The organism is Paraburkholderia sp. FW306-2-2C-D06C (assembly GCF_058781505.1).
Window position 1 is genome coordinate 1 of the sequence record NZ_JBYSWU010000051.1, and the last position, 55,428, is coordinate 55,428.

53 protein-coding genes and 3 pseudogenes (1 of these 56 only partly in view) are annotated in these 55,428 nt (G+C 62.3%); 31 read left to right on the forward strand and 25 right to left on the reverse strand.

Going from position 1 to position 55,428, the window contains the following annotated elements:
- Positions 1–144 precede the first annotated feature (144 nt).
- Entirely contained in the window at positions 145–621 is a 477-nt protein-coding gene (locus AC3WLT_RS29105; RefSeq protein ID WP_492595109.1) for a hypothetical protein, read from the forward strand.
- Between the two features lie 296 nt (positions 622–917).
- Here AC3WLT_RS29105 and AC3WLT_RS29110 read toward each other — a convergent pair whose 3' ends face one another.
- Complete coding sequence (locus tag AC3WLT_RS29110) at positions 918–1,334, reverse strand: ester cyclase (RefSeq protein WP_492595110.1); 417 nt, start codon at positions 1,332–1,334, stop codon at positions 918–920.
- A gap of 198 nt (positions 1,335–1,532) precedes the next feature.
- Here AC3WLT_RS29110 and AC3WLT_RS29115 point away from each other — a divergent pair, with 198 nt between their 5' ends.
- The 5 genes from AC3WLT_RS29115 (at position 1,533) to AC3WLT_RS29135 (ending at position 6,156) form a co-directional block, all read left to right on the forward strand.
- Positions 1,533–2,417: a LysR family transcriptional regulator gene (locus AC3WLT_RS29115; protein WP_492595111.1), complete on the forward strand. Its 885-nt coding sequence runs from the start codon at positions 1,533–1,535 to the stop codon at positions 2,415–2,417.
- An 810-nt stretch (positions 2,418–3,227) separates the two neighbouring features.
- Positions 3,228–3,374 carry a hypothetical protein gene (locus AC3WLT_RS29120; RefSeq protein ID WP_492595167.1) on the forward strand — a complete coding sequence of 49 codons (147 nt, stop codon included), beginning with the start codon at positions 3,228–3,230 and terminating at the stop codon, positions 3,372–3,374.
- Between the two features lie 50 nt (positions 3,375–3,424).
- Entirely contained in the window at positions 3,425–4,501 is a 1,077-nt protein-coding gene (locus AC3WLT_RS29125) for a DMT family transporter (protein ID WP_492595112.1), read from the forward strand.
- 166 nt (positions 4,502–4,667) lie between these two features.
- Positions 4,668–4,871 carry a DUF3562 domain-containing protein gene (locus AC3WLT_RS29130; protein ID WP_492595113.1) on the forward strand — a complete coding sequence of 68 codons (204 nt, stop codon included), beginning with the start codon at positions 4,668–4,670 and terminating at the stop codon, positions 4,869–4,871.
- A gap of 181 nt (positions 4,872–5,052) precedes the next feature.
- A complete protein-coding gene (locus tag AC3WLT_RS29135; RefSeq protein WP_492595114.1) occupies positions 5,053–6,156 on the forward strand; it encodes an NAD(P)/FAD-dependent oxidoreductase in 1,104 nt (367 codons plus the stop codon).
- 32 nt (positions 6,157–6,188) lie between these two features.
- Here the strand turns inward: AC3WLT_RS29135 and pdxR are convergent, their stop codons facing one another.
- Positions 6,189–7,679 carry a MocR-like pyridoxine biosynthesis transcription factor PdxR gene (gene pdxR / locus AC3WLT_RS29140; protein ID WP_492595115.1) on the reverse strand — a complete coding sequence of 497 codons (1,491 nt, stop codon included), beginning with the start codon at positions 7,677–7,679 and terminating at the stop codon, positions 6,189–6,191.
- Between the two features lie 114 nt (positions 7,680–7,793).
- Here pdxR and AC3WLT_RS29145 point away from each other — a divergent pair, with 114 nt between their 5' ends.
- Both AC3WLT_RS29145 and AC3WLT_RS29150 read left to right on the forward strand, forming a co-directional pair.
- The gene (locus AC3WLT_RS29145) at positions 7,794–8,051 is read left to right on the forward strand and encodes a hypothetical protein (RefSeq protein WP_492595116.1); all 258 of its coding nucleotides are present in this window, start codon (positions 7,794–7,796) and stop codon (positions 8,049–8,051) included.
- Positions 8,052–8,101: 50 nt separating this feature from the next.
- Positions 8,102–8,563, forward strand: coding sequence for a GNAT family N-acetyltransferase (locus AC3WLT_RS29150; RefSeq protein ID WP_492595117.1), 462 nt, complete (start codon positions 8,102–8,104; stop codon positions 8,561–8,563).
- Between the two features lie 120 nt (positions 8,564–8,683).
- Here the strand turns inward: AC3WLT_RS29150 and AC3WLT_RS29155 are convergent, their stop codons facing one another.
- Both AC3WLT_RS29155 and AC3WLT_RS29160 read right to left on the reverse strand, forming a co-directional pair.
- Complete coding sequence (locus AC3WLT_RS29155) at positions 8,684–9,949, reverse strand: NAD(P)/FAD-dependent oxidoreductase (protein WP_492595118.1); 1,266 nt, start codon at positions 9,947–9,949, stop codon at positions 8,684–8,686.
- Positions 9,942–10,385 (reverse strand): annotated as a pseudogene (locus tag AC3WLT_RS29160) (VOC family protein); the annotation flags it as partial. The pseudogene AC3WLT_RS29160 and the gene AC3WLT_RS29155, both read right to left, overlap by 8 nt.
- 440 nt (positions 10,386–10,825) lie before the next feature.
- On the opposite strand from AC3WLT_RS29160, the gene AC3WLT_RS29165 reads away from it, so the two are divergent.
- The 5 genes from AC3WLT_RS29165 (at position 10,826) to AC3WLT_RS29185 (ending at position 14,993) form a co-directional block, all read left to right on the forward strand.
- A complete protein-coding gene (locus tag AC3WLT_RS29165; RefSeq protein ID WP_492595119.1) occupies positions 10,826–12,514 on the forward strand; it encodes an acid phosphatase in 1,689 nt (562 codons plus the stop codon).
- Between the two features lie 104 nt (positions 12,515–12,618).
- Positions 12,619–12,978 carry a DUF3564 domain-containing protein gene (locus AC3WLT_RS29170; RefSeq protein WP_492595120.1) on the forward strand — a complete coding sequence of 120 codons (360 nt, stop codon included), beginning with the start codon at positions 12,619–12,621 and terminating at the stop codon, positions 12,976–12,978.
- 333 nt (positions 12,979–13,311) lie between these two features.
- Positions 13,312–14,061, forward strand: coding sequence for a DNA/RNA non-specific endonuclease (locus tag AC3WLT_RS29175; RefSeq protein WP_492595121.1), 750 nt, complete (start codon positions 13,312–13,314; stop codon positions 14,059–14,061).
- Positions 14,054–14,314, forward strand: coding sequence for a hypothetical protein (locus AC3WLT_RS29180; RefSeq protein ID WP_492595122.1), 261 nt, complete (start codon positions 14,054–14,056; stop codon positions 14,312–14,314). Before AC3WLT_RS29175 ends, AC3WLT_RS29180 begins: the two co-directional genes overlap by 8 nt.
- Positions 14,315–14,588: 274 nt before the next feature.
- Positions 14,589–14,993, forward strand: coding sequence for a hypothetical protein (locus tag AC3WLT_RS29185; protein WP_492595123.1), 405 nt, complete (start codon positions 14,589–14,591; stop codon positions 14,991–14,993).
- Positions 14,994–15,224: 231 nt separating this feature from the next.
- On the opposite strand, the pseudogene AC3WLT_RS29190 reads toward AC3WLT_RS29185, so the two are convergent.
- Positions 15,225–15,335: pseudogene (locus AC3WLT_RS29190) on the reverse strand (Crp/Fnr family transcriptional regulator); the annotation flags it as partial.
- 76 nt (positions 15,336–15,411) lie between these two features.
- On the opposite strand from AC3WLT_RS29190, the gene AC3WLT_RS29195 reads away from it, so the two are divergent.
- Positions 15,412–15,951, forward strand: a complete 540-nt coding sequence (locus tag AC3WLT_RS29195) for an Mpo1 family 2-hydroxy fatty acid dioxygenase (RefSeq protein ID WP_492595124.1) — start codon at positions 15,412–15,414, stop codon at positions 15,949–15,951.
- A gap of 38 nt (positions 15,952–15,989) precedes the next feature.
- On the opposite strand, the gene rarD is transcribed toward AC3WLT_RS29195, so the two are convergent.
- Complete coding sequence (gene rarD, locus AC3WLT_RS29200; RefSeq protein ID WP_492595125.1) at positions 15,990–16,886, reverse strand: EamA family transporter RarD; 897 nt, start codon at positions 16,884–16,886, stop codon at positions 15,990–15,992.
- 509 nt (positions 16,887–17,395) lie between these two features.
- On the opposite strand from rarD, the gene egtD reads away from it, so the two are divergent.
- Positions 17,396–18,376, forward strand: a complete 981-nt coding sequence (egtD, locus tag AC3WLT_RS29205) for an L-histidine N(alpha)-methyltransferase (protein WP_492595126.1) — start codon at positions 17,396–17,398, stop codon at positions 18,374–18,376.
- Between the two features lie 90 nt (positions 18,377–18,466).
- On the opposite strand, the gene AC3WLT_RS29210 is transcribed toward egtD, so the two are convergent.
- Positions 18,467–18,760, reverse strand: a complete 294-nt coding sequence (locus AC3WLT_RS29210) for an acylphosphatase (RefSeq protein WP_492595127.1) — start codon at positions 18,758–18,760, stop codon at positions 18,467–18,469.
- Positions 18,761–18,915: 155 nt separating this feature from the next.
- Here AC3WLT_RS29210 and hpnA point away from each other — a divergent pair, with 155 nt between their 5' ends.
- Positions 18,916–19,926: a hopanoid-associated sugar epimerase gene (gene hpnA, locus AC3WLT_RS29215; protein WP_492595128.1), complete on the forward strand. Its 1,011-nt coding sequence runs from the start codon at positions 18,916–18,918 to the stop codon at positions 19,924–19,926.
- A gap of 180 nt (positions 19,927–20,106) precedes the next feature.
- Positions 20,107–20,646: a hypothetical protein gene (locus AC3WLT_RS29220; RefSeq protein WP_492595129.1), complete on the forward strand. Its 540-nt coding sequence runs from the start codon at positions 20,107–20,109 to the stop codon at positions 20,644–20,646.
- A gap of 94 nt (positions 20,647–20,740) precedes the next feature.
- Here AC3WLT_RS29220 and AC3WLT_RS29225 read toward each other — a convergent pair whose 3' ends face one another.
- Positions 20,741–21,913: a glycosyltransferase gene (locus AC3WLT_RS29225; protein ID WP_492595130.1), complete on the reverse strand. Its 1,173-nt coding sequence runs from the start codon at positions 21,911–21,913 to the stop codon at positions 20,741–20,743.
- Entirely contained in the window at positions 21,913–22,779 is an 867-nt protein-coding gene (hpnC, locus tag AC3WLT_RS29230) for a squalene synthase HpnC (protein WP_492595131.1), read from the reverse strand. The genes AC3WLT_RS29225 and hpnC overlap by 1 nt, the downstream gene beginning before the upstream one ends.
- Positions 22,780–23,139: 360 nt before the next feature.
- On the opposite strand from hpnC, the gene ispH reads away from it, so the two are divergent.
- Together ispH and hpnH are read left to right on the forward strand one after the other, a co-directional pair.
- On the forward strand, positions 23,140–24,084 hold the full coding sequence (gene ispH, locus AC3WLT_RS29235; protein WP_492595132.1) for a 4-hydroxy-3-methylbut-2-enyl diphosphate reductase: 945 nt from the start codon (positions 23,140–23,142) through the stop codon (positions 24,082–24,084).
- A gap of 10 nt (positions 24,085–24,094) precedes the next feature.
- Positions 24,095–25,246, forward strand: a complete 1,152-nt coding sequence (hpnH, locus tag AC3WLT_RS29240; RefSeq protein ID WP_492595133.1) for an adenosyl-hopene transferase HpnH — start codon at positions 24,095–24,097, stop codon at positions 25,244–25,246.
- 137 nt (positions 25,247–25,383) lie between these two features.
- Here the strand turns inward: hpnH and AC3WLT_RS29245 are convergent, their stop codons facing one another.
- Positions 25,384–25,989: an MlaC/ttg2D family ABC transporter substrate-binding protein gene (locus tag AC3WLT_RS29245; RefSeq protein ID WP_492595134.1), complete on the reverse strand. Its 606-nt coding sequence runs from the start codon at positions 25,987–25,989 to the stop codon at positions 25,384–25,386.
- Positions 25,990–26,201: 212 nt separating this feature from the next.
- Between AC3WLT_RS29245 and hpnN the strand changes: the two genes are divergently transcribed.
- On the forward strand, positions 26,202–28,817 hold the full coding sequence (hpnN, locus tag AC3WLT_RS29250; RefSeq protein ID WP_492595135.1) for a hopanoid transporter HpnN: 2,616 nt from the start codon (positions 26,202–26,204) through the stop codon (positions 28,815–28,817).
- Positions 28,818–28,819: 2 nt separating this feature from the next.
- Complete coding sequence (locus AC3WLT_RS29255; protein ID WP_492595136.1) at positions 28,820–29,791, forward strand: MlaA family lipoprotein; 972 nt, start codon at positions 28,820–28,822, stop codon at positions 29,789–29,791.
- Positions 29,792–29,900: 109 nt separating this feature from the next.
- Here the strand turns inward: AC3WLT_RS29255 and AC3WLT_RS29260 are convergent, their stop codons facing one another.
- The 7 genes from AC3WLT_RS29260 to AC3WLT_RS29290 form a co-directional block, all read right to left on the reverse strand.
- Positions 29,901–30,629 carry a phosphorylase gene (locus tag AC3WLT_RS29260; protein ID WP_492595137.1) on the reverse strand — a complete coding sequence of 243 codons (729 nt, stop codon included), beginning with the start codon at positions 30,627–30,629 and terminating at the stop codon, positions 29,901–29,903.
- 3 nt (positions 30,630–30,632) lie between these two features.
- Entirely contained in the window at positions 30,633–32,657 is a 2,025-nt protein-coding gene (gene shc / locus AC3WLT_RS29265) for a squalene--hopene cyclase (RefSeq protein WP_492595138.1), read from the reverse strand.
- The gene (hpnE, locus tag AC3WLT_RS29270) at positions 32,654–33,943 is read right to left on the reverse strand and encodes a hydroxysqualene dehydroxylase HpnE (protein ID WP_492595139.1); all 1,290 of its coding nucleotides are present in this window, start codon (positions 33,941–33,943) and stop codon (positions 32,654–32,656) included. Before hpnE ends, shc begins: the two co-directional genes overlap by 4 nt.
- Before the next feature lie 4 nt (positions 33,944–33,947).
- Positions 33,948–34,796: a presqualene diphosphate synthase HpnD gene (gene hpnD / locus AC3WLT_RS29275; RefSeq protein ID WP_492595140.1), complete on the reverse strand. Its 849-nt coding sequence runs from the start codon at positions 34,794–34,796 to the stop codon at positions 33,948–33,950.
- Positions 34,797–35,053: 257 nt separating this feature from the next.
- The gene (locus tag AC3WLT_RS29280; protein ID WP_492595141.1) at positions 35,054–35,992 is read right to left on the reverse strand and encodes a sensor domain-containing diguanylate cyclase; all 939 of its coding nucleotides are present in this window, start codon (positions 35,990–35,992) and stop codon (positions 35,054–35,056) included.
- Positions 35,989–36,612 carry a chemotaxis protein CheC gene (locus AC3WLT_RS29285; protein WP_492595142.1) on the reverse strand — a complete coding sequence of 208 codons (624 nt, stop codon included), beginning with the start codon at positions 36,610–36,612 and terminating at the stop codon, positions 35,989–35,991. The genes AC3WLT_RS29280 and AC3WLT_RS29285 overlap by 4 nt, the downstream gene beginning before the upstream one ends.
- The gene (locus AC3WLT_RS29290; protein WP_492595143.1) at positions 36,605–36,973 is read right to left on the reverse strand and encodes a response regulator; all 369 of its coding nucleotides are present in this window, start codon (positions 36,971–36,973) and stop codon (positions 36,605–36,607) included. Before AC3WLT_RS29290 ends, AC3WLT_RS29285 begins: the two co-directional genes overlap by 8 nt.
- A gap of 155 nt (positions 36,974–37,128) precedes the next feature.
- On the opposite strand from AC3WLT_RS29290, the gene AC3WLT_RS29295 reads away from it, so the two are divergent.
- From AC3WLT_RS29295 to AC3WLT_RS29305, 3 genes are all read left to right on the forward strand, one after another.
- Positions 37,129–37,524 (forward strand): hypothetical protein, encoded by a 396-nt coding sequence (locus AC3WLT_RS29295; protein ID WP_492595144.1) that lies wholly within the window; start codon positions 37,129–37,131, stop codon positions 37,522–37,524.
- 139 nt (positions 37,525–37,663) lie between these two features.
- The gene (locus AC3WLT_RS29300; RefSeq protein WP_492595145.1) at positions 37,664–39,946 is read left to right on the forward strand and encodes a hybrid sensor histidine kinase/response regulator; all 2,283 of its coding nucleotides are present in this window, start codon (positions 37,664–37,666) and stop codon (positions 39,944–39,946) included.
- Between the two features lie 198 nt (positions 39,947–40,144).
- Entirely contained in the window at positions 40,145–41,092 is a 948-nt protein-coding gene (locus AC3WLT_RS29305) for a hypothetical protein (RefSeq protein WP_492595146.1), read from the forward strand.
- 101 nt (positions 41,093–41,193) lie between these two features.
- On the opposite strand, the gene AC3WLT_RS29310 is transcribed toward AC3WLT_RS29305, so the two are convergent.
- A complete protein-coding gene (locus tag AC3WLT_RS29310) occupies positions 41,194–41,748 on the reverse strand; it encodes an NADPH-dependent FMN reductase (RefSeq protein WP_492595147.1) in 555 nt (184 codons plus the stop codon).
- Between the two features lie 294 nt (positions 41,749–42,042).
- On the opposite strand from AC3WLT_RS29310, the pseudogene AC3WLT_RS29315 reads away from it, so the two are divergent.
- Positions 42,043–42,260, forward strand: a pseudogene (locus AC3WLT_RS29315) (hypothetical protein).
- Between the two features lie 168 nt (positions 42,261–42,428).
- On the opposite strand, the gene AC3WLT_RS29320 reads toward AC3WLT_RS29315, so the two are convergent.
- Positions 42,429–42,560: a hypothetical protein gene (locus AC3WLT_RS29320; RefSeq protein WP_492579872.1), complete on the reverse strand. Its 132-nt coding sequence runs from the start codon at positions 42,558–42,560 to the stop codon at positions 42,429–42,431.
- A 456-nt stretch (positions 42,561–43,016) separates the two neighbouring features.
- Here AC3WLT_RS29320 and AC3WLT_RS29325 point away from each other — a divergent pair, with 456 nt between their 5' ends.
- Positions 43,017–43,625, forward strand: a complete 609-nt coding sequence (locus tag AC3WLT_RS29325; RefSeq protein ID WP_492595148.1) for an RNA polymerase factor sigma-70 — start codon at positions 43,017–43,019, stop codon at positions 43,623–43,625.
- Positions 43,612–43,815 (forward strand): zf-HC2 domain-containing protein, encoded by a 204-nt coding sequence (locus AC3WLT_RS29330; protein WP_492595149.1) that lies wholly within the window; start codon positions 43,612–43,614, stop codon positions 43,813–43,815. Before AC3WLT_RS29325 ends, AC3WLT_RS29330 begins: the two co-directional genes overlap by 14 nt.
- 67 nt (positions 43,816–43,882) lie before the next feature.
- Here AC3WLT_RS29330 and AC3WLT_RS29335 read toward each other — a convergent pair whose 3' ends face one another.
- Positions 43,883–44,173, reverse strand: a complete 291-nt coding sequence (locus tag AC3WLT_RS29335; RefSeq protein ID WP_492595150.1) for a DUF1272 domain-containing protein — start codon at positions 44,171–44,173, stop codon at positions 43,883–43,885.
- Between the two features lie 456 nt (positions 44,174–44,629).
- Between AC3WLT_RS29335 and AC3WLT_RS29340 the strand changes: the two genes are divergently transcribed.
- The gene (locus AC3WLT_RS29340) at positions 44,630–45,613 is read left to right on the forward strand and encodes a sulfonate ABC transporter substrate-binding protein (protein ID WP_492595151.1); all 984 of its coding nucleotides are present in this window, start codon (positions 44,630–44,632) and stop codon (positions 45,611–45,613) included.
- Between the two features lie 18 nt (positions 45,614–45,631).
- Here AC3WLT_RS29340 and arsC read toward each other — a convergent pair whose 3' ends face one another.
- Positions 45,632–45,991: an arsenate reductase (glutaredoxin) gene (gene arsC, locus AC3WLT_RS29345; protein ID WP_492595152.1), complete on the reverse strand. Its 360-nt coding sequence runs from the start codon at positions 45,989–45,991 to the stop codon at positions 45,632–45,634.
- Positions 45,992–47,203: 1,212 nt separating this feature from the next.
- Between arsC and parA the strand changes: the two genes are divergently transcribed.
- Both parA and AC3WLT_RS29355 read left to right on the forward strand, forming a co-directional pair.
- Positions 47,204–47,866 carry a ParA family partition ATPase gene (gene parA, locus AC3WLT_RS29350; RefSeq protein WP_115101383.1) on the forward strand — a complete coding sequence of 221 codons (663 nt, stop codon included), beginning with the start codon at positions 47,204–47,206 and terminating at the stop codon, positions 47,864–47,866.
- Between the two features lie 24 nt (positions 47,867–47,890).
- Entirely contained in the window at positions 47,891–48,946 is a 1,056-nt protein-coding gene (locus AC3WLT_RS29355) for a ParB/RepB/Spo0J family partition protein (RefSeq protein WP_492595153.1), read from the forward strand.
- A gap of 52 nt (positions 48,947–48,998) precedes the next feature.
- On the opposite strand, the gene AC3WLT_RS29360 is transcribed toward AC3WLT_RS29355, so the two are convergent.
- The gene (locus AC3WLT_RS29360) at positions 48,999–50,348 is read right to left on the reverse strand and encodes a replication initiation protein (protein WP_492595154.1); all 1,350 of its coding nucleotides are present in this window, start codon (positions 50,346–50,348) and stop codon (positions 48,999–49,001) included.
- 2,137 nt (positions 50,349–52,485) lie between these two features.
- Here AC3WLT_RS29360 and AC3WLT_RS29365 point away from each other — a divergent pair.
- Entirely contained in the window at positions 52,486–53,691 is a 1,206-nt protein-coding gene (locus tag AC3WLT_RS29365; RefSeq protein WP_492595155.1) for a DNA-binding protein, read from the forward strand.
- A gap of 73 nt (positions 53,692–53,764) precedes the next feature.
- On the opposite strand, the gene AC3WLT_RS29370 is transcribed toward AC3WLT_RS29365, so the two are convergent.
- The 3 genes from AC3WLT_RS29370 to AC3WLT_RS29380 form a co-directional block, all read right to left on the reverse strand.
- Positions 53,765–54,847 carry a tyrosine-type recombinase/integrase gene (locus AC3WLT_RS29370; RefSeq protein WP_492595156.1) on the reverse strand — a complete coding sequence of 361 codons (1,083 nt, stop codon included), beginning with the start codon at positions 54,845–54,847 and terminating at the stop codon, positions 53,765–53,767.
- A 56-nt stretch (positions 54,848–54,903) separates the two neighbouring features.
- Complete coding sequence (locus AC3WLT_RS29375) at positions 54,904–55,302, reverse strand: DUF2471 family protein (protein ID WP_492595157.1); 399 nt, start codon at positions 55,300–55,302, stop codon at positions 54,904–54,906.
- 105 nt (positions 55,303–55,407) lie between these two features.
- Positions 55,408–55,428, reverse strand: the final stretch of a protein-coding gene (locus AC3WLT_RS29380) for a helix-turn-helix domain-containing protein (RefSeq protein WP_492595158.1). 618 nt of this gene lie beyond the right edge of the window; only the last 21 of its 639 coding nucleotides appear in the window; its start codon lies off the right edge, out of view; it ends in the stop codon at positions 55,408–55,410.

Genomic DNA, 55,428 nt, shown 5'->3' on the forward strand with positions numbered 1-55,428 from the left:
CATCATTGCTGGGCAGCCTGAGCGTGGACAACGGCCGTTTGGGGCCGTTACATGCCCCTGCGTCAGGGTTCGGCCAGTTTGAGACGTTCGACACCCAGTTGAAGATCGTCGACAATCAGTACCTAATCGGTTAGCCCTGTCAGTGTGTACGACAATTTCAATTCGGCTATCAGTGTGAAAAATTCTTGGATCACGACATTGCTTCTCACACTGGTTATCGCGCCGTCGGCGGCGATGGCTGACGGTCCATTCGATGGTCATTGGGAATTTCAGGATCGAAACAATGACGGGCTTTCTTACGGCGCCGAACTTGATCTTGAGCAGCACGGTAATCAGGTATCGGGAACGTGGAGCGACGGCAGTACGCAAGAAGTATCGTCGGGGTCACTAAGGGGTGATGCCCGCGGTCTGAGGTTAGTGGTCCGTTTCTGTAGCGATGGTTCATTTGGGAATGAACCTTTCAATTGCCCGAAATTCGACCCGCAAGCAGACCTTTTTGTGGTTGAGGGCGATAAGCTCAGCTGGTACAAGAAATTCAGAGAGCGCGGTCCGAACTTCGAGCGTTATGCGATCCTGCAACGTGGGCCGAGACATAGGGCGGTGAAGAAATCCAAAGAGTAGAAGCCGGCCTCGAACCGCTCGACACGGTTCTTTGCAAGGGGCACTCTTCGGCCACACTGTGGCCAAGATCGTCGACAATTTGTGTGAGCACGATCACATGGGAAACCATACCCATATAGGCGAAGGTCGACCCGCGTAATGGATGTTCGCTACCGGTGGCCATTCAGAGAGATCGGGTTGCGGTATTCGCGGTTCCGTAGTGGCTCGTCTCTTCGGCTATCCAACTCGCGAAAAAAGGTGCATAGGCATGGTCGTCCCGACTGGCCGTGCATACGCCGGGCGCGACTATCTTCCGCTCAGCGTGGAACCGCACCGATTTGCTGCAAGAGGGCGAGTAGATCAGGTTGCCCGCGCTCTTCGACAATTTTCCCGCTGGAAAACCGATAGAAGTTCATGGCTTGAACCTGAATCTTCTTTCCGCTCGCAGGCACGCCAAAGAAGGTGGCTTGGTGAGTACCGCGCATGATGAACCGTGCAGCAATCTTGTCGTCTTCCGCGATCACTTCTTCGAGTGTCCATTGAATGTCGGGGAAGCCGGAACGCATCATGCCAATGATTTCCATATACCCGCGCGGTCCCGTCAACGGGTCAGGGCGGCCAGGGACGTGGAAGATTGCGTCGGCAGCAATAAGCTCGTCGGCGAGTGCCTCGTTGGCTGTATTAATGAATTCGAGAAAGCGAAACATCAAGAGTTTGTTCGATTCGACGGTCATGGTTTGAGCCTTGTAAGTGATTGCCGTCGTTCGCAACGGCGAGGTTCATGTGCGCTGCTAGTGAGGTGTGGAGCCGGCTGCGGTGCGTCGCGCATGTGCGCGATTGAGCGCGTTTGCGACGTCTTGAACAAGTCTAGATTGAAAATTCATCGAGATAAATGCGTGATATCTTTGGACATTCACAACAGGATGTTTGGAATGGATCGCTTGACCGGCATGAGCGTTTTTACGAAAGCAGTCGAGCTGGGCTCGTTCTCAGCGGCCGGGGACGCGCTTCAGATGTCGCCGCAACTGGTCGGGAAGCACGTCCAGTTGCTCGAACAGAACCTGGGTGTGCGCTTGCTGAACAGAACGACGCGTCGGCAAAGTCTGACCGATGTCGGACGGGCGTTCTACGAACGCGCCAAGATCATCCTGGCGGAGGTCGAGGCGGCTGAAAATCTCGTTGCTGAAACCCGCGCGGTGCCGACCGGTCGCCTGAAGGTGAATGCTCCGGTTAGCTTCGGTATGCACACCCTGGCGCCGAAGTTGCCGAATTACCTTAAGGCCTTCCCGCAGGTCGCAGTTGACCTGACTCTTTCAAATAGAGCCGTTGACCTGATTGACGAGGGTTATGACGCGGTGTTCAGGATTGGGGAGTTGGGGGATAGCGGCCTGATTGCTCAGCCCCTGGCTCCATACCGGTTGGTGCTGTGCGCTGCGCCGTCGTACCTTGCCGCGAACCCGCGCATAACGACTCCCGCTGACCTCCAGTATCACGAGTGTCTTGGGTTTATGCACACGTCGCTAAGATCGGAGTGGACGTTTGATGGCCCGGAGGGGCGAGTCTCTGTTCAGGTGTCGGGTCGGTTTATGGCCGACCACGGAGAGGTGCTACTAGCGGCCGCAGTGGCGGGCGTCGGTGTCATGCTTCAACCCGTGGAACTGGCGAAGGGCGAGCTCGATCGTGGCAATCTGGTTGTCGTGCTTCCGGGTTATCAGGCTCCTTCGCGGCCATTGCACGTTCTATATGTCCACGATCGCCGAGTGACGCCCAAGCTGCGGTGCTTTCTGGATTTTGCGATTGAGCAATTTGGAGCTTAGCGAAGCTATGGTTCCTCAGCGTTGTTCAGATGCCATCGGTGCCACACTCTGTCGAGCAGGCACCGATGGCAGTGACCGCTTTCGGGAAAACTGAAGGTCTCTGATGGGTCGACTGCTGCCGATCGCCGGCAGGCGGAGACCGGCCAGCTTCTGCCACTCGTCAACAAATAAAGATGGGCGTTCAGGTGCCGGTTTCGTGCAAGCGACAGACGTTCATCGGCCTCAACTATTTGCAATAGGATCAAGGAGGCCTCTGCCATATGACCACACATGAAGAATTTGCAATTCCCGACGGCGTCAATCGTGCTGCCGAGTAAGTTATTGCAGAGAACCGGGCGACTCGAGCTGACTACGTTACTGCGCTAAATAGGTTCGACGCGGCTATCTGCGAAGCGATCGCAGTAAACCAAGCAGCGTCGGGACGATTTGTCGAGGCTCACAAGGGATACGCCACGAAGTTGTTCACCCGACTTTGCGCACATGGGATCGCCTTGGTGCGAGCAGTTCCGCTCACACGATGGGTGAAGTCCGATCACGAGGATTGGGACTTTTCTTGCGCAACCCCGCACGTAAGGGTGATTTTGGAAGGGTATCTGCTTTTCTCATATGTGATCGAGACTCTATTTCCGGTTCGTAGGCGCGCCATCGCAGAGTTTCTGAATGCCCGCTGGGCTCGATGATGCTGCAAGCCAATGCCACACCGCGCGGACGGTTGCGCGTGAGTCTGCCGACCATTGGCTATCGCTTCCTGTTGCCGATCCTGCCCGAGTTCGCCGAGCGCTATCCCGCGACGCGATCCGCGCGGGCACGCTGCGCACCGTCCTCGAAGACCATCTCGCGCACGCGGGACAGTTCTCGGTCCTATGGCCGTCGAGCCGGCAGTTGTCGCCGAAACTGCGGGCGTTCGTGGATTTTCTGTCGGAGCGCTTGTTTCCCGAGGCGTCGGCGGACGGATAGCGCTATCGTGTCGGCAACGCCCGCTTCAACTTCAACCGGATTTCAAACTCATGTCGACTCGCTTTAACGCGGCTTTCACCGCAGCTTTCACCGCGTTACTGGCCGCCGCGCTGTTCGGCGCGACCACGCCCCTCGCCAAAGCGCTGCTCGGCTCGCTGTCGCCGTTCCTGCTCGCCGGTCTGTTCTACCTCGGCAGCGGCACCGGCCTCGCCGTGCTGATCCTGCTGCGCCGGCTGCAACGCCATGCCCGCGGACAGCGCGTCAGCCACGACCGCTTTCCTTTACGCGAAGTACCGTGGCTCGCCGGCGCGATCGCGGCGGGCGGCGTCGCCGGTCCGGCGCTTCTGATGCTCGGTTTGCAGACGACGCCCGCGGCCACCGGCTCGCTGCTGCTGAATCTCGAAGGCGTATTCACCGCGCTGATCGCATGGGTCGTGTTTCGCGAGAACGTCGACGTGCAGGTATTCCTCGGCATGGCCGCGATCGTCGCGGGCGGCGTGGCGCTGTCGTGGCAACCGGGCGCGGCAGGCCTGCCGCCCGGCACGCTGCTGCTGGCCGCCGCGTGCGCCTGCTGGGCCATCGACAACAATCTCACGCGCAAGGTGTCGGCTAACGATGCAATGTTCATTGCGTGCGTCAAAGGACTCGTGGCCGGTTCGGTGAATATCGCGCTCGCGTTCACCCTCGGCGTCGCATGGCCGAAGGCCGCGACCATCACGCTTGCGATGCTGACGGGCTTCGCCGGCTACGGCGTGAGTCTCGTGCTATTCGTCGTAGCATTGCGCAATCTCGGCACCGCGCGCACCGGCGCGTATTTCTCGGTCGCGCCGCTCTTCGGCGTGACCTTGTCGTGGGTGTTGTGGCCTGAAATGCCGCCGCTGCTGTTCTGGGTCGCAACCGCGCTGATGACGCTGGGCGTCTGGCTGCACATCCGCGAACGTCACGAGCATCCGCATACGCACGATGCACTGGACCACACGCATCATCATCGGCACGACGCGCATCATCAGCATGAGCACGATTTCGTATGGGACGGCAACGAGCCGCATACCCATCCGCATCGCCATGCACCAATCTCGCATACTCACGCGCATTTCCCAGATATTCATCATCGGCATACGCATTGATTTCTCGCATGACGGCGCGGCGCAGGAACTTGCTGGCTGCAAGACAAAAATCTCTGTGGAACGAATCCTGCGATAGATCGATTCAATTGGCATAGCCGCGAATCACGTTCTCTAATAAAACTCCTGTTTGTCCGCGGTTCATCCTGCCTGCTCTGGAGAGATTCTCATGTCTCAGCCCGAACCCAACGTCGACGAAGTGGTAAGAAGCATCGCGGAAGAAACCGATACGCCTGCTGAAACGGTCTCCAGGATGTACGCCGACACGCTGGCCGACTATCGACACGATGCGCGCGTCTTCGATTACGTGCCGCTCTTCGCCGCGAAGAAGGTACGCGACCAGTTGCGGAATTCGTCTAACCAAAAACACTGATACGTTGATCGACGCGCGGAGACCACCGCCTGCTTTATACCGTTGCTTTATACCGTTTCACGCGAGCCTCGCTGGCTTGCATGTGCTGATTCGCGCGAACGCGCACCGAATTAATTTTCCCGCTGCCAGAAATTTCCCGCTGCTAGACTCTGAACCGAACCAACCGTTTTGAGGACGAGGCATGCGGGTGACAATCGTAGGCGCGGGCATTGCGGGCTTGAGCACGGCGTGGTCGCTGGCGAAGCTGGGACATGACGTCACGCTGATCGAGCAGGGTTCGATTCCCAATCCGCTCGCCGCGTCGGGCGACCGGCACCGAATAATCCGCCGCGCATACGGCGACGCCGACGGCTATGCGCGTACCATCGCTGAAGCGTTCGACAGTTGGGATTTGCTGTGGGACGACCTCGGCGTTTCGCACTACGCCAATTGCGGCGTGCTCGGCATTTCGCAATACGCGGGCGACGGCGCCGAACTGTTCCGCGCCGGCCTCGACCGGATGGAATTCGAATACGAACGGCTCGAACCGCGCGAAGCGGCCGAACGTTATGCGTTTCTCGATCCCGCTACCTTTCGCTACGCGTACCTCGACCATGACGGCGGCGCGCTCTTCAGCGAACGCATAGCACACGATATGAAAGCCTGGCTCAAGATGCGCGGCGCCGAGATCCGCATGCATGCAAAAGCGCTCGCTGTCGATCCGCACGCGGCGTCCGTGCAACTCGAAGACGGCAGCACGGTTCGCGGCGACAAGCTCGTGGTCACCGCTGGCGCCTGGACCTCGCAGTTGTTCCCCGCACTCGCTGAAAAGCTGATGACTTATCGCAACGCGGTCGCCTATATGGAGCCGCCCGCGGACTTGCAGGACGCGTGGTCGAACGCGCCGGCGATTGTCGATATCGGCGGCGCTAGCAGCGGTTACGTGCTGCCGCCTATCGACGGCGTCGGCCTGAAGTTCGGCGCGGGCGTGCACAAGACTCGCGCCGCCGATCCAGACGCCGATCGCGTCGCCGCGCCCGCCGAAGGCGACAGTTTGCGCCGGCTGTTCTCGCCACCCTTCGGCCGCATCGACGAATATAGGGTCACCGAAGTAAAGACTTGCGCGTATACGTTCACGGCGGATACACGTTTCTTTTCGCAGCGCCTCGGCAACACGCTGGTTGTGTCGGCATGCTCGGGCCACGGCTATAAATTCGGCGCGGCGGTCGGGCGGCGCATCGCGCAAGCGCTGCATACGGACGACGACGCCATGCTCGCGCGCTGGCTCAGAGCGGAAATGGCATAGCCAGATTTCGTCACAACAACGACCATGCCGCTCTAACGGCGCGTACGTTCGCGATCCAGTCCACGCACTACGGCAGCGAGCCGCGCTACCCATGCATCGGCTTCGTCCGGTTTGATGCCTGCGTAGCCGAGCATAAAACCGTTGTAGTGCGCGGCGTTCTGTGCGGACGGCTGACAGAACGCGCTCAGCGCCGCGATATGCAAGCCATGCTCGCGCGTGGCCGCGCTCACGTCCTGATCGCGCAGCGGCGCATCGAGCCGCACCGTCAAATGCATGCCGCCGCTGTCGGAGGAGATCGTCACCAGATCGCCCATGTGCCGCTCGATTGCATCCACCAACGCGGCGCGGCGTTGCTGATAAAGCCGCCGCATGCGCCGCAGATGCCGCGCATATCTCCCGCTATCGATGAAATCCGCCAACGCGATCTGTTCGGCCACGCGCCCCTGCCGCGCGATCTCGCCGAGCGCCTCGTCCACCTCCGCGACCAGATTCGCCGGCACGATCATAAAGCCCATGCGCAGCGCCGGAAACATCGTCTTGCTGAAGGTGCCGAGGTAGATCACCGGCGTATCGGCCGCGAGCCCCTGGATCGACGGCAAGGGCGGGCCGCTGTGGCGCAGTTCGCTGTCATAGTCGTCTTCGATGATCCACGCGCCGCGCGCCACCGCGTGCTCGATGATCGACCAGCGCCGCTCCAGGCTCAACACGCTGCCGAGCGGATACTGATGCGACGGCGTGATGTACATCAGACGCGGCGGCGTCCGCTGCCAATGATCCGGCGTGGGCGCGATGCCGGCGGCGTCGACGGGAATCGGCACCAGTCGCAAACCGGCGGCCTGGAACGCAGCCTTCGCGCCGTGGTAACCGGGATCTTCGACCCACACGCTATCGCCGGGATCGGCCAGCATGCATGCGCACAGATCGAGACTCGCCTGGGTGCCCGCGGTGATGAACACCTGTTCGGGCGAACACCGCACGCCGCGCGACACGCGCACGTATTCGGCGATCGAGCGGCGTAACGCGGGATGCCCGGAATTGTTGCCATAGCCGAGTTCGCTCGGCTCGACCGAACGCCATGCGCGCTCCATCGAAGCGCGCCATTGCGCGAGCGGAAATTCATCGAGTGCGGGTACGCCGGGACGGAACGGCGTGGGGTCGTCCGGGTTGCTGCGCTCACGCGGCAGGCCGGTGACCCGATGCGACAGACGGTTCGCAGACGGGTTCGCGCCTGCGCGGGCCATGGTTATCGACGCCCCCGCTCCGCTCACCATGCTGACGATGGAACCATGCCGGCTCGTGGTGATAAAGCCTTCTTCGGTCAGCCGTTCATACGCGTACAGCACCGAATTTCGCGCGATGCCGAGTTGCTCGGCGAGCGCACGCGTCGGCACGAGCTGGCTGCCGTGACGGATGTCGCCATCGAGAATCGCGCGGCGCAGGCTCTCGTACAGCAAGTCCTGCTGCGTTAGCTTGCGGCCACCCAGCGCCCGCTCGACGTTCGACATCAACAGACCATAGTCCAAGTTCGTGGCTCCAAATTCTGAACGCATTGTGGAGCTAACAATGGTGCCACAAATTTCTTATGCTGACGGCTGTCGAGTCGCCAATAACCGCACGCAGCCAGAGGGGCCGATGCCATGAATACGCACGCACGTCACGCTATGACCGCAGCCTTGAGCTATGGCGCCGTGGCAACGTGGTGCGCGGCGCTGGCGTGCGCCGCTCTCGCGTACTACATGCTGGACCCCGCGGCAACGGCGCGCGCGACGCTGAACGCTTGCATCACCGCACGCCTGGCGGAGCGCGGCAGCGCGGTCAACGCAAACCCCGCCAGCCAGGAAGATCGCGAGCAGGCGTTTAGCGCAGCCGTCTATGCTTGTTCGACTCAACCGTAACGGGGCGAACCGCTCGCCCACAAACCATAACCAGTCAAGGAACCGCAGTCATGTCCGAATCGATTCAAATCCGCCCCGTCACGCCCGCCGACTTCGACGCGTGGCTGCCGTTGTGGGATGCCTACAACGCGTTCTATGGCCGCTCCGGCGAAACCGCATTGCCGCGCGAAATCACGCAGATTACGTGGGGACGTTTCTTCGACGGCTACGAGCCGATGCATGCGATGGTCGCCGAACGCGACGGCAAGTTGCTCGGCATCGTGCACTTTCTGTATCACCGTCACACGACGATGGCAGGCCCGACCTGCTATCTGCAAGACCTGTACACGCTGGAATCGGAGCGCGGCAAGGGCGTCGGCCGTGCGCTGATCGAGGCGGTGTATGCGCGGGCGAAGGCCGACGGCTCGCAACGCGTCTACTGGCAGACGCATGAAACGAATCAGACGGCGATGCGGCTCTACGATAGCGTCGCGGAACGCTCGGGCTTTGTGGTGTATCGCAAGGCGCTGTAACGTCGCGGCAAACACAAAGGGCGCACCACCCAGTGCGCCCTTCGCCTTCATGCTACGGCTTTGCTTCTACCGCATTGCTTCCGCCGCTTTACCAATTCGTAGTGCCGTCCGTAGGTGTGGTTAGGCAAGCGCCGTGTTGGGGTCGGTCAGTGTGGCAAGGTCGATGGTCCGGCCTTGGTTCATCCACTTGCGCGACAGTTTCAGTTCGCGTGGAGTGTTGATGGCGATCACGCCGCGAATCGCGTTGTCTTCCAGATAGAAAAGCGTGGCGCGTTTGCCCGACAGATTGCCGCGTACGGCGAGTTGCGCATCGCCCGGAATATCGCCGAGGATTTGCAGATTGACGTCGTATTGATCGGACCAGAACCACGGAATATCCGCATACGGTTCGAAGGTGCCGAGCAAGGCTTTCGCGGTGGAGATCGCCTGGTTCTGCGCGTTGGCCCACGATTCGAGACGCACGCGGCGCTTGAGCCACGCGCTCGGATGATTCGCGACGTCGCCGCACGCGAAAATGCGCGGATCGTCGGTCGCGCCGAAGTGATCGACCACGATGCCGTCTCGCACCTCGATGCCAGCGGCTTCCGCCAATGCGGTGTGCGGCGTGAGGCCGATACCGGCGACGGCGAAATCGGCGTCGAGCGTCGAGCCGTCCGCGAAGGTTGCGCGGATGCGGTCGGCGTCGTGCGGATGATCGGCAAGCGCTACCAGCGACGCGTGCAAGCGCACGTCCACGCCATTCGCGCGATGCAGCTCGAGCAGGAAGTTCGACACCATCGGCGGCAATGAACGGGCACACAGACGCGACGCGCCTTCCACCACCGTCGCTTGCACGCCGAGCTTGCGCGCGGTCGCCGCGACTTCGAGGCCGATCCAGCCGCCGCCTATGACGAGCACGCGCTTGCTGGCGCGCAGCCGTTCGCCGAGCGCGACAGCTTCGTCGAGCGTGCGCAGATAGGCGATATGCGAGGTCTTCACCAGCGCATCCGGCAGACGGCGCGCCGCGCCGCCGGTGGCGATCACCAGACGGTCGTATTGCACGTCGCGGCCCGACTGCGTGCGCACGATGCGTTGCTCGCGGTCGATCGACGTCGCGTAATCCGGTTGCCATGTTTCGACATTCAGCGCCTCGAAATCGTCCGGCGTAACGAGCCGCACGGTTTCGATATCCGCTTCACCGGTCAGCACGGCCTTCGACAATGGCGGGCGCTCGTACGGCAGATGAATCTCGTCGGCGATCATCACGAGGCGGCCCGCGAAACCTTCCTTGCGCAATGTCTTCACGACCCAGCCGGCCGCCTGGCCGCCGCCGATCACGACGATCGTGCGTGGCGCTTCGAGTCCGGCGTGGGCGGCTTGCGCCTTTGCAGCAGCAGCGTCAGTCATATTTACGCTCCGTCATGAACTTGCCTTCCGGCGCCTTCGCGTTCTTCTGGCGACGCGTATTGCCGTCGATGCCGCCCTCGATCGCCCATTCGGCGAACACGGTTGGACCCGGTTCGAAGTCGCGCGGCTGCCATTCAGGCGTCAGCTGATCTTCGTCGGCGTAGTACTCGATCAGGCCTCCGGCCGGATTCTGGAAGTACCAGAAGTACGCGGACGAAACCGGATGACGTCCCGGCCCGAGTTGCGTATCCCAGCCGCATCGGCTGATATGCATGCCGCCGCCGAACACTTCGTGGATATCGCGCACGGTGAACGCGACGTGATTCAGGCCGCGTTTGCCGCCGGGCAGCGCCAGCAGGAAAATGTCGTGGTGGCCGCCGTGCGGCGCGCAGCGCATGAAGGCGCCGCGGCCCGGATAACGATCCGACATTTCGAAATGATAGCGCGAAGCATGGGGCGGCCATTTATCCGGCGAACGGTGCGTGTGCCATGCGTGCACCACGTTCGACAGCACAAAATTTGCCGCGTCATGGGCCGTTGCCGCCGGTGCAGTTTGTACACCGCCACCGTTTCACCCGGTGCTATCCTTTGATGCGGTTCGTAGCGCGTCGTCACATCGCCGAGCTTTCGCTCGTCGCACGCGTCCGGCGGGCACCCGACGAACTCGAATTGACCGTCGACGGCTACGCCACGCAAAGGCGTCATCCCGTCGACGCAAAGCATTGGCTCCTGCTAGCCGTTGACGCGACGCACAACAGTTGGCGCGTCAAGCGGCGACTGCCATAAGCAGACCGATCCAAACCTCGAACCGACGTCGCACGCACGCCGCCGCGCACAGCACTCGGATGCCTGTCCCGCAAATTTCGAAAAACGCCGATGACCGACAACGACGCCACCCTGCCACCCAATCCCGACGACGCCCCTGACGATCCCGAGCGCCGCCGCGTCCTGACCGGCCTCGCTGCGGTCGGCATAGGACTCGCTCTCGCCGGCTGCCACTCTGCCGGGCAGAGCGCGGCGAACGGCACGGCGCTGCGCTCTGCCGACGACTTGCGACTCGACGCCGCGCTGCGCGAGCAGGTGCGTCATATCGTGGTGATCTACGCCGAGAACCGCAGTTTCGCCAACCTGTACGGCAATTTTCCCGGCGTCCAGTCTCCACTCGATGCAGTGACCGCCGAGCGTTACCTCCAACTCGACCGCGACGGCAAGACGCCGCTGCCGCAATTGCCGAAAATCTGGGGCGGCCTCGTACCGCAGGCGCAGGAAGTGGACGGCAAGCGCTACATGATTGGCGAACGCGATGTCGGCGCCCTGCAGAACCGGCCGTTCCACCTGACTGACGCGCAGGGCGCGCCGCTGCCGAACGGCGTCATTACACGCGATCTGGTGCATCGCTTCTATCAGAACCAGATGCAGATCAACGCGGGGCGCAACGATCAGTTCGCCGCGTGGAGCGATTCCGGCGGCCTGGTGATGGGCCACTACCGCAATTCCGCCGACACGCTGCGTCTGTGGAATCTCGCGCGGCAGTACACGCTCTGCGACAACTTCTTCATGGCGGCCTTCGGCGGCTCGTGGCTGAACCACATCTTTCTGATTTCGGCGCAGGCGCCGTTCTATCCCGACGTGCAGAACAGTCCGGCGAAGAAGCTGGTGTCGGTGGTCGAAGGCGACAATCCTGCCGGCGCGCGCCTCAAGCTGGCGGCGGATTCGCCGGCGTCCGCGCTCGACGGCCCGCCGAAATTCGTCAACGACGGCTTGTTCACCGCCGACGGCTACGCCGTCAACACGATGGCGCCGCCCTATCAGCCGAGCAACGTGCGCCCGGCGCAAGGCGGCGATCCTGCGCTCGCCGATCCGTCGAATCCGCGTGTCCTGCCGCCGCAAAATTTCGCGACGATCGGCGACCGTTTGACGGACAAGGATATCGATTGGGCGTGGTACAGCGGTGCCTGGCAATACGCACTCGAGCATCAGGACACCGGCGCCGTGCCGGATTTCCAGTATCACCATCAGCCATTCAACTACTTCGCCAATTACGCGCCGGGCACCGCGGCGCGCCGCAAATATCTGCGCGATGCGGGCTTGGGCAACAACGTATCGACCAATCGTCTGCTCGCCGATATCGATGCGGGGCGCCTGCCGGCCGTCACGTTCTACAAACCGCAAGGCGACCTGAACATGCACGCGGGTTACGCGGACGTCGAATCAGGCGACCGGCATATTGCGAATGTCGTCGGGCATATTCAGCGCAGTGCGCAATGGGCCAACACGGTGGTGATCGTCACCGTCGACGAGAACGGCGGCTGGTGGGATCCGGTCGCGCCGCCCAAGGGCGACCGCTGGGGGCCGGGCTCGCGGATTCCCGCGCTGGTGATTTCGCCGTTGGCGAAGAGGGGATACGTCGATCATACGGTGTATGACACCAACTCGATTTTGCGGTTTATCAGTCGCGTGCATGGGCTGGCGCCGCTCGATGGGGTCATCGCGCGAGATCGTGCATTTGCGCAGAACGGCCTCGCTGCGCCTGGCGATCTGACTGGTGCGCTTAATCTTGTCTGAGAGAGTTTTTTCGTGCCGGATCGGCCGTCATACCTTTGGCTTGCATAACGCGCATCGCGGCATAGACTGGTAGGGCAACACTTCGCATTTTGTACGGAACTGCCATGCGCCTGACCATCCTGATCAACGGTTCCGATCCCACCGTTAACCATGATTACGCTGTGCTGTGGCTCGATACCGAAGAGCATCGGTGGTCGAGAGAAGCGCATCAAGGGATCGATCTGCCCCCGTGGGGCGAGTTACACGACGACAACGGCGTCACCACGCTCTGTGCACCGAGCACGGACGCGCCGCTGTGCACGCTGCGCGGATTGCACGTCGACCGCAAGCAGCAAGTCAGTGCAGCACAAGGCGCGGCCGCATGGACGGCCGTACCGGCGCGCGCGCCGACCAGCGGCTTCTGGCGCTTGCAAGCCGTCGACCGGCAAACGATCCACGCGGAACACAGCGTGTTCGGAAATTAACTTCCGGAGCGGTTCTTGTCGCTCGACCACCTGTTCGACTCGAAGCGCACCTCGTGTGCGCGGCGAGTTTTTGCGTCCGATTTGCGGGCAGTTCATTCGCGCTCCGCACCTTCCCCGCATTTAAGCCCTTCTTAAGTTTGCTTGCGTAGAGTTGGAAATCCACGCATTAGGGTCGCTGCAAGGCGGCCCCTTTTTTTGTCCGGCGTGAGTCCGGTCATCTCCTGCGCTTCGCGCAAATCCCCCTTTTTTCCGCTGTTTATTCGCGTGTTCCACGTCGCTCGAAACGGGTTCGCAACGCTATACTTGCGCCCCCCTCCCTCGACTGACTGACTCATGAAGAAGTGGTTTAGCTGTCTATTGTTTGCCGTCGCCGCTCACGCGAGCGCGGCGCCCTCCTGCACCCAGTTCACGCCGAACGCGCAATGGCCGGTGCTGACCAATCAGAAGATGGCGCCGAAAACGCGCATGCTTTGCTACACCGATTTCGCCGTTCTGCATTCCGGGATCACGCATGGTCCGCTATGGTCCGCCGAGCATCTGACGCGCGATCACATCGAGGCCGCCAAAGACATGGTGCGCACCAACAAATTCTTCGAAGACGCGCGCTTGCCCGACGGCGAAGGCGCAACGCTGGCGGACTATAAACGCAGCGGTTTCGATCGCGGCCACATGAGCCCGGCCGGCAATCGCTGGAATCAGGAAGCGATGGCACAATCGTTTTCGCTCGCCAACGTCGTGCCGCAGAACCGCGAGAACAACCAGCGCTTGTGGGCGCGCATTGAAACGTCAGTGCGCAAGATCGCAATGTCATACGACGAGACCTACGTCGTGACCGGGCCGATTTTCAGCGGCCGGCAATTGCAGACCATCGGGCCGACGCGCGTCTTCGTGCCGACGCAATTGTTCAAGGCCGTCTACGTGCCGTCGAAGCAACTGGCGTTTGCGGTGATGGTGGACAATGTCTCGACCAACCGTTACGACATCAAGACGATTCACGAACTCGAAGCGGCAAGCGGCATCCGTTTTCCGGGCATTCCGGAGAATCTCAAAGATCAGCGACCGGGAGGACTGAAAGGTGTTTAAACCCTATTCGAACGATGACGACGTACTCAACATTCAAGGCGACGCGCTCACCGTGAGCAACGGCACGACGCGTGTGGTCGTGGCCGGGACTCTCGAGTTGACCCAGGATCAGCGCGGCCTGAAGGCAGCGCTGGCGCTGAAGGAAGCAGTCGACGCAGTCGTGGCTTCATTGCAGGCGCAAAAGGATCTGCCAGCCAGGGTGAAGGACGAGCCGGATGCAAAACCGGGCGTCATTCAGAACCCGTTCCAATAGGGCGATCAAGACGCACTCACGCAGCGCCGATGCGCGAAGGCGATGCACTTTGGTGCCGCCTTCGCCGCCACGCAGCAAACGCCTAGCATGAACCCTGTCTAAACGATCGCATCCTCGCGTCGACCACCTACGACGCGAACCATCCTGTTTCAGTCCTTACGTTTTGTCACTAGCGCACCGTCAACTCCTGTCTTCCGCGCAACGTTAAACCGGCAGCGCTGAACATTTTCAGCCGCGATACAAGAAACCAGCGGTTAAACCAAGGAGTTAAACCATGAAGACGCTTTTCGCTGCTCTCGCTTCCGCCCTGCTCGTCTCGACCGCGTTCGCACAAACGGCCGCACCTTCGAGCGCACAACCCGCACAACCCGCACAAACGCAACCCGCCGGTCAGGCGAATCTGAAGGCCACCACCGCCGTGCAAACCGGCGCCGCCGACAACGGCCTGGCCGCGACGAAGGCCGGCACCAAGACTGACGCGAAGGCTGAAACGAAAACCGCGAAGAAGTCGCATGTGAAGAAGACGTCGACCGCTCACACGGCAAAGACGCACAAGTCCACCAAGAAGAACGCTGTCGAAGCAGGCGCCGACAAGAGCAAGACGGATGGCGCGAACGGGGCCAGCGCTGCGCCGGTGAAAGCCGACGGCGCAAAGACCGACACGACCAAAACGCAATAACACGTGTCAGGTCGTCGGCACGCACCGGCCATGCATAGGTAGTTAATTCAAGCTGTCAATCGAAGCCGCACAGTGCCGTTCAGGGAGGGCGAGTCTCATGACTCGCCTTTTTTTGTGGACGCTCTTTTGCGCGGGCTTGCCATCAGCTCGCCAACCATGCCGAATGGCCGCTGGACGCATTCTTTTCGTGAGCAACATGCAGTGCCGAGCTTGGCACACCATTCGGCAAAATCAATCCGAAGCCGGCTTCAAATCCGCCAGCTCGCTGAGTTTTTTCACGTCGGCGATTTCGATCTCCGCGTAGCCGAGCTTGAGCGCACCCTGCGTTTCAAACTGCTTGAGCCAGATTGTCGGTTACCCGATGGTTTCAAATTCCGTTGACCGCGATTATGCTGACGTTGATCGAGGAGCGGCATCCATGAGAACGCTGACCGAACAGCTAACGCAATACGCGGCCTACCATCGCGACCGGCGCAATATCGCCACGCATTTCATCGGCATTCCGATGATCGTGCTGGCGTTGGCCGTCCTGCTGAGCAGACCCGCGCTCACTTCGGGCGCATTGCCGTTTTCGTTATCGCCCGCGTGGCTGTTGTTCGCAGCGGCGACCCTCTATTACCTCGTGCTCGACGTGCCGCTCGGCGCGATGATGGCAATCGTGTCGGTGTTGTGCGTCGCGTGCGGTCAGTGGCTGGCCGCGCAATCGACGCTCATCTGGCTAGCCTCGGGCATCGGTCTATTCGTGGTCGGCTGGGTGTTTCAGTTCATTGGCCACGTCGCGTACGAGCATCGCAAGCCGGCCTTTGTCGACGATGTGATCGGCCTTCTGATCGGCCCGCTGTTCGTGCTTGCCGAAGCATTGTTCGGTTTCGGCTGGCGGCCTGCGCTGCGCGAAGCGATCGAGGCGCAAGTGGGCCCGACGCGTATCAACGCGGACCGTGCGGCGGCGCGTCGCTGAACGGAACACGCGCGTGCGCCGGATTGAGCGCGCAATGCTCAGCGCGGCGCGAGGCGTACGAGCCGCACGCTGTGCAACGCGGTCAGCGCAACCGCGATCCAGATCGGTAGGTAGGTAGCCAACTGTTGTGCGCCCAGCGTTTCGCCGAGCAAGGTCACCGAGATCACCACCAGCAACACGGGCTCGACATAGCCGAGAATGCCAAACAACGCGACCGGCAATAAACGGCTCGCCTTCAGATACGAAGCCAGCGCGACCGTGCTGAGCGCGCCAAGACCGGGCAGCAGCAGGCACCACATGTCGAGACGGCCGGATATCATCGTCAGCGAGCCGCCGCTGATGACCGCCACGATTGCCACTGGCAACAGCAGCGACATTTCCACGGTGAACATCGCCAGCGAATCCTGGTTGATTTTGCGGCGCAGCACGAAGTACGGCGGATAGCCCAGTGCGACGAGCAAGGTCGGCCATGAAAAAGCGCCTGTCACCCAAAGTTCATGCGCGACACCCAATGCGGCGCAGGCGACGGCCAGCCACTGCAAGCCATCGAGGCGCTCGTGATAATAGAAGCGTCCAACCAGCACCATGACCAGCGGCAACAGAAAATAGCCTAGCGACACTTCGAGCATCCGGCCATGCAGCGGCGCCCAGAGAAATACCCAGAGTTGCAGACCGAGTAGCGCCGCGCCGGCGATCATCGAGAGGCCGAGCACCGGCTCGCGGAGCATACGGGCAATCAGTTGCCGGAATATCGGCAGCCGTTGGCGCAAAACGATCAGCAATAATGCGCCCGGCACGGTCCACACGATGCGCCACGCGAAGATATCGAGGCCGCTCAGCGGCGCGAGAAGTTTTGTGTAGCCCGATAGCAATGCAAACAGCGCAGATGCACCGACCGACAACGCAATGCCGCGCTTCGGGTCATACTGGTTCATCGGGCGGCCCGCTGCGAAATCGGAAACGTGTGCAGCGCAGCATGCAACGGCGCGGCGTGGATTGTTGTCATTAGATTCGGTTGTCTCAAGCGCGCAGCAAGCAGATCCGTGCGCTGCGCAAGCACTACGATATTTTGTCGATGTACGACGCAAGTACGGACGCAAGTACGACGCAAGCCGGCATTCTAGACGGGTTATCCGGCGACAGCCCACGTACTTTTTCCGCAGCGCGCCGCATTTATTCCGTGCGCATCGCGCGCCGATGCACTAGAACATAACTTCACGCGCGAGCGGCGAGTCTGACGTCGACACGCCAAACCTCGCCGCACAAGCGCGAATCTTGCTACGAGTCTTGCAGCATCAATCTGTTGGTCCGGATACAAGCGCCATCACATCACGGCGAATCCGGTCCGCTCCTCTTTCAGCGGCGTGCATCAACTGCTTTTCGCCGCGCAGGCCGCCGTCCGGCCAGCATCCCCCGACCACCGAATGTGACTACTGGAGCCAGCATGACCCAGCCAGCCCTCTCGCACGATGCATCACCCAACCTGAGCCCCGCCTTTGCCGCCGAGGTCCGCGCCGGGCTGACCCACGCGCCGCAGAAAGAGCTGCCGTCGAAATATCTGTATGACGAAGTCGGATCAGCGCTGTTCGAGGTGATCACCGTGCTGCCCGAATACGGCGTGACGCGCGCCGAAGAGCGCCTGTTGGCGAAGCACGCCGCGGACATCGTCGCGCATCTGCCGCACGACGTCACCGTCGCCGAACTCGGCAGCGGCAGCGGGCGGAAGACGCGGCGCATTCTGGAAGCGCTGTGTAAAAAACGCCCTACTTCGTACTGTCCGATTGAAATTTCGCGCAGCGCGTTGCAGTTGTGCAGACGTGAGCTCGGCGACATCGAGCGGATTTCGATTGTCGGTTACGAGCGCGATTATCTGGCGGGCCTCGCCGAAGTCAGCAAGAACCGCGCGTCAGACGAACGCTTACTTGTGCTGTTTCTCGGCAGCACCATCGGCAATTTCGGACGGCTTGCGGCCACGCGTTTTCTGCGCGATATCCGCAACATGCTCGCCCCCGGCGACGCGTTGCTGCTCGGCACCGATCTGATCAAGCCGACGCCGGTGCTGGTGGCCGCTTACGACGATTCGATCGGCGTGACGGCGTCGTTCAATCTGAATCTTCTGGCGCGGATCAATCGCGAACTCGATGGCGATTTTCCGCTTGATGCGTTCGAGCACGTCGCACGTTTCAATCCGGACGCGCGCAGCATCGAGATGCATCTGCGCGCGAAACGCGACGTGACGGTCCACGTGGGCGCGGCGCAATTGACGGTCACGCTGAAGGAAGGCGAAACGATCTGGACGGAGAGCAGCCACAAATATCGCGCCGAGGAAGTGCCCGCGATTGCGGACGATGCGGGCTTCGTCTGCAGCCATCAGTGGATCGAAGAGGAATGGGGCTTTGCGGAGAGTTTGCTGGTGGCGCGTTGAGGTTGTCGGCGCGGTTATGGAGAAACAAGTGGCAAGGCGGCGCGACATCAACGTGATGACGCGCCGCCTGACGGTCCATGAAGCGCGCGCTCAGTGCTGCTCGAAACGCTCATAGCGCTTTTCCGTCGCGCGTTCTTCGCCTGTGACCTCGGTCACGCGCGCCGCCGGCGGCCCGTGACGCAGCCATGACAGCATCCGGTCGACCTGGTTGGCCGGTCCTTGCAAGAGGGCTTCGACTGAACCGTCGTCGAGATTCGCCACCCATCCTTTGACACCGAGCGCGTGCGCCTGCCGCACGGTCGCGTGGCGAAAGCCGACGCCCTGCACCATGCCGCGCACCCGCACGTAATACGTTTCGATCCGCGAATCCAGATCCAGGGCCATGCCGTCCTCTCCCATGCAACGCAATCTTTCAAGCCGGCATTCTAGTCGCGTCGCGGCGAGATTGCTCGCCGGTTCGCTCGCGGACCGCACGAGGCGACACGCGGCGTGCGCGCCACGTACAATCCGTCGACTGTCACGCAGGGAATGGAAACAGAATGACCGAACAGAATCGCGATCTCGTGCTCGTGACCGGCGCCTCCGGCTTCGTCGGGTCGTCGGTGGCGCGCATCGCGCAGCAGAAGGGTTTCAAGGTGCGCGTGCTGGTGCGCGCCACCAGTCCGCGACAAAACGTCGAGGCGCTGGATGCGGAAATCGTCGTCGGCGATATGCGCGACGAAGCGTCGATGCGCGTCGCGCTGCGCGGAGTGCGCTATCTGCTGCACGTCGCCGCCGACTATCGTCTGTGGGCGCCGGACCCGAGCGAAATCGAACGCTCGAACCTCGAGGGCACGGAGGCGACGATGCGCGCGGCGTTGAAGGAAGGCGTCGAGCGCATCGTCTACACGAGCAGCGTGGCCACGCTGAAGGTCACGAGTTCCGGCCAATCCGCCGATGAAACCTCGCCTCTCAAAGCCGACCAGGCGATCGGCGTCTACAAGCGCAGCAAGGTGCTGGCCGAGCGCGCGGTGGAGCGGATGATCGCCGAGGACGGCCTGCCCGCGGTGATCGTCAATCCGTCCACGCCGATCGGTCCGCGCGACGTCAAGCCGACGCCGACCGGGCGCATCATCGTCGAAGCGGCGCTCGGCAAGATTCCCGCGTTCGTCGACACGGGGCTGAATCTCGTGCACGTGGATGATGTGGCCGCCGGCCATTTTCTTGCGCTCGAACGCGGCAAGATCGGCGAGCGCTATATTCTCGGCGGCGAAAATCTGCCGCTGCAGGCGATGCTCGCGGATATCGCCGCGCTGACCGGCCGCAAAGCGCCGACGCTGAGCTTGCCGCGCTGGCCGCTCTATCCGCTGGCCGTGGGCGCTGAAGCCGTCGCGAAGTTCACGAAGCGCGAGCCGTTCGTCACCGTCGACGGCTTGAAGATGTCGAAGAACAAGATGTACTTCACGTCGGCGAAGGCGGAGCGCGAACTCGGCTATCGCGCGCGGCCGTATCGCGAAGGTCTGAGCGATGCGCTCGAATGGTTCAGGCAAGCAGGGTATCTGAAGCGCTGATGCGTCGCTGACGATCAGGTCGGGCCGGGCCGCGCAGGTCTCCCCGCGCACGGCCATGCCGGCCGCTGCGGACCGTCCGGCGCGGCCTGCACGCATTTTGTTACAACGTCACTTTGTTTGCCGCAGGTAAAAGCCTACGCGCAGCAGGTAAAATCGCGGGTCTTACCAGAGAAACCTCGCATGAATCTTCACGAACAGCTCGGCGCGCTGGAAATGGGCGTCGATCAGCTCATCCAGGCTGTCGTGGCCCCGCAGGCCGAAAACATCCCCGAGACATCCACGGAAACCGCCGCGCTGCAAGCGCCGGCAAATCCTTCCGCTACGCAGCCCGTAGCGGAAGAGGCTGCGGCTGAAGCGCCGGCGCCAGCCAAAGACGAAGCGCCCGCCGCGCAAGTCCAGCCGACGCTCGAAATCAACCGCCCCGCGCAGAACGAGATCACCATGACGATCGGCGGCCAGACGGTCGCGCTGCGCGCTGAGCAGATTGGGCAGCTGATCGAGGAATTGTCGAACGCGCGCGCGTCGATGACGCCGGAGCCGCCTCCGGGCATCCCGCCGGGCTGGCGCTTCGTATCGACGAAGAACCCGGTCATGGCGGTGCAGAAACAGTCGAACGGCGACCGTCTGCTGGTCATGCGCCACACCGGCCACGGCTGGGTGCCGTTCACGTTCTCGCCCGACATGGTGATTCAGCTGTACATGCTGCTCACCAAGGGCTGATACGCAAAAAGCGGCGCTCGAGAGCGCCGCTTTCATTTTCATCCGGCAAATCCGCGTAACTGCGGATTCGCACATTCGCGCTGTTCAGCGCGGCTCAGCGCTCCTGCACCGGCGCCTGCACACGCGCCTTCCATTGACCGCCCTTGCCGCGCCAGTACCGCACCGCCGACGCAAACGTCGCGCCGACGTAGAACAACGCGACCAACGGCAGGAACGGCGCCCACAACGGCGAGCGGTGGTAGTAGCGCAGCATCGGCGCATAGGCGCAGCACATCGCCGCCCAGGCAAGCCACGCGGGCCAGGCAGTGGGGCCGAGCAGCAGCGCGGCGACGGGCGGCACCAAATAGATGATCGCCATGCCAGCCAGGGTGCCCGCCAGCAGCAACGGCGAGTAGCGCAGTTGCGTGAATGCAGTGCGCGCGATCATGTTCCAGATCTCGCGCCAGCTATCGTAGGGACGCAGCGACACGCTGCGCGCCGCCACATCCAGACGAATCGGATGACGTCCGGTGCCGCGATGCTTGATGCGCGTGGCGAGGCTGCAATCGTCGATCAGTTCGGCGCGAATCGACTCGATGCCGCCCGCTTCTTCGAGCGCGCTACGGCGCACCAGCATGCAGCCGCCAGCCGCCGCGGCCGTGCGATTACGCGGGTTGTTGACCCACGCGAACGGATACAGCTTGGCGAAGAAGAACACGAAAGCCGGAATCAGCGCCTTTTCCCAGAACGAGTCGCAGCGCAGACGGACCATCAGCGAGACGAGGTCGCGCTGTTCCGCATCCGCGCGCGCAACGAGCTGGGAGACGGCGTCAGCGGGATGGCCGATGTCGGCGTCGGTCAGCAACAGGAAATCGGCCGGCAGACCGAGCGTGCGCACCGCCTCGATGCCCTGCGACTGCGCCCATACCTTGCCGGACCAGCCCGGCGGCAGCGGCTTGGCGCTCAGCACCGTCAGACGGTCCGCGCATTGCAGATGCAATGCCGCGGCGCGGGCCGCGTCGGCGGTGCCGTCGGTACTGTGGTCGTCGACGACGATCACGTGGAATGCGCCGGGATAGTCCTGCTGAAGCAAGCTGGTGACGGCCTCGGCGATCACGTCGACTTCATTGCGCGCCGGTACGACCGCGGCGACCGCCGGCCATGTTTCGCGCGGCTCCGGCGTCAGCGGCGCGGCAGGACGGGCTCGCCAGAAGCCGCCACGCGCGAACAGCAGCACACACCAGATCAACAACGACAGACACGAAAGAAGAAACAGAACCACCGCCATTAAGCATTACCCTCGATTGAACGCGCATGCGCGCCGACGCGCCGCGACAGCCGCATAGCCACGGTGCGCGCCGCCACCACGCACCAGTCAAAACTGCTGAGCACCGGCCGCTGACGAAACACGTCGTAGCCGGCCATTTCGATTCGCTCGAGAATGCGCAGGCCGCCGTGCACGGCGCCGCACAGCTCGAAACCCAGCCGCCCCGGGATACGCAACGCGAGCGGCGCGCCGCTCACCAGCATGGCCCGGACGAACGAAATTTCGTGAGCCATCAGCGCCCGCCAGGCATCGTCGACGACGCCGTTGGCGATTTGCGGCTCGCTCACATTGAAGCGTTGCAACTCCGCGAGCGGCAGATAAACACGGTCTTTTTTCCAGTCCGCCGCGACGTCCTGCCAGAAGCTGACCAGTTGCAACGCCGTGCAGATCGCGTCGGAATCCCGCAGATTCGCCGGCGTGGCGGCGCCCACCAGATGCAGCATAAGATGGCCGATCGGGTTCGCCGAGCGGCGGCAGTAGTCGAGCAGCGCGGCGCGGTCCGCGTAACGGTGGGTATCGATGTCCTGATCGCACGCCAGCACCAGGTCGTAGAACGGCGCGAGGGGCAGCTTGTACTGTGCGACTACGCCGGCCAGCTTACCGAACAGCAGCGGGTGCACGGGCGCGGCGCGGCCGTCCGCGACGGCGTCGAGGCCGGCGCGAAAGTCGGCGAGGCGCGCATGCTGCGCAGCCGGGCTCCAGTCGCCTTCATCGGCAATATCGCCAGCCGTGCGGGCGACGTGATAGATAATGCCGACTGGCGCGCGCAGCGCTTTTGGCACCAATACGCTCGCGACCGGAAAATTTTCGTAGTGATCGACGTCCATCCAGCGAGCCTCGGATTCATTCTGTGTCGCGGCCGCCAACATGTGCCGCAGGACCATCTAGTTTAAGGGTTCCGCCAAACCGATGCAGCGCGTAATCATCGCCGGCTGCATCGCCGGCTGCGAAGCGGATGCCGCGCCGGGAATGCCGCGCCGGACGGCGAGCCGGCGGTTGCGGTGTCGGCCCAACACCTCGGGGGGCGCCCGAAGCAAAGCGGCCGTGATAGCGTTAGAATGCGCGTTTGGTTTTGCTGTGCCGGCCTTACGCCGGTCTCAAGACATCAACTAAATATGATGGTCGCGGCGATAAAGTCATTTTTACCGACTTCTTCGAAACCCGCGTCAGTCGGAGTTCGCCAACTTATGCGAGTCATCCTTGCTCAACCCCGCGGCTTTTGTGCGGGTGTTGTTCGTGCGATCGAGATTGTCGATCGCGCGTTACAGCAACACGGCGCCCCCGTGTACGTGCGCCACGAGATTGTCCACAACCGCCATGTGGTCGACAATCTGCGCCAAAAGGGTGCGCGCTTTGTCGAAGAGCTCGATGAAGTACCGCAAGGCGCCGTGGCGATTTTCAGCGCTCACGGTGTTGCGCAAACGGTCGAACGCGACGCGGAACAGCGCGGCCTCGACGTGCTCGACGCGACCTGCCCGCTGGTCACCAAGGTTCACGTGCAAGGCCGCCAATATGTGGCCGCGGGGCGCACGCTGATCCTGATCGGCCACGCCGGGCACCCGGAAGTCGAAGGCACGATCGGACAGATTCCCGGCACGGTGCTGCTGGTGCAGAGCGAAGCCGAAGTGGCGCATCTGGATCTGCCGCTCGATACGCCGCTCGCGTACGTGACGCAGACCACGCTATCGGTCGACGACACGCGTGGCATTATCGACGCCCTGTTGCACCGCTTCACCGACATCGTCGGTCCTGACACGCGCGACATCTGCTACGCGACGCAAAACCGCCAGGCGGCGGTTCGCGAGCTGAGTAAAGAGGTCGACGTGCTGCTGGTGGTCGGCGCGACCAACAGTTCGAACTCGAACCGGCTGCGCGAGATCGGCAGCGAAAGCGGCGTCGCGAGTCATCTCGTCGCCGACGGTTCGGAAGTGAAGCCGGAGTGGTTTGCGAACGTGCAAACCGTCGGCATCACGGCGGGCGCTTCGGCGCCGGAAGAGATGGTGAACAACGTAATCGATGCGCTGCGCGCATTGGGGCCCGTCGAGGTCACGACGATGGCGGGCCGTGAAGAAAAAGTCGAATTCAAGTTGCCATCGAAACTGATGCAACCACTCGCTGCACGCGAAGTTTAAGGAGGACGTCTTGTCTATTCCGCTGCTACAGAAAGTCCGGGTCGGCGCATACATCATGCGTCAGCATCTCTCCGGCAACAAACGCTATCCGCTCGCGTTGATGCTGGAGCCGCTGTTCCGCTGCAATCTTGCCTGCAATGGCTGCGGCAAGATCGACTATCCGGATCCCATCCTGAACCAGCGTCTGTCGCTCGAAGAGTGCCTCGGCGCGGTCGACGAATGCGGCGCACCGGTGGTGTCGATTGCAGGCGGCGAACCGCTGCTGCACAAGGAAATGCCGCAGATCGTGAAGGGCATCATCGCGCGCAAGAAGTTCGTGTACCTGTGCACGAATGCGCTGCTGATGGAAAAGAAGATGGACGACTACGAGCCGAACCCGTACTTCGTCTGGTCGGTCCACCTGGACGGCGATCAGGAAATGCACGATCACTCGGTGTCGCAAGACGGCGTGTACGAGAAGGCGGTCGCGGCGATCAAGGAAGCGAAGCGCCGCGGTTTCCGCGTCAACATCAACTGCACGCTGTTCAACGACGCGGTGCCCGAGCGCGTGGCCGCGTTCTTCGACACGGTCGGTCCGATGGGCGTGGACGGTATTACCGTCTCGCCGGGTTACGCGTATGAGCGCGCGCCGGATCAGCAGCACTTCCTGAACCGCGACAAGACCAAGCATCTGTTCCGCGAGATTTTCAAGCGCGGCAACAACGGCAAGAACTGGTCGTTCAGCCAGTCGGCGATGTTCCTCGACTTCCTGGCCGGCAATCAGACGTACGAGTGCACGCCGTGGGGCAACCCGGCGCGTACCGTGTTCGGCTGGCAGAAGCCGTGCTATCTGGTCGGCGAAGGTTACGTGAAGACCTTCAAGGAACTGATGGAAACCACGGACTGGGACAAGTACGGCACGGGTAACTATGAGAAGTGCGCTGACTGCATGGTGCACTGCGGATTCGAAGCGACTGCCGTGATGGATACGGTGGCGCATCCGCTGAAGGCCTTGAAGGTCAGCCTGGGTGGGCCGAAGACTTCGGGTGCTTTTACCAAGGATATTCCTCTGGATAGGCAGCGTCCCGCCGAGTATGTCTTTTCTCGACATGTCGAGATCAAGCTGGATGAGATCCAGCGGGCCGGCAAGGGTAAGAAGGTGCAGACGGCTTCTGCACACTAACGCTGGTTTTTTGGGGCGGTTTTGTACGCCCCTTTTACCTTGCAGTTTTTTAGAAAGCGCGGTGGCTTTTTTGCCATCGCGCTTTTTTATTGTTTGCCTGCGCAGGAAAAGAACCAATCAGGCGCTACGCGCAAAAACTACCCTGCGCTGCGCGCATTATGCGCAGTCAAAAACTTGATAAGCCCATCAACCCCGCCTTTAGAAAGTTGATCGGCAAACTGCGTTTGATAAACCTGAATCAACCAGGCACCCATCATATTGATGTCGTAGACCTTCCAGCCGGAAGCCCCCTTGGTCAGCCGGTAATCGATGGAATCGTCGCCGCCATTGCTAATAACGTGCGACTGCACCACCACGTCCTTGGCGCCGGCAGTCACATTGACCGGTAAGAACTTGAACTTCACGTCCTGATCCCGCAGCTGCGACAGCGAAGCAGCATACGTCCGCACCAGCAGGATCTGAAACTGCTCATACAACTGCTTCTGCTGATCAGGCGTGGCAGTACTCCACGCCTTCCCAACCGCAATCCGCGTAGTACGCTGAAAATCCGTCGCGGGCACAAATCGCGTTTCCACCAGTTCGGTGATCTTCTTCATATCGCCGCCGCGCGCCTGCGGATCGGCCTTCATCGCGGCAACGGTGCCTTCAACGGCACTCTTCACCACTGCATCAGGCGCGCTTTGCGCATACGCCGCCGTGGACACCACGGCCGCAGCCAGAAAAGCAGTCAAATAACGTTTCATACGCTCGTCAACACCTGAGAAGTAAGCACCGGCCAGACCAACAAGCCCGCGGCAAAAGCAAGATAGACCAGTATACCGAGATTGCGTTCCCACCCTAGCCCCGTAAAGCCTGGCGTGGCACTTGCTGCGAAGACGGTCCGGATCGCTCCGGCTCTGTATACTTGTGCACTTTCGTCAAAAACACTACCCGTGATAAGGCCCTCTCCGCCTACATGCTGAAGTCATCTATCGTCCGTCTCGTCGCCTATTCAGTGCGCCGTCCGCTACAGGTCATCGCCCTCTCGCTCGTGCTCGCGGTCCTGAGCGGCTTTTATGTCGTCCATCACTTCAAGATCAACACCGATATCAGCCGTCTCATCGAGACCGATAAGGAATGGTCGTCGCTCGACCATGCATTCGACGAGGCCTTCCCGGAGCGCGGTCAAACCGTGCTTGTCGTGGTCGAAGCCCGCGCCCCCGAATTCGCCGACGCCGCCGCCAATGCGCTCACCGCCGCGCTGCGAGCCGATTCGAAGGAGTTCGTCGCGGTCACGCAACCGGCCGGCGGCCCGTTCTTCGAGCACAACGGCTTATTGTTCCCGTCGACCGATGAAGTCCTGTCGACCACCTCGCAGCTCATCCAGTCTCGCCCGCTGGTCAACGCCCTCGCCCACGATCCGAGCTTGACCGGCCTCGCCGGCACGCTCACGACGAGCCTGCTGTTGCCGCTGCAACTCGGTCAGGTGAAGCTCGCCGACATGAGTCATCTGCTATCGCAAAGCGCGGCCGTGCTCGACCGCGTGCTGGCCGGACAGCCGGCGGCGTTTTCGTGGCGCGCGCTGGTCGACACGAGCGCTGCCACGGATCCGGCGCGCGCGTTTGTCACCGTGCAGCCCGTCGTGAACTACGACGCCCTCGAGCCGGGTGCGACCGCGTCGAAGGCGATCCGCGATACCGCCGCGGCGCTGCACCTCGATACGCGCTATGGCGCGGCCGTCCGTCTAACCGGCGAACAGCCGCTCGCCGACGAAGAATTCGCCTCGGTCAAGGACGGCGCGGTGCTCAACGGCATCGGCACCTTCATCGTCGTGCTGGTGATCCTGTGGCTCGCGCTGCGCTCGGGCCGCATGATCCTCGCCGTGTTCATCACGCTGTTCGTCGGCCTCGCGATCACCGCCGCGCTCGGCTTGATGATGGTCAGCGCGCTCAACATGATTTCGGTCGCGTTCATGGTGCTGTTCGTCGGACTCGGCGTCGATTTCGGCGTGCAGTTCGGCGTCAAATACCGCGAGGAACGCAATCGCGACGACCGCCTCTCCGCCGCGCTCGTGCACACGGCGCACAGCATCGGCGTGCCGCTCACGCTCGCGGCAGTCGCGGTCGCCGAAAGCTTCTTCTCGTTCCTGCCGACGGCTTATCGCGGCGTGTCGGAGTTGGGCAAGATCGCCGGCATCGGCATGTTCGTCGCGTACGTCACCAACATGACGCTGCTGCCGGCGCTGCTGAAAGTCTTCAACCCGCCGGGCGAAGCCGTGTCGCCGGGTTTCCCGCGACTCGCACCCGTCGACGATTTCCTCGATCGACACCGCAAGCCGGTGCTGATTGCGACGCTCATCGTCGTGATCGGCGCCACGCCCTTGCTCACGCATTTGCGCTTCGACTTCAACCCGCTGCATCTGAAGGACCCGCACACGGAATCGATGGCGACGCTGCTGTCGCTGAAAGATTCGCCGGAAGCGGCGGTCAACAACGTGCATGCGCTGGCGCCTTCGCTGGCGGACGCGGACCGCATGGCCGAGCATCTGCGAACGCTGCCGGAAGTGGGCCGTGTGACCACGCTCGACACCTTCGTACCCACTGAGCAGCAGCAAAAGCTGATGCTGATCGCGAGCGCCGCGCAGCAATTGCTGCCCGCGCTGACGCAGCAGCCCTCGGCGCAAGCCACGGACGCGGTGCGCGTCGCCGCGTTGAAACGCGCGTCGAACCAGCTCGCGCTCGCCGCCGACGATCACCCGGGCCCGGGCGCCGCCGAAGCCAAACATCTTTCGGCGGCGCTGCAAAAGCTCGCCGCCGCGGACGCCGCCACGCGCGACCGCGCCGAAACCGCGATGTCGGCGCCGCTGCGAATCGCGCTGAAGCAACTGGCGGATCTGCTGCAACCGACCGAAATCACTCGCGACAACCTGCCCAAAGACATTTCGACGGGCTGGCTCTCCAAGGATGGCCGCGCGCTCGTCGACATCGCGCCGAAGGTCAAGCCCGGCACCGATCCGAACGACGATGCGATGCTCGCCCGCTTCGCGCACGCGGTGAAGAAGGCTGAGCCGGGCGCGATCGGCGGGCCGATTTCGATCCTGCATTCGGCCGACACGATCATCAAGGCATTCCTGCAAGCGGCCGGCTGGGCGCTGCTGACGATTGCGATCCTGCTGTGGATTGCGCTGCGCCGGTTCGGCGACGTGCTGCGCACGCTGGTTCCGCTACTGGTGTCGGCGCTGGTGACGCTCGAGTTGTGCGTGGTGTTCGGCATGCCGCTGAACTTCGCGAATATCATCGCGTTACCGCTGATGCTGGGTGTCGGCGTGGCCTTCAAGATTTACTTTGTGATGGCGTGGCGCAATGGCCAGACCGGCCTCTTGCAGTCGAGCCTCACGCACGCCGTGCTGTTCAGCGCGGCGACCACGGCAACAGCATTTGGCAGCCTCTGGCTGTCGCACCATCCGGGGACGTCCAGCATGGGACGACTGCTGGCACTATCGTTGTTTTGCACGCTGATCGGCGCGGTGGTGTTCCAACCGGTACTGATGGGCAAACCGCGGCCACGTCGCGCGAAGAACAAGGAAATTTAAGCATGAAGCTGCGAACCACCGCGCTGGCACTCGTCGCCACTGGTCTGATCTCCGGTTGCGCGACCGGTCCTGACCGCAAGCCTGGCGACCCGTTCGAACCGGTGAACCGGGTCGTGTTCAACTTCAACGACGGCGTCGACCGCTATGTCGCCGTCCCGGTCGCCAAGGGTTATCAGAAGGTCACGCCGCAGCCGTTGCGTACGGCGGTGAGCAACTTCTTCTCGAATCTCGGCGACCTGAGCAACGCCGCGAACAACCTGTTGCAATTGAAGATCACCGACGCGACCGAAGACATCATCCGCTTCGCGTTCAACTCGACCTTCGGCCTGGGCGGCCTGCTCGACTGGGCGACGCCGGCCGGCCTGCCGAAGCACCACCAGGACTTCGGTCTGACGCTCGGCCGCTGGGGCGTCCCGTCGGGGCCGTATCTCGTCTTGCCGCTGTTCGGTCCGAGCACGGTACGAGACAGCATGGGTCTTGTGGTGGACGTGAAGTTCAACCCGCTGAACTACATCGAACCGGCGGAGCGCAATCCGCTGTACGTGTTGCAGTTCGTGAGCGTGCGTTCGGATCTGCTGGGCGCCACGGACCTGCTGCAACAAGCCGCGCTCGACAAATACTCGTTCGTGCGCGACGCCTACACGCAGCAGCGCAAAGCGCGTCTGCGCGGCACCAGCGACGGCGCGGCGCCGCCGCCGAACTACGAAGACCAGGACGACTCCGGCGCGTCGGCCGCGCCCGCCAAGGGCTCGGCAGCGGGCGCGCCGGCGGGCCTGCCGAACTACGCGGACCCGGGCGACGCAGCGGCAGCACCGAACGCGGCCTCCGGAAGCGCCACAAGCGCCCCGGCGGGTACGCCGAACTACACGGACCCGGGCGAGACGCCAAACGCGCCTGCTGCGGCGCCCGCAGCAGCTTCGGGCGCGAAGGCACCGACTCCGGCGCTAGAAACCGCGCCTACGGGGGAAAAGTAAGCCGGACACAGCACCGCGTGCACGGCGACGGGTCATGGCGGCATCAGAACGAAGGCGGCCATATGCGCCTCCGTGCAAGCTAGCGCATTGACCGGCGGGGCGACCGCCGTCAGGTCCCCATCCGCAAGGCCCCGGCCACTCCTAGCGCGTGACGCGCCTGAACCAAAGAAGTCCGAGCCGCCCGGGCATCGGCGGCAACCTGAATCAGCGCCCCGATCTGCGACGGCTGCCGCAGCAATTCCCGCAGAATCGGCGCAATCGCAGTGCTGCCGTCATCGCGCAAGCCCGCTGTCGCCGCCGAAGGCAGCGTCCGCCACGCCGGATCGACGATCGCGCGGCATACGGCGAACGGCACGCCGTGCGCGGCGGCCGTGGCCCCGGCGATATGCGATTCCATATCGACAGCCAATGCGCCAGTCGAGCGATGCAGCATCCGCTTGTCGTCGGCACTGACCAAAGGCGCAGTGACAGCAGCCATCAGGCCGCGCCGCAGGCGCGCCTCGAGCGGCCCGACGGCCAACGCGGCAGCCAGCCGATCCGCCCAGCGCGGATCGGTTGCGAGCCGCCCAAACGGTCCCTCGACCGCCTCCGCAACGATCAGCGTGCCCGGCTCCAGATCGGGCGCCAAACCACCCGCCGTGCCGAAGCTGACAATCCCCGCGCACCCGCGCGCGACCGCCGCGCTCAGCGCGCGCTCCAGCAAATCGGCGCGCGCGGCGTACACCACCTCGACGCCCTTGCCGCGCGCGATGCGCGCCTCGAAGGCCATGCCCGTCACCGCGATTACCGGCAAGGTGCTGCTGCCGGCGCCGGCGAACGGCGTTGTCGTAGGCGGCATCCGTTACATCCCGACCGTCACGCGCGTCAGCCCGTTACGTTTCAGATGGCGGAAGCGCGCCAGCGCCCACAACGGGAAGAACTTGCGATAGCCGTGGTAACGCAGATAGAACACGCGCGGGAAACCGGTCGCGGTAAAGCGTGTTTCGTCCCACAGACCATGCTCGCGCTGCTCGCGTTGCAAATAATCGATACCGCGAGCGACCGCCTCGTGATTCACCTCGCCGGCCGCCATCAAACCCATCAGCGCCCACGCGGTTTGCGAGGCCGTGCTCGGCGCGCGCTCGTAGCCTCGGTAGTCGAGCTTGTAGCTCTCGCCGCCCTCGCCCCAGCCGCCATCCTGGTTCTGGATCGACAGCAGCCACTGCACGGCGCGTCTGATGCGCGGGTCGTCGTGCGGCATGCCCGCGGCGTTCAGCGAACACAGCGCGGTCCACGTGCCGTAGATGTAGTTCAGCCCCCAGCGCCCGTACCAGCTGCCGTCCGATTCCTGTTCCTTGAGCATGTAATCGAACGCGCGCTGCGCCGGTTCGCTGCCGGCTGGCAGTTCGCCAAGTTGCGCGAGCATCGACAGACAGCGGCCCGACACGTCCGCGGTCGGCGGATCGAGCAACGCGCCGTGATCGGAGAACGGGATGTTGTTCAGGTAGTACTGGGTGTTTTCCGGCTCGAACGCGCCCCAGCCGCCATCGCTGCTCTGCATACCGACCACCCATTCGCGCGCGCGTGCAATGGCTTCGCGATCGACATCCGATTGCGTCAGCGCCGCGGAGCGATGCATCGCCATCGCCACCACTGCCGTATCGTCGACGTCCGGGTAGTACGCGTTGTTGTACTGGAACGCCCAGCCGCCGGGCCGCACATTCGGACGGCGCGAAATCCAGTCGCCACGCACGTCGAGAATCTGCAGCGGACGCAGCCACGCCAGCCCACGTTCAGCAGCTTGCTCGGCATGCGCTTCGCGGGTTTCGAGCAATGCATGCGCGACGAGCGAGGTATCCCATACCGGCGACAAACACGGCTGGCAATAGGCTTCGTCGTCCTTGACGACGAGCAGCTTTTCGATCGACTGGCGGGCAATCGCGCGATTCGGATGATCGGCCGGATAGCCGAGCACGTCGTACATCATCACCGAGTTGGCCATCGCCGGGAAAATCGCGCCAAGGCCGTCTTCGCCGTTCAGCCGTTCGTCGACGAAGGCCACCGCCGCGCGCACCGCGCGTTCGCGCGTCGCCTTCGGGAACAGGCCGTCCACGGCGCGCAGCATCACGTCCACGCCGCTGAAGAAACGGAACCAGCCGAGATGCTGATGCGGCGCGCGGGCCCGCGTGCCGGTGTTGACCGGCGCGCCGCGGAACAACTCGTCGATACGCACGCGGCGCGGATTGCGCGCGACCGGCCGCTTCGCGTTCAGCACCAGCAGCGGCACGATCACGGTACGCGCCCAGTACGACACCTTCGACAGATGGAACGGGAACCACTCGGGCAGCAGCATGATTTCGGCGGGCATCATCGGCACCGCGCGCCACGACACCACACCGAACAGCGCGAGCAGAATCCGCGTGAACACGTTCGCCTGTTCCGCGCCGCCGTGCGCCAGAATCGCTTCGCGCGCGCGGACCATGTGTTCGGCGTCTGCCGGGTCGCCGATCATCTTCAGCGCGAAGTAGGCCTTCACGCTGGCGCTGATGTCGAGCGCGCCGTCGGTGAAGAGCGGCCAGCCGCCGTTATCCAGCTGGATGCGGCGCAGGTAGCGCGCGATCTTCTGCTCCAGTTCCACATTCGGCGTTTCGCCGAGATAGTGGACCAGCAGCACGTATTCGGCGGGAATCGTCGCGTCGGCTTCGAGTTCGTAGGCCCAGTGGCCGTCCGGTTTCTGCACAGCGAGGATCGCATCGGTCGCGCGCGTGATCGAGGCGTCGAGCGACGTTGCGGGCGCGTGCGGCGCAACTTCAGGCGCGCTCTCCGACGCATCGGCGAATTCGGGCAGGACGGCGCCCAGCTGCTGGGCTTGAGATAAATCGTTCATCGGCGTTCCATCGGTTGATTCAGCAGCATGTCCGCAGCCTTCTGGCCGGAGCGGACCGCGCCTTCGATCGTCGCGGGCAGGCCAGTAGCCGTCCAGTCGCCCGCGAGCATCAAATTGTTCCAGCGAGTACGCGTACCGGGCCGCTGCGTTTCCTGATCCGGCAACGCGGCAAACGTCGCGCGCTTTTCCATCACGACTTGCCAGGCCGGCATCGGCTCGGCCGGCAAACTGGCGGCTTGGGCCACTTCGGTCCAGACGGTTTGCGCCAGCGCTTCATGCGGCGTGTCGAGCACCCGGTCCGCGGCGTTGATCGTCACCGAGAGCCGGCCATCGGCCGCGAACAGCCAATCGGCTGTCGCGTTCAGCAACCCTGTGACCGGCGGCAAACCGAACGGCGGCTCGACCGCGAAATGCACGCTAGCGACCGCCGCGAAGCGATTGGGTGCCCGCAAACCAGGCACGACCGTTTGGGCGATCTCCGGCGGCACCGCGAGGATCACGGCCTGGTTCGCTTCGATCGCGATGCTTTCGTCAACGAAATTCAGCGCCGACACACGGCCCGGGCCCGGGCCGGGGCCGGGGCCGGTGTTGGCAAACTGAATGTCTTTCAGGCGCGAACCGAGCCGGATCGCCGCGCCGCCATGTTGCAACAGGCGCAGCGCCGGATCGACAAAGGCGCTGCCCAGACCGTTGCGCGCCACCAGCGGCCGGCACGCGAGGCCACCGGCCATCAGAGTCTCCCGGACCATCGCGCCCGTCAGCTCCGCCGACGCTTCGCGCGGCTCGACATTCAGAAGCGCGACAAACAGCGGCCGCAGCAAGCGGTCCCACAGCGGGCCATTGCAACGCATGGTCTGCGCCACCGTGCGGGCGGGTTTGGCGAACAGCAGCGGCACGAGCGCCAGATAGTCGCCCGGCCCGGTGTTCGGCACACGTACGTTCGGATCGAAGACCCACCACGGCAGCGTTCCCGGCGAGATGCGCACCGTCCAGCGCGCCCGCGTCGCCAGATCCACGAACGGATAATCGGGCTGAGCCGGACCGATCAGTTCGTCGGCGGCGCCGATCGCGCGCAAGTAGTTGAACGTCGCGAAATTGCCTGACAACACCATGTGATTGCCGCTGTCGATGGTCGCGCCCAGCGTGCTGTCGTAGTACGAACGGCAACGGCCGCCCGCCTGGGCCGCCGCTTCATGCAGCACGACTTGTGCGCCGCGCCGCTGCAATTGCACCGCAGCGGCCAGGCCGGCGAGGCCGGCGCCGATCACATGGACGAGCTTTTGCATCAGCTCAGAAGAGCGCGTAACGCGCGACGATCCACAGCATGCGCATGCGCGGCTTGCTGACCTTCGTACGCGGAATATCGAAGCCGCGCTCGAGCGTGCGCTCGAGCAGCACGCGATAGACACCCGACATGATGCGCGGCGCGCGCACGTGGCTGCGCGGCTCGCGATCCATGATCGCGTCGGAGGCGGCGAAGTGTTCTTTGGCGCGCTCGGCGAGCGTCGCGCACACGCGCAGCAGCGACGGATCGTCGGCGATCTGCGCCGGGCTCGTCACGGCGATGCCCTCGCGCGCCAGCAATTCGAGCGGCAGGTAACAGCGGTTGATGCCGGCGTCTTCGTCGATATCGCGCAGGATGTTGGTCAGTTGCAGCGCGCGGCCCAAGTGGTGCGACAGCAAACGGCCCGGCTCGTCCTGCATCCCGAATATCCTCACCGATAGACGGCCCGCCGCGCTCGCGACACGGTCGCAGTAGAGGTCGAGCGTGGCTTCGTCGGGCGCGCAGATGTCGGCGGCGGCGTCCATCGCCATGCCGTCGATCATCGCGTGAAAATCTTCGCGTTGCAGATGAAACGTATGAATGTGCCGCGTCAACGCGCGCAATGAAGCGCGCGGCGCGCCGGCGTAGCACGCGTCGATGTCGGCCCGCCAGCGCTCGAGCGCAGCGGCGCGTTCGGCGCGCGGCATGTCGCTGTCGGCGATATCGTCGACAGCGCGGCAGAAAGCGTAGACCTGATACATCGCGTCGCGCTGCGCGGCCGGCAGAATGCGCATTGCGAGATAGAACGAGCTGCCGGACGTTGCGGCAGCGGCGTCGATTTCTGTATCGTCCACGACAAGATTGGAAACAGCCAAGACGATCTCCGCAGGAGGCGCCCGCTGAAAGGCGTTCAAGAAGTCATGCCTACCCGCAGGGTAAGCGGCCCGCGCGCGCGGACACGCGCGAAACACCCGGCAGGGATGCCGGAAACGGCGAAAAGTATAACAACCTTTGTGAGAAGCCGCAGTTTTGGGGACGAGTAAGGGGCCTGAAGCGAGCCGGATGCGCCGGCGGCGAGGCATCCAACGCCGGTGCGCGGCGCAGGCAGGAATCGCCGGCGCCCGATTCGGATTCAGATAAACGCGACCGACCGGTTGCGCCCCTGCCGCTTCGCGCTGTAAAGCGCCGCATCGGCTTCGTTGATCAGCACGTCGTACGCCGGCACGCCCACGCGCGCCGCCGCGCCGCCCACGCTCGCCGTCACCGGCACGCTCGTGCCCTGCACTTCGACCGGCGTGTCGCTGATCGTCCGGCGAATCTTTTCCGCCACCCGCATCGCGTCTTCGAGCGGCGTACAGGGCAGCAGCAAGGCGAACTCCTCGCCGCCAAACCGCCCGAAGGTGTCCTGCGCCCGCACCACCTCGGCGACCCGCTGCGCCATCACGCGCAGCACCGTATCGCCGACGCCGTGGCCGAACTGGTCGTTGATTTTCTTGAAGTGATCGAGATCGAACAGCAGCACGGACATGTCGCCGCCGTAACGCTGCCAGCGCGTGTATTCGTCGCGCAGGCGCGCTTCGAAGTACCGGCGATTGGCGATACCCGTCAGACCGTCGCGGTCCGCGTATTCCTGCAGCTTGGCGACCGCCTCCTCGCGCTCGCGTTGCACGATGCTGACGTGCGTGACGTCCGAGATGGTGACGCACACGGCCACCACTTCGCGATCGCGCGTCAGCGGCATGAAGGTGCAGTCCTGCTGCATGAAATCGACGCCGCCGGTAATCGGCCGGTCGTGATCGAACTTGAACAGATACGGGCGCTGTTCCCACGAACTGAACGCGAAACTGCCGAGCTGGAACACGCTTTCGATCTTGCGCGACAGCCACACGCGCGGCAGCTCGGGAAAATGTGTGAAGAGCGATTTGCCGACCACCTGTTCCGGCGACAAACCGCTGTGATCCTGCATGAACCGATTCCACATCAACACGTTCATCTCGCGATCGAGCACGAAAATGCCGAAGCCGACACGTTCGACTACCAGATCGCTCAACGAATCAGCGGGCACGTTCATAAGCTGGACAGGAGAGCGTCGAGCGCCTCGTTCATGTGGCGGATCGACTCTTCGGCCATCAGCATCACGAGATGCGCGCGGAAGCTCTGGTCTTCGAGCGCGAAATTCACTTCGACCAGCAACGCGACTTCCCATTGCAGCACGCCGGGCTGGAACACCTCGTCGAGCGTCATCGCTTCGCCGAGCAGGCCGGGCGCCGAGAAAACCGGTGTGCGGCCGAGCTGGTCGAGAATGCACGAGACGCACGCGCCCGTCAGCACGTTGGCGACGTCGAACATGAGTTCGTTCTGGCTCACCGTCTCGTAGGTGGAGCGCGCGTACGGGTCGCTCACGAGCGAACACAGCTGCTCGATGCTGTCGCTGCGGCAGATCACCAGCGCCTCGCCCTTGATATCGGAGCGAAAGCCCTGGCGCACCGCGCTGACCGTGTCCTGGATCCCGGTCATCTCGCGCAGCGCCTGCGCGGCCTCGCTCACCGCCACCACCTTCACACGCGGCACCGACAATTCGATGAACGCGTCGAGCAGCCGCGCGAGGCGCGTCGCGGCCTGGCCCATCGCCAGATTGGCGACTTCCTGCAGCGCGTCGCGCCGGTCTTCGTTGAGGACTGGCTCAGACATACAACCCGTACTCCTGGAGGATGGGCAGTACCGCCTCGGGCGTGACGGGCTTGGCGATGAACGCAGCGGCGCCGAGCGCGCGCACGCGCGCCTGGGCCATCGGCTGAATATCGGCGGAGACGACGATGACGAAGGTGTTCAGATCCTCATGCTGCAAGGCTTCCAGCACCTGATAGCCGGTCATGTCCGGCATCGTCAGGTCGAGGAACATCACCGACGCTCTGCCTTCGCGATACAGAGCGAGCGCCTCGCGCCCGTTCGTTGCGTAGGACACGTCGACATCCCAGTCCGGCGGCAATGCCTTGGTGAGCACCTTTCGGGCAAGCAGCGAATCATCGGCGATCACAATGGGCAAAGGCATGGGCGGGTCGGGGAAAGCGGGATTAGTTCTGGCGCGTTAACGGCAGATAGCGGTAGTTTCTTTAGCGCGCGGTCTGTCGAACGGCGGCAAGAAAGGCGAATTGCGGCGGGAATTCAGATCGCGAACGGCCGGGGAGCGCGCGCGGCGAGGCGCTTATGGTGAAACCGCCGGGCACGTATGATGGCGTGCGCGCACGGTGGACGACGGCGATGACCGGCATGTTCGAAGCCTACCCCGTAAATGAATCTGAGCGGCTTCATGGATCGGACTGGTCCCGTTGCCGCGCGCGTGTTCCGCAAGCACCGTCCGTCACGCGTTGTGCACGTTGTCTGGCGGCCCTCGCGGCGGTTGCGGCCGAACATGGCGGACGCATTATTTATCGTGGCATCGATTTTCGAAGCAAAAGGGCGGAAAGGCAACTCGCCAATTTAGCCTACGCTAATCAGATTTCCCCATTAAATGCTATTTTTGAAAATATTTTATTACGTCTCGATGACTTTCTTTTGCCTTTATACTTTTGTGTACGTTTGCGCTTGCCGATTCGTCGCTGATTCAAAAGGCAGACAAATCTGTACCGCCATTTGCCGCAGCAACGACTCGCGCCGCCGCGAGTCTATGCTTCTCATATCTCGTATGATGATGCCGGCTTCCGGTTTTTTTCGTCTTGAACGACCGTAGCGTAAATCGAAAATGACACCCGACCGGTTCGACCCGCCTCAAGCGAGCCGCCATTCCGCTGGCCGGCAGGACGAGGCGCTGTTCCCGGCCGTGCCGGAACAGAATTTCCACGTGCGGCGCATGACGCTGATCGCGCTGCTGATCGCTGCGATCGTCCTGCCGTGCGTGTATGTGGCGGCGATGGCGTTCAACGATCTGCGCGCGCGCGAGGCCGGCGCCACCGACATGACGCTGCGCACGGTGCGGGTCGCCGAAGAACACGCGCTGAAAGTGTTCGACATGAACGAGACGCTCGACTCCCGCATCGTCGATCTCACACAAGGACTCGACGACGACGGCATTCGCGCCGGCGAATCCGCCATTCACGACAAACTTCGCACTATGGGCGGCGGTTATCCGCAGGTGGCCGCCGTGTCGATCTTCGGCCGCGACGGCGACTTGCTCGCCAGCAGCCGTTTCTATCCGGCACCGTCGATGTCGATTGCCAAGCGCGAAGACTTCACCGGGGTTCGCGACGGCAAGGATATCGAGCACGTGTCGAAGGTGATGGTGGGACACGTCGCCGGCGAACAGGTGTTCAACATGGGCGTCGCGCGGCGCGCCGCCGACGGCTCGTTCGCCGGGGTCGTGTCGGTCGCGTTGCGGCCGAGCTATTTCAGCGCGTTCTACCGCGAACTGCTGGGCGGCAGCGGCGACACGCCGATGACCATGAGCCTGATCCGCACCGACGGCGCAATCCTCGCGCACTATCCGCGCAGCCCGCACGAGCCAGTGGCGATATCGCCGCAGTCGCCGCTCGCCCAGGCGCTGGCTCAGGTGCGGCGGGCCGGCGTGGTGCGAATGAGTTCGGACATCGACGGCGACGATCTGATCCTCGCCTACCGGCGCGTCGGCGCGTATCCGGTGTACGTGTCGAGCGGCTACCGCGCTTCGGCGATCTGGGCCGGCTGGTACCGGCATCTCAGCGTTCTGATCCTGTCGATGTTCACGCCGTCAATCGTGCTGTGGTGCGTGATCTGGCTGTCGCTGCGGCGTCTCGGCGCCGAAGAGGAGGCGTGGGAGCGCTGGCAGGCCGAGGCGTCGATGCGCCGCTCGATCGAATCCGCGTATCGTCAGTCGCGCAAGATGGAGGCGCTCGGCAATCTGGTCGGCAGCGTCGCGCACGACTTCAACAATCTGCTGATGATCGTGTCGGCCAACGTGCAGATCGCGCGACGGCGCGGCGCACCGGGGCTCGACCGCGAGATGTCGGCAATCGAGCGGGCGCTCAAGAGCGGCCAGTCGCTCACGCGGCAATTGCTCGGCGTCGCGCGCAAGCAGCCGTTGCGGAATGAGACGCTCGCCCTCGAGCGCTGGCTGCCGGCATGCCGCGAGTTGCTACGCGCGTCGCTCGGCGCGAAGATTTCGCTGGTGATGGATATCGGCGTCGAAATCTGGCCCATGCGCGTCGACGTCGCCGAATTCGAACTGGCGCTGATCAACCTCGCCGTGAATGCGCGCGACGCGATGCCCAACGGCGGCCGTTTCACCGTGCGGGCCACCAACATCGCATTCCGCCACGAGGACGGCTTTCCGCTCGTCGGCGATTTCGTGCAGTTGTCGCTTGAAGACACCGGCGGCGGCATGCCGCCCGAAGTGCTGGCGCGCGCCTTCGAACCGCTTTTCACGACCAAGCCGAAAGGCATGGGCACGGGTCTCGGGCTGCCGCAGGTATTCGCCTTCTGCGAGCGCTCGGGCGGCCTTGCGGCGATCGACAGCGCGATCGGCGCGGGCACGTCGGTGCGCCTGTACCTGCCGCGCGCCGCCGCGGCGCCCGAGGCTGAACGGCCGGCTGAACCGGGCGTCGAGGAAGCCGGCACGCCGCACGGCCTGCGCATTCTGCTGGTCGAGGACAACGACGAAGTCGCCGCCGGCACCGAAGCCTTGTTGCAGATGATGGGGCACCAGGTCACCTGGGTCTTCAATGCCGACACCGCGCTGCGCCTGTTCGACGACGCCCACGCCAGGCAGGCCCGCACCGGCGAGCCGCTGCCGTTCGATCTGGTGCTGTCCGACATTCACATGCCCGGCACGATGAACGGCATCGATCTGGCTGAAGCGGTGCAGGCGTTCGATACCAGGCTGCCGGTCATTCTGGTGACCGGCTACGCCGAAGAACTCGACCGCGCGCGGCATGTGGACGTGCGCGTGCTATCCAAACCCTTCGATATCGCGTTGCTCGACAAGCTCCTGCAAACGATCCAGCGCGATCTGACGCAGTCGGGCACGCATTCCGCGGCTCACCCCGCAGATTAAAAACGCCCCGGGGATCGCCGCGATTTACCGGCAATTGTAAAAACGCGGCGCCCGCAACCAGCGGCGCGCCGCGCTTTTTGCCTTCCGAACGGCGCACACAGGCGCTGGCCCATTCGGGCACGAACGTTGCAGCACGGTTAAGGAAGGAGAGCGACGCGTTTCCGCGCTGTCTACTCCGCCCAACGTCGGGAGGCAGCCATGCGACACGCTGTGATTGGTTTATTCGACACCTATTCCCAAGCGGAGATCGCCCGCGATACGCTCGTGCAAACCGGTTTTGCACACGAAACTATCGAGTTGCAGGCGAACCCGGAACCCTCCGTCGGCTCGGCAACCGACGAAGTCGCCAGCCCGGGCGTGCTGGCCAACATCGAACGTTTTCTTGCCAGCCTGTTTGCCAGCGGCCCACGCGCGTCCGAAACGGCCCGCTATGCCGAGGCCGTGCGCCGTGGCGCCGTGCTGGTGTGTGTCAACGCCGCGAGCGAATCGCATGCGGAACTCGCTCGCAATACCTTGAGGAGACTGGGCGCTACCGACGTCGGCGAGCGCTCGCCCGACTGGGACGCGCCGCTGAGCCGCGACCATTCCATCCTCGATGAACTGGGCATCGGCGCAGTGACGCCCGGCACGCCTCGCACCTCGAGCGCGACCAGCCGGCCCGCGACGAAGGCTGGTCCGCAATATTCACCGCCGCCGCCGGCTGAGCGGCCGGCCACCGATCCGCTGAACGAGCCCGTATCCGATCCGCTGGTCGGCGATGCGGGACGCAGCGCGATTGCCGCCGGCAGCATGCCGGGTTCGGGCGCCGTCATGCAACCGTCAGAAGTCGTCCCCCAAACGGGCCAGCCGCACGCGGGTATCGGCGAGCAGATTCCGAACGAGTATCTGGAATACGAAGAAGATTTCCGCAGCCACTACGACGAGCAATACGCGGCCGACAGTTCGCGTTACGAAGACTACGTGCCGGCCTATCGATACGGCGCGGAGATCGGCCGTGACGCGCGTTATCGCGACAGGCCGTGGGACGACGTCGAGCCGGAAGCCCGGCGTCACTGGGAAAGCACCTCGCCGGAAAGCACGTGGGAACGTTTCAAGCTCGCCGTGCGTCACGGCTGGGAACGCGTGACGGGACATCACCACGTATAAGCAGAGGACATGACAGCGCCGGCGTGCCGCGAGGTGACGGCAACGCCGGCGCGTTTCATTCACCCGATGATATTCACCCGATCGCTTGCGCGGGCATACCGTCAGGCAGCGGTATGCAGCTTGACCCATGCGACGTAGCGATCGACGAACGTCTGCAAGAACTTGCGCGTGCCGTCGTTCAGAATCTCGCCTTTCTCGTTGATGACCGCCGCGTCGTGCTTGATGAACACTTCGGGCTGGCCGAGCGTGGCGACGTCGAGATAGGCCAGCACGTTACGCAGATGCTGTTGCGCGAGCGCCGTGCCGGTCGCGCCGGGCGACGTGCCGAGCACTGCGCCGGGCTTGTTGGCAAACGAATTCGTCCCCCACGGACGCGAGCCCCAGTCGATCGCGTTCTTCAGCACGCCAGGCATGGAGCGGTTGTATTCGGGGGTGACGAACAGCAGGCCATCGGCTGCTTCGATGCGCTGCTTCAACTGTTTCGCGACTTCCGGAAAGTCGGCGTCGTATTCCTGGCTGTAGAGCGGCAAAGAGCCGATGTCGATAAATTCGAAGCTGAAGTCGGCGGGCGCGAGCGAAACCACAGCGTGGGCCAACTGACGGTTGAAAGACTCGCGGCGCAGGCTGCCGACGACGACTGCAATGTGATGGGCCATGTTTCGTTCCTCGGGTTGAGGCGCTTGACGCGCGAAAGGGTACGAAGTGTCAATCATAGGCAAAAGCCCGCCGGATCGAGAGCCGTGATGGCAAAAACACCGGCGATCGGAAAGACGGCAGCAAACCATGCGGATTGCAACCGGTGGATAACCCGGTAGCGCCCAAAGTTATCCACAGATTCACTGAATAACCTTGTGGATAAGTAGTACTTTTGCCTTGTCAATCAAGCATGCTTTCGGCGTAGGACGATTTGAGGCAAATGGGCGCTCCTGCTTTATACGGACGATCGAGCAATGAGTCTGAATTACGCAGGCAAATCCCATGACGAGGCCGTAGCCGCGCGAAAAAAGGCCCGGCAGCGGGTCGCAGGAGCAACCCGGCGGCGAAATGGCCGTGGACGGCACAGAAACCGACGCGCGGCATAGCTGCGGCGAGTTGTCCGAACGTGGCAAGGAAGTGTGGCGCCGAGGTCATGGCATCCGATGGTGGCGGGAAGATCGACCGCCGGTGATTGCGTCTGGCGGCGTCTGGCGGCATCGAGCCGGGAGAGGCTGCGCGGCAAGTGCATTTGCCATAAACGCAAAAAGGGCGCCGTTATCGGCGCCCTTTTTTCACTTCGCGAGTCGGTTTCGTTGGCGAGCCCAGTGCCGGATCTCTTTCCGGCCGTGCCCCCCGCCGATCAGTTACCGAAGAACACGTTGCAGTACGATGCCGGACCGCTGCATTGGGCCGGCGAAGCGGCTTGGGCCACGCCCGAAGCGGCGGCAAACAGGGCGACGGAAGCGATCAGGGCGGAAAGAATGCGTTTCATGGTGCGACTCCTCTTCAGCGTTTGGTTTGCGATCAGGTGCGATCGATGAAGTGAAGAATAGCGATTCAGCGTTTACCTAAAAACACCGAAGTGGAGAAGACATTTTTTCAAATGTTGAAATAATTGAAGCGCCACGTGAGCATGGATACGAGGCGGCCGAGGCTTCAGGTGGGGCTGCGTCGACGTCTGTTCGGGGTTGAGCGGTTGACCCGATGCCTTGCTTTCAATTTGCGCAATAATGTTTTTCGCTGTCATAAACGCCTTGCCGCTCCGACTAAGGTCATCGGGTCATCGCTTTCTGGCGGGCACATGTTCAATACCAATTCGCTTGTGCAGGAACGTGCGCGAGAATGGCGCACGAGTCCAAAAATAGCGCAAGGAACCTCACCCGCTCATGAACCACAACGATTCAATAGAAGACGTGCGGCAGCCGTCGGCGCGACGACGGAGCGCGTCATGGCGCAGATAAGCGGGCCGGCGCTCGACGATCCCGCCTATCTGACGCAGTTGCGGCGCGACCTGTTGCGCTTCGCCCGTCTGCAACTGCGCGATGCCGCAGCCGCCGAAGACGCCGTGCAGGAAGCACTGGCCGCCGCATGGACGCAAGCTGACCGGTTCGCGGCCCAGTCGGAACACAAGACGTGGGTGTTCGGCATCCTGCGGCACAAGCTCGTCGATACCTTGCGCGCGCGGCAGCGCACGGTGAACCTCTCGGCGCTCGAATCCGAACTCGACGGCGAGGCGCTGCTCGATCGGGAGCTGTTCAAGGACAACGGCCACTGGTCGCGCGAGAGCAAGCCGCAACCGTGGCCGACGCCCGAAACCGCGCTGCGTCAGCAGCAGTTCTGGACGTTGTTCGAAATGTGCCTCGAACATCTGCCCGAACACATCGGGCGCGTGTTCATGATGCGCGAATTCCTCGATCTCGATACCGAGGCCATCTGTGCCGAATTGCAGATGACCGCCAATCATTGCAGCGTGCTGATCTACCGGGCGCGGCTGCGCTTGCGCACCTGCCTGAGCGAAAAGGGCCTATCCAGAGAGGATGCGAATGGGGAAGTGTAAGAACATCACGCGTCTGCTGTCCGACGCGCTCGACCGTCGGTTGACGACCGGCGAATGGGTCGCGATCCGGCTGCATCTGCCGACCTGCAGCGGCTGCCGCAACTATCGCAAACAGATCCGCCTGCTGCGCGTGGCCGCGCACGCGGCGAGCGGGATCGAAGTGCCGGGCGCGGCCGGTGCCGATGAGTGATGCGATTGATTCGGTCAATGCGCGGCCAGCATCTGCGCGTTGGCGGCGCATCGGCCGGGCGCCTCGCTTAGCGTTCGCCCGGCGGCGTGTTGCGGTAGCGCTCAAAGAAACTCGCGTGCGACGCTTCGTCGATAGCGACGGGATGCGGTTCGGTGCGCGCAGGATGTTTGGCGAGTTGCGCCCGCGTGCGGATCGGCCGATGCTGGAAATTGCCGCCGCAGTTCGGGCATACGTTGCGTAGCGTGCTGAGCGCGCACACTTCGCAGAACGTGCATTCGTACGTGCAGATCATCGCGTCGGGCGCGTTCGGCGGCAGTGATTTGCCACATCCTTCGCAGGATGGTCTCAGTTCAAGCATGGTTCTGGCTCCGTATCGAGAGGGGAAAGCGGGCGCTAATACCGCGCTTGCCGCACTTGCCGCACTTGCCGCACTTGCCGCACTTGCCGCACTTGCCGCACTTGCCGCACTTGCCGCACTTGCCGGATGACGCAGTGTAAGCGGCGAGCGCGATGCAGAATCGACAACTGCGCGTCAATTCCTGCCACCGCGCCCGCTCGCCGCCAATCAGACGCACGATGTCCGCTTTGGTCTATTGACGCAGCCGCGGCAACGCGGATGCCGCCGATTGCTGCGACCACTACCAACCTGACGCAGCGAAGCCGGCAGACGGCGGGAGCGGCCATGAAGCCGCGATGTGGAACATCTCCGGCGTGATTTGCTTATGCGAATTTATCGGTTCGTCCAGGTTTGCGGACGGCTTATCGTCGGTGGCAATCGGTCCGTTTTGCGTCCGTCTTTTTAACGACCACTTTTATGTCCCGTCATCCGTTACTTACGCGCCGCGCGTTTATCGCCGGCGTGGGCGCTTCGCTGGCCGCCGCGGCCCTGCCCCTCGCCTCCACCACAGCCTTCGCGGCCGATGCGCATGCGAAGGAATTTCGCATCGGCTACCAGAAAGCAGCCAACACGCTGGTGCTGCTCAAGGCGCACGGCACGCTCGAAAAGCGGCTCGCGCCGCTCGGTATCACAGTCAAATGGAGCGAGTTTCCAGCCGGGCCGCAGTTGCTCGAAGGCTTGAATGTCGGCGCCATCGACTTCGGTTATGTCGGCGAAGCGCCGCCGGTCTTCGCGCAAGCGGCCGGCGCCAACTTCGTCTACACCGCGTACGAGATTCCGACTCCGCATGCTGAAGGCATCCTCGTGCATCAGGACGCACGGATCAAAACGCTCGCCGATCTGAAGGGCAAGAAAATCGCCTTCAACAAGGGTTCGGACGTTCACTGGTTCCTGGTCGCTGCGCTGGAAAAGGCCGGCGTGAAGTACAGCGAAATCCAGCCCGTCCATCTGCCTCCCGCCGACGCGCGCGCGGCCTTCGAACGCGGCGCGATCGACGCATGGGCCATCTGGGACCCGTTCCTCGAAGCGGCGAAACGGCAATCGAACGCGCGCTTGCTCACCGACGCCGAAGGCATCGTGAACCACCACCAGTTCTTCCTGAGCGCACGGCCGTTCGCGCAGCAAAACGGCGACGTGCTCGCAATCGTAATAGATGAAGTCGGAAAAGAAGGCACGTGGGTGCGCGGCCATTACAGCGAGGCAGCCGCGCAGCTTGCGCCGATACAGGGCCTCGATGCGGATGTGATCGAGGCCGGATTGCGCCACTACGCGCATATCTACAAACCTGTCGACGCGAAGGTGCTCGCCGAACAGCAGCGTATCGCCGACACGTTCAACGAGCTGCGCATCATCCCGACGAAGATCGTAACGAAGGACGCTGTGCTGGCTGCGAAGGCCTAGATCATTGCGTTTGGACAGTCAGGCAAACAGCGCTTTGACATTTTCTGGCGGGCGGCCAATCACGGCCCGCCCGTTTCGCACGACGATGGGTCGTTGCAAAAGGATCGGATGCTTTGCCACTGCTTCGTATAACTGAGCGTCGCTCAGCGTGAGATCGGAGAGCTGAAGTTCTTTGTATTCGGCTTCTGTGTCCCGGATAATCTCGCGGACCGTACAACCTAGCTGTGCGTTGAGTTGCTTGAGTTGGGCAATCGTGAGCGGCTGTTTCAGATATTCGACGATTTCCGTTGGTTCGTTTGTGCTGTTGCAAGTGCTTGCGATCAGGTCGCAAGCGGCACGCGATTTTGAACAGCGGGGGTTGTGATAGATGGTGATCATGGTCGTTTTGGCTGGTCGCGGTTACTGGGTATTTTTTCGTGGTGAATTTTAGCGGCTGTGAGCGGCGGGTTGGTCGTTGGTGGGGCCCAGATTGTCGATGGGCTTGTGCGCGATTGATCGCGGGTGGGAGATGGTCTTCGGGTCGAGCGGGTGTAGCGCTTTCCGTGGGGCCGGTCTTTACGCCCGTGACAGGTCCGGATCGCCCCGGTCACCTTAACGCTATATTTTCTGTTCGATTTATTTTTCTTCCTCCAGTGCGAATGACTGCGTTTTGATGACGACTTGATGAGTCGCGTCCGGAACGGTGGTGTACGGGTCGGCAGCAGTTGGATCTTCGGTGCACGGCGCACAGTACGTGATGTTGCCGGAAAGCGGTTGGCGACATGGCGCGGGGAAACCCGGTCAGCAGTGAACTATGAAAGGGCAGATTGCACTTTGCATTTACCCTCTGATTGAGAATGCCGCTCCGGGATTGAGGTCGGGACAATGCGCGTGTCAGACCTATCGGCGACGCTTCGGATTGCCTGCCACGGTGCCAATGGGACACGGATTGTCTTGCTCAACGCGAGCAAGGGACAGGGACACAAACGGATACCCGCTTCTCGCGTCCGATGACAGGGTAAAGGCGAGGCACAGTGCATAAGAGGTAGTGTAGAAACGGCTGCTTGCACTGCTGGGAAGTGCATCGGCTTTATGCGCAAAAAGTGCGGACTTTTCACGCGAGCCTCGCAATTGACGCGTGCCCCATCTTAAGTGCCGCCGGTATTTCTCAGGCCGTTGAATCAGGCCTGCTCGGCAAGGGCGAACAGCGATTCTGCTGCTGTCATCGCCACATCGCCACCGAGACGATACGTCAGGCTGCCGCGCACAATACAGTGCCGTCAAAGGTGATTTCGGAAGGCGCATTTATGCGCATAAAGATCTGCCAGTCGTCCGATCGAATCGCTAACCCAAAACGTCACAGGTATTCCAGCTACGGGCAGCATCAAACTGACGCAAAAACGGCCGCCTCTGGAGTATTCCGGAAGAGCGCGCGCGGCTCATCCCATCCACATCGCCTCACGGCGTTCACACGACGACTTCGACGCCTCCATCCTTTATGCGCATAAACCTATCCCAGATGGCTAATCCTTCGTGTGTTTACACAAAAACGATTGAAATACGAATTCATCCAGGTAAAATCCATCTGCGTCTAAAAAGAGGAGGTGAAGATTGGCTGCAGAAATCATCGCGGTAACTCAGCAAAAGGGCGGGGTCGGGAAGAGCACAATCGCGATGCACCTCGGCGCTGCATTCCATGAGAAAGGCAAACGCGTCCTCGTCGTCGACGCGGATGGTCAAAACACACTGATCCATTGGGCCAGTGCCTCATCCGACGGCGAATCCGGCATCCCGTTTCCGGTCGTCAATCTCTCCGAAGCCGGCAGCCAAATCCATCGCGAGATCAAGAAGTTCGTCAGTGACTACGACATCATCGTGGTCGACTGTCCGCCCTCCATTACCGAGAAAGTATCCGGCGTTGTATTGCTCGCAGCGAGCGTCGCGGTTATTCCGACCTCGTCGTCGCCTGCGGACTATTGGTCGAGTGTCGGTCTGGTCAAACTCGTCCAGCAAGCCCAGGTGATGAACGAGGACCTGCGCGCAGTCTTCCTGCTCAATAAGACCGAAGAGAAGCGAATGCTGACGCGTGAACTGAAGCGCGCGTTAGAAGAGCTGGGATTCCCGCTACTCAAAACCCAAATCCCGACCCGCGAAGCGTACAAGCAGGCGATGGCGTTAGGGCAGACCGTGCTTCAGATGAACGATCGCGGCGCCAAGCTCGCCGGCATCGAAATACGGGCGTGTGCCAACGAAATCGCCGCCTTGCTTCCGTGAATTTATGCGCATAAAGGACCCTGAATGAAACCCTCCCAATTCGCCAAAGGCTTTCAAGCACGTCCTGATACGACCAGCAGCGAAAAGCGAACCGCCCTCGACCGCCTGAATGCGATCGACGGTCTGGTTAAGAATGGCCCCAACAGTAGCAATGTGCCTAGCCGCGTGAACCCGCCCGTAATGCCTCAGGTCGTCGCGGAAGTCGATTCGGTTGACACCGCCAATGAATCAGCGGCCTACCGCGCATGGCGCATCGAGCACGGCTACCGGCCGGGCCAGGTCATCGACCTCCCGCTCAAGACGATCAAGCCGAGTCCGTTCAATCCCCGGCATTTCTATCTGAAGTCGTCGATTGCCGAGCTCGCCGTCAATCTGGCCAAGCAGGGACAACAACAAGCCATTCACGTCATTCCTGATTACGACAATCCCGGCACGTACTTTGTCAGCGATGGCGGCCGGCGCGTCCGGGCATTGAAGGAAGCGAACAAGGAATCGGTGAAGGCCATCGTCATCGATCTGCCGATCGGCATTCAAAGCTACAAACTCGGCTACGACCTCAATGTCCAACGCGATTCGCAGACGGTATTCGACAACGCTGTCGTCTGGAAGCGCTTTCTGGAGGATCGACATTTCCAGAGCCAGAAAGAGCTCGCCGAACACCTTGGACTCGATGAGTCGACCGTTGCCGTTGCCCTGTCGATTGCGAAGCTGCCCGAGGTGGTGATGCATGAGATGGTCGCGAGGCCAGACCGGTTCGGCTCGAACATGGCCTACCAGGTGGGCCGCTATCACACCGCCCGTGGTGCCGACGCGACGCTGCGTCTGATCAACAAAATCCTCTCGGACGATCTGAGCACGCGGCAAGTCGCCGACATCGTGAAGGGCCGAGCAAGCGCGCAGGAAAGCGCGAAACCGGCGGGCCGGCAGCGCTATGCGCAGCGTCTGGAAATCAAGCTCGGGGGTGTTTCGGTCGGCGATCTGAAATCGTATGGCGACGATCGAATCGAACTCCGCCTGAAGGGTCTTTCACGCGAAAAGCGCGACGACATCCTTCGTCAGATTGAACAGATGCTGAAATAAGAGAAGAGCAGGTTACGGCGGCGTTGAAGTATTGCCGCCGTCCTGCGAAGGATTATGCCGCGCGCGATTGGCTCAGCGTGAAGGCGAGCAGATCGCCGTCGGTGGGCTCGCCCCACGTCTTGTGAGCCAGCCACTCGAAGAACGCCGTTTCGACAATCTTCGAATCCAGTCCGCGCCGACGCCAATCGTCCCGCATGTGTGTGCCGAGCCCCGGCAATTCATCTTCTTCAAACGACTGCCGCGCGATCTCCCGCTCAGACTCGCCTTGTTCGTCGTACAGCTCGCGCGCTTCCTTGCGCCGATACGCCGAGTACTCGCCAAGCAGACGGGCTTTCAGATCGTCTGCTGGCGCAGCCACCGCCGCCTTGCCCCCGCCGACGGACGGCAACGCCTCGACCGGCGGCGCATAGCCTTTCTTCAACGCATCCTTGAACAGCGCAGGCGCGCTGCGCACCGCCGGCAACGACGTGCTGCGCATGCGTTGCTCAGTCATTTGCAAAGCTGCGCGAATACGATTTTCTTCGCTATCAGCGTATAGCGTTTGTGCTTCCTTCAGCGGGATGCCGATCTTCACCATCCGGTCGACCAGCGTGCTGTCGAACACGTTCGGATGTTCGTCGAGCGCGAGCATCGGCTGCTTGCGCTCCGTCACGCGGAACTGGATCTCGGCGACCCGCCGCCCTTCGCGGTGTTCGATCAACTCGACGAAGATGTTGGTGACCGCGTTCACTTCGGCGATTGCCGGACGCAGGTAATCGCGTTTGAAATACTTGTACTCGCGTTTCGCTTCGTCGCCGGCTTCCGTGTCAGGCGTGCCGGAGAGGATCGGGCGCCACCATTCCCACGATTCGCGCATCGTCAGATGGCTCGGGTTCGTCAGGTAGCGCACGCAGATTTCGTAGAGCGCAAGGCCCGCGCTGCTGCGCAACTGGCTCTGGAATTGCAGACTCAAGCGTGCGTACTGAACCGGGTCGAGCAGCTTCTTCTTGATTTTCGGCGCAAACGAAAACTCGACCCACACGCGGCGTGTGGTGGGGTCTTCGAGAATTTCCGCGTCGGCGATCAGCGTGGAGATACCCCATTTCCGGCCTGGCTTCTGACTTGACGTGCCGGTACTCCATTCGACCTGCACCGACACCATGCGCCGCAAGTGCTCCTTCACGAGCGCGGTGTCATTTGAATCGAACGCCGAATTGGCGACGATGTCGGACAGCAGGGCCCGATAAGTGTCGCCGGACTCGTCCGCTTGCTGAGCGACGGCGAGAAGCACATTGAACAGCTTACGGGTGAGGAGCGTGATTTTGCCGCTCTTGGGCTGAATAGCGATCGCCTCGACGGCCTTTCGCAATTCGGCCGAACTCGGGCTCACTACATCGGTCTTCTTCGCGCGCTTCGTGGCCATGCGTCGGGTCGAGGAGGGATTTGGCGAGAGCATACCGGCTGCGGTGATACACGTCTATAGCGAGAGTCTCACCGTTCCTGGTGAAGTGAGTTTACGAACCGCAACTCACCTCGAGCAACTCCCGAAAACCCTCACCTCAAGCGTTTCGCGCCAGGTTCGGGGCATCCTTGCAGGTCGCGGCGTCTGGAAATATCGACCAATTCCGGACCTGCCGCGAACGGGAGGCATTCGATCCCGTATCTGCTCACCTTAAAAAAATCTCAGGAATTTTGACTTTAGGCACGTTGTGTGTGGGGTGAACTCGCGTCGAATTAGCGCGGCGGAAGTTTTGTGCCTTGCCCTCGCATTGTGGGGCAGGGAAGAGCCACGCCACACATTTGGCATCAGCCCCAGAGTTGACGGCGACACTCCGCTTTGTCACGAGCGACGCCAGTGGTCTGGACTGCCGTCGCGTACGGGAGAACAGGATGACATGCGCCCCCACCGGAAGACCCGTGCTCCCCGGTCCCGCGCCGCATTGGCGCAGTTGGGGCTGACGCCGGTGCCGGCGTCTACTCGATCAACCGCTGCGCACCGTACTGCTCCGAATAAAGACATGCGGCGCACGAGCGAACGTCGTCGTCGCATAGGCCGTCGATGGCACAGCGTGCCTCCGCGGCACATATTGCAACATGCCTAACCGGGCAAAGGGAGATGAAATAGCCGGCAAGCGCTCCCTCTCGTCGATGCTTGAGAGTGAGTGCACGACAGGTTCACCCGAAAAAGCTCACCTTTCAGCCTGTTCAACGCTCGAATTGGCGCGGCCCTCAGGCCTGACAGCCGATAAAAGCAGCGTTAGATGCTCCCGAAAAACCTCACCATCGGGTGCAACTCGGGTTGATCCGCAACACGCCACGCATCCCCCGAAAAACCTCACCATTGCCCGATGATGAAAAATTTATCCATATATTCAGCCACTTAGGTATGTGACTTGGCCAGCAACGCAATCACCCCCTCCCGAATTCCCTCACCTTCCGCAGTTTTTCCATGAATCCAGCAGCCACTGAGTGCTGCCTCAAAGGTCCCGAAAAACCTCACCATTCGAATTCCGCAGCGGCAAAACCCGACTGCGTCCGACAACGCCTGTAGCGCATTTCCGGCCAGGGATGACGATTTTGGTCCCGTATTTCCTCACCTTAACAATCACAAGCCCTTAAAAGTGCTCCTGAAAAACCTCACCTTGGACTCAAAACGGGCTAATTTTTGACACGCGGATCGCCCCAACCCTTGTCTCCCGAATTCGCTCACCTTTGCCAAAAGGTCACTGTCGATTCCATTAACGGCTCCGGCCGATTTCCACTCAAAACGCGGCACGCCTCCCGCAAACACTCACCTTAGCCGCCTGCGTGCCTAGATTTGAGGCAAAAACGCCCCATGCTCCCGAAAAATCTCACCTACGGTTCGCGTTTTGTCCCGTCTCGGCTCACCAATGGGATTCGAGGGGTCCAAATAAGGTCTAAAAATAGGGTCCAGAGTGGTCCCGAAAGCGCTCACCTCGAGCCCGGCCGCACCTCAGACACACTTTCGAGAGCTGCCGGGCGATCTGCGCCCGTCAGGTCCCGCAAAATCTCACCTTTGGCTAAACTCCACTTTTGTAGCGGCTCCTGAACCCGCTCACGTCCTGTCCCGGACCCGCTCACCGACGTCCCCGAACCCCATCACTCAACACTCCCGCAGAACCTCACCACCACTCCCGCAAAGCTTCACCTTGACAGGCTGGAAGCCCTGCCACGTAAGGCTTTGCGGTGGCGTTAACGTTTTTAACATGGGTTCAAAGGTGTTTACTTTTATTACTCTCTAGAATTTTCCCCGCGTGTCCTTCGGACAAGGCCCTTCCCACCATCTAGCCATCAGCTAGCGTTCGTGAAACAGTGCGCGATCATTGAACGAGCCCTAAAACTTCTTTCTTTACAAGAGCTTATTGGCTACTCTTAGTTTTGTTTCACGAAAAAAGCAGCCCTGCCCCAATCCGTTGACCTATCTGCACTGGTAAAGCACCTCAATTCACTCAAACTTAACCGACACGCACAAATACGTATCAAACAATACGTAAATTGTTATGATTCATCCGATTCGAGCGACATTGAGGTGTAAATAAATGAATCTGGACGAAGAACGTCGAGCCATACGTGACGAGCTTGAAGCAATGCGGGTAAGCGGCGCTCGGCGCCAGGAACTATCGCTTCACGCCTGCAAGCGACTTTTTTTTGATCTTGGAATTCGTCCGTCGATGGCTGCCGTCCGCGACCTGACCCAAACAGGTAGTGCAAGCGACATTCCCAAAGACATTGATGGTTTTTGGGAGCGCATCAGAAATGTGTCGCGCATAAAAGTCGGGGCCGGCGCCATTCCGAAAGCACTTGAAGACCGGGCCGGAGAATTATTGGGCGCCCTCTTCGAAGAAGCCGTCGCACATGCCCGTTCAACGCTCGACGAGGAGCGCGAGGAAATTCGTGCGCACATTGCCGCTGCTGAACAGCGCATACGAGAAGCGGAGATTCGCCGCGACGCATCGGAAGAAGCGGTCAAACGTGGCGAACTGCGAGCCGACGTTGCATGGGAGCGGGTTCGGGCGCTTGAAGCCGAGCTGTCCAGCGCCGCCACGCACGGCACCGCCCATCAAGAAGGCTTACAGGCAACGGTGCAACGACTCGAGCGTGAAAATGAAGCACTTCGCCAGCGTCTGGACAGCGAGCAGTCAACCAACGCGACGCTCCGCGACCGGATCGATGCATTACATGTCGAATTGCGCCAAAGCACCGAACACTATGCGCAACAGATCAAAGACGCGGTTGCCGAAGCAGAGCGGCGCGTCAAGCCAATGTTGGTCGAACTGGATTCCTTGCGCAGCATGGCGGCTACCTACCAGTCGGGGGTACGCGATGCGAGTCGCAAGGAGTTCGATTTCATCCAGCAAATCGCCGCAGCCAAGGCACGTGGCGATCGGCTGGACGCGCAAATGCGCGAGCAGTCCGACGAACTGGATGCTTTGACGAAAGAAATCGCCGAGTTGCGCGGCCAGCAAGGCATGAATCCCGCAGTCGCCGGTCTGCTGTGCTCGCTCGTCGAAGCCGGCCGGCTTACAACTGACGAGTTGACAGTAATCGGCACGGCGGCCGACGGTCATGTCACGCTGCCGCTGCGATGCCCGAAATGCGAAGAAGGTGAGCCCGAGCTATCGCAAGAGGATCACCGCTACGAATTGCAGTGTCCGGAGTGCGACCACTCGTCCGGGCCCGGCGAGTCCCGTCTGGAGGCGGTCAGCCGGTTTTTGTCGAAAGGATCGATGGCCGCGTCGCCATGACGGTTCGACGCGGGTGCAATAGCAGATAAATGGCCAAAGGTGAGGAAATTCGGGACCTCGGGCGTGAGGATTTTCAGGACTCGCCCACCCCTGCTTTCCTCGTCAAACGTCCGTCGCGCCTAGGCGCGGGCAGTGGCGGCGCGGCAGGATCCGGCGCATCGGTGACCGGTGGATCCTGCTGATCCGCCCATGTCTGCCATGCTCGATACAACCGGTTCGCGGACACCACCTGTACAAATCCCAGCCATTGCCCGACCAGCTCAGCCTCGACACCGCTTTCGAACAGATCCGCGGCGAAGGTATTGCGCAATGTTTGCGGACTCGCGCGCGATGTTCTGGATGCGGCGATTCCGGCGGCGTCGATCAGCGCGTCGACAGCTCGCAACATTGTTGCCTTATGCATCGGCCGTCCTGAAGGCGATGCGGGAAAGACCAGGTTGCCGGCCAGTTCAGAGAGCCGCCGCTCAGCGAGCCATGCATCGAGGATTGCAACCGCGAACGGCGCGAGCCGGGTACGGCGCGTCAGCATCGGATTCGCCGACTCGATCGTGACCCACGGTGAGCCCGCATTTACGCAACTAATCGTTAGTACCGCGGCTTCGCCCGTCTTCAATCCGCCACCGAGAAATACCGCAATCAACGCACGATCGCGCCGCTCTCTCCAGCGTTGTGCGGCGGACAAAGCCGTCAAAGGCGAAAACAGATGCGCAATCAGTGCGGCACGTTCAGGATGGCTGAGAAAACCGGTTGGCTCGTTATCGCGCGCGTTTCGCCACGCGGCTTCTCCGTCTTGAGCAATGAAGCGCGCAGGATTGGTCGACGCCGACTCGACCTCGCGAACGTGGTCCAGCACCCGTTCAATCAGGCGCAAATACCTGACCCGTTGTGTTTTTCTAATCGCCAGCCCGGCAACGAATTCGGCGATCGTCTGCGTGTCGACTGTCACGAGGCTCTTGTGGCGAAGCGCAAGCCAATCGAGGAACGATCCCCATTGCGCTTGATAGACCTCTGCGGACGAACGCCTGAAATGCTGTTTGGCGAGCCAGGCGTCGAAGGCAATTTGCGGGTCGCGGCGCCAGTCTTCGCGTGCCTGATCGAAGAGATCGGTAGATGGCGCCGGGCGTGCGGCCGGGTCGGACAGATGAGGAGGGGACATAGGCTATCTTTCCGTTAGTTGCGCACATTGTAGGTCGCAACTGATGAAAATACAGCTCAGCCGCCCCATGCCCGCGCCCGTTTGGGCGAAGAATTGTCGGAAACGGCTTGTGCGGCGCGCCGTGACGCCTCTTCATAGGCCGACACCGCAAACGCGAACACAGCCGGCAACGCAGTCGACGTACCGAAGTCCACTGCCTCGTCCGTTTCGGGATAAGGCAAGTCGGACGGCCGTTGAAACAAGCCCAGCATCAATGCGTCATGGCGGCTGGCAAAGCCAAGATCCGCCAACGCCTCAGCTTCGACCGCGTGCAGCAGCCGCCACGTGAGCGGCACCTGCTGCACGATGTAGCGCGCGGCAATATTGCGCACGATATGTTCGAGGTCGCGCGCCGCGGTTTGAAAGCGCAGCGCTGCCAGATCGTGGTCGGCATGGGCGGTGGTGAGGTCGTTCATTATCGGCTCCAATCGATGCCCTATACTGTACAAATATACAGTGTCGCGCGCAACCTCGACCGAATGGCCAATTCCGCCAACCGCCTGCAATGGTGCGCCCGGCGCTCAGCCGTGGATCACCACTAG

What these genes read in the sequence shown, in the direction of transcription:
- AC3WLT_RS29170 (WP_492595120.1), top strand. Translation starts at nt 12,619, where the DNA reads ATGCGCCTGACCATCCTGATCAACGGTTCCGATCCCACCGTTAACCAT.
- AC3WLT_RS29310 (WP_492595147.1), bottom strand. Translation starts at nt 41,748, where the DNA reads ATGGCCCATCACATTGCAGTCGTCGTCGGCAGCCTGCGCCGCGAGTCT.
- AC3WLT_RS29285 (WP_492595142.1), bottom strand. Translation starts at nt 36,612, where the DNA reads ATGTCTGAGCCAGTCCTCAACGAAGACCGGCGCGACGCGCTGCAGGAA.
- egtD (WP_492595126.1), top strand. Translation starts at nt 17,396, where the DNA reads ATGACCCAGCCAGCCCTCTCGCACGATGCATCACCCAACCTGAGCCCC.
- AC3WLT_RS29290 (WP_492595143.1), bottom strand. Translation starts at nt 36,973, where the DNA reads ATGCCTTTGCCCATTGTGATCGCCGATGATTCGCTGCTTGCCCGAAAG.
- AC3WLT_RS29175 (WP_492595121.1), top strand. Translation starts at nt 13,312, where the DNA reads ATGAAGAAGTGGTTTAGCTGTCTATTGTTTGCCGTCGCCGCTCACGCG.
- AC3WLT_RS29110 (WP_492595110.1), bottom strand. Translation starts at nt 1,334, where the DNA reads ATGACCGTCGAATCGAACAAACTCTTGATGTTTCGCTTTCTCGAATTC.
- AC3WLT_RS29260 (WP_492595137.1), bottom strand. Translation starts at nt 30,629, where the DNA reads ATGCCGCCTACGACAACGCCGTTCGCCGGCGCCGGCAGCAGCACCTTG.
- AC3WLT_RS29305 (WP_492595146.1), top strand. Translation starts at nt 40,145, where the DNA reads ATGCGACACGCTGTGATTGGTTTATTCGACACCTATTCCCAAGCGGAG.
- AC3WLT_RS29355 (WP_492595153.1), top strand. Translation starts at nt 47,891, where the DNA reads ATGAAACCCTCCCAATTCGCCAAAGGCTTTCAAGCACGTCCTGATACG.
- AC3WLT_RS29295 (WP_492595144.1), top strand. Translation starts at nt 37,129, where the DNA reads ATGGTGAAACCGCCGGGCACGTATGATGGCGTGCGCGCACGGTGGACG.
- AC3WLT_RS29335 (WP_492595150.1), bottom strand. Translation starts at nt 44,173, where the DNA reads ATGCTTGAACTGAGACCATCCTGCGAAGGATGTGGCAAATCACTGCCG.
- AC3WLT_RS29225 (WP_492595130.1), bottom strand. Translation starts at nt 21,913, where the DNA reads ATGGCGGTGGTTCTGTTTCTTCTTTCGTGTCTGTCGTTGTTGATCTGG.
- AC3WLT_RS29150 (WP_492595117.1), top strand. Translation starts at nt 8,102, where the DNA reads ATGTCCGAATCGATTCAAATCCGCCCCGTCACGCCCGCCGACTTCGAC.
- AC3WLT_RS29145 (WP_492595116.1), top strand. Translation starts at nt 7,794, where the DNA reads ATGAATACGCACGCACGTCACGCTATGACCGCAGCCTTGAGCTATGGC.
- arsC (WP_492595152.1), bottom strand. Translation starts at nt 45,991, where the DNA reads ATGATCACCATCTATCACAACCCCCGCTGTTCAAAATCGCGTGCCGCT.
- AC3WLT_RS29210 (WP_492595127.1), bottom strand. Translation starts at nt 18,760, where the DNA reads ATGGCCCTGGATCTGGATTCGCGGATCGAAACGTATTACGTGCGGGTG.
- AC3WLT_RS29365 (WP_492595155.1), top strand. Translation starts at nt 52,486, where the DNA reads ATGAATCTGGACGAAGAACGTCGAGCCATACGTGACGAGCTTGAAGCA.
- AC3WLT_RS29220 (WP_492595129.1), top strand. Translation starts at nt 20,107, where the DNA reads ATGAATCTTCACGAACAGCTCGGCGCGCTGGAAATGGGCGTCGATCAG.
- AC3WLT_RS29185 (WP_492595123.1), top strand. Translation starts at nt 14,589, where the DNA reads ATGAAGACGCTTTTCGCTGCTCTCGCTTCCGCCCTGCTCGTCTCGACC.
- AC3WLT_RS29325 (WP_492595148.1), top strand. Translation starts at nt 43,017, where the DNA reads ATGGCGCAGATAAGCGGGCCGGCGCTCGACGATCCCGCCTATCTGACG.
- AC3WLT_RS29245 (WP_492595134.1), bottom strand. Translation starts at nt 25,989, where the DNA reads ATGAAACGTTATTTGACTGCTTTTCTGGCTGCGGCCGTGGTGTCCACG.
- hpnE (WP_492595139.1), bottom strand. Translation starts at nt 33,943, where the DNA reads ATGCAAAAGCTCGTCCATGTGATCGGCGCCGGCCTCGCCGGCCTGGCC.
- hpnN (WP_492595135.1), top strand. Translation starts at nt 26,202, where the DNA reads ATGCTGAAGTCATCTATCGTCCGTCTCGTCGCCTATTCAGTGCGCCGT.
- AC3WLT_RS29255 (WP_492595136.1), top strand. Translation starts at nt 28,820, where the DNA reads ATGAAGCTGCGAACCACCGCGCTGGCACTCGTCGCCACTGGTCTGATC.
- AC3WLT_RS29195 (WP_492595124.1), top strand. Translation starts at nt 15,412, where the DNA reads ATGAGAACGCTGACCGAACAGCTAACGCAATACGCGGCCTACCATCGC.
- AC3WLT_RS29165 (WP_492595119.1), top strand. Translation starts at nt 10,826, where the DNA reads ATGACCGACAACGACGCCACCCTGCCACCCAATCCCGACGACGCCCCT.
- AC3WLT_RS29360 (WP_492595154.1), bottom strand. Translation starts at nt 50,348, where the DNA reads ATGGCCACGAAGCGCGCGAAGAAGACCGATGTAGTGAGCCCGAGTTCG.
- rarD (WP_492595125.1), bottom strand. Translation starts at nt 16,886, where the DNA reads ATGAACCAGTATGACCCGAAGCGCGGCATTGCGTTGTCGGTCGGTGCA.
- AC3WLT_RS29330 (WP_492595149.1), top strand. Translation starts at nt 43,612, where the DNA reads ATGGGGAAGTGTAAGAACATCACGCGTCTGCTGTCCGACGCGCTCGAC.
- AC3WLT_RS29130 (WP_492595113.1), top strand. Translation starts at nt 4,668, where the DNA reads ATGTCTCAGCCCGAACCCAACGTCGACGAAGTGGTAAGAAGCATCGCG.
- hpnA (WP_492595128.1), top strand. Translation starts at nt 18,916, where the DNA reads ATGACCGAACAGAATCGCGATCTCGTGCTCGTGACCGGCGCCTCCGGC.
- AC3WLT_RS29320 (WP_492579872.1), bottom strand. Translation starts at nt 42,560, where the DNA reads ATGAAACGCATTCTTTCCGCCCTGATCGCTTCCGTCGCCCTGTTTGCC.
- AC3WLT_RS29115 (WP_492595111.1), top strand. Translation starts at nt 1,533, where the DNA reads ATGGATCGCTTGACCGGCATGAGCGTTTTTACGAAAGCAGTCGAGCTG.
- shc (WP_492595138.1), bottom strand. Translation starts at nt 32,657, where the DNA reads ATGAACGATTTATCTCAAGCCCAGCAGCTGGGCGCCGTCCTGCCCGAA.
- AC3WLT_RS29370 (WP_492595156.1), bottom strand. Translation starts at nt 54,847, where the DNA reads ATGTCCCCTCCTCATCTGTCCGACCCGGCCGCACGCCCGGCGCCATCT.
- AC3WLT_RS29125 (WP_492595112.1), top strand. Translation starts at nt 3,425, where the DNA reads ATGTCGACTCGCTTTAACGCGGCTTTCACCGCAGCTTTCACCGCGTTA.
- ispH (WP_492595132.1), top strand. Translation starts at nt 23,140, where the DNA reads ATGCGAGTCATCCTTGCTCAACCCCGCGGCTTTTGTGCGGGTGTTGTT.
- AC3WLT_RS29340 (WP_492595151.1), top strand. Translation starts at nt 44,630, where the DNA reads ATGTCCCGTCATCCGTTACTTACGCGCCGCGCGTTTATCGCCGGCGTG.
- AC3WLT_RS29375 (WP_492595157.1), bottom strand. Translation starts at nt 55,302, where the DNA reads ATGAACGACCTCACCACCGCCCATGCCGACCACGATCTGGCAGCGCTG.
- AC3WLT_RS29280 (WP_492595141.1), bottom strand. Translation starts at nt 35,992, where the DNA reads ATGAACGTGCCCGCTGATTCGTTGAGCGATCTGGTAGTCGAACGTGTC.
- hpnC (WP_492595131.1), bottom strand. Translation starts at nt 22,779, where the DNA reads ATGGACGTCGATCACTACGAAAATTTTCCGGTCGCGAGCGTATTGGTG.
- AC3WLT_RS29135 (WP_492595114.1), top strand. Translation starts at nt 5,053, where the DNA reads ATGCGGGTGACAATCGTAGGCGCGGGCATTGCGGGCTTGAGCACGGCG.
- AC3WLT_RS29300 (WP_492595145.1), top strand. Translation starts at nt 37,664, where the DNA reads ATGACACCCGACCGGTTCGACCCGCCTCAAGCGAGCCGCCATTCCGCT.
- AC3WLT_RS29155 (WP_492595118.1), bottom strand. Translation starts at nt 9,949, where the DNA reads ATGACTGACGCTGCTGCTGCAAAGGCGCAAGCCGCCCACGCCGGACTC.